49 protein-coding genes and 1 tRNA gene (1 of these 50 running past the window's edge) are annotated in these 56,519 nt (G+C 72.8%); 25 read left to right on the top strand and 25 right to left on the bottom strand.

Annotated features, from left to right (window positions below; genetic code table 11):
- Both WDV06_RS14250 and WDV06_RS14245 read left to right on the top strand, forming a co-directional pair.
- Positions 1–30, top strand: the final stretch of a protein-coding gene (locus WDV06_RS14250; RefSeq protein WP_395510082.1) for a methylated-DNA--[protein]-cysteine S-methyltransferase. It extends 534 nt beyond the left edge of the window; the window shows 30 of its 564 coding nt (coding positions 535–564); the start codon falls outside the window, past its left edge; its stop codon occupies positions 28–30.
- A gap of 288 nt (positions 31–318) precedes the next feature.
- On the top strand, positions 319–1,515 hold the full coding sequence (locus tag WDV06_RS14245) for an MFS transporter (RefSeq protein WP_395510101.1): 1,197 nt from the start codon (positions 319–321) through the stop codon (positions 1,513–1,515).
- Positions 1,516–1,545: 30 nt separating this feature from the next.
- Here WDV06_RS14245 and WDV06_RS14240 read toward each other — a convergent pair whose 3' ends face one another.
- On the bottom strand, positions 1,546–1,920 hold the full coding sequence (locus tag WDV06_RS14240; RefSeq protein ID WP_395510081.1) for a cupin domain-containing protein: 375 nt from the start codon (positions 1,918–1,920) through the stop codon (positions 1,546–1,548).
- Positions 1,921–2,080: 160 nt separating this feature from the next.
- On the opposite strand from WDV06_RS14240, the gene WDV06_RS14235 reads away from it, so the two are divergent.
- Both WDV06_RS14235 and WDV06_RS14230 read left to right on the top strand, forming a co-directional pair.
- On the top strand, positions 2,081–3,013 hold the full coding sequence (locus WDV06_RS14235; protein ID WP_395510080.1) for a pseudouridine-5'-phosphate glycosidase: 933 nt from the start codon (positions 2,081–2,083) through the stop codon (positions 3,011–3,013).
- Positions 3,010–3,894 (top strand): carbohydrate kinase family protein, encoded by an 885-nt coding sequence (locus tag WDV06_RS14230; protein ID WP_395510079.1) that lies wholly within the window; start codon positions 3,010–3,012, stop codon positions 3,892–3,894. Before WDV06_RS14235 ends, WDV06_RS14230 begins: the two co-directional genes overlap by 4 nt.
- 83 nt (positions 3,895–3,977) lie before the next feature.
- Here the strand turns inward: WDV06_RS14230 and WDV06_RS14225 are convergent, their stop codons facing one another.
- Entirely contained in the window at positions 3,978–4,619 is a 642-nt protein-coding gene (locus WDV06_RS14225; protein ID WP_395510078.1) for a nucleoside/nucleotide kinase family protein, read from the bottom strand.
- Positions 4,620–4,711: 92 nt separating this feature from the next.
- Here WDV06_RS14225 and WDV06_RS14220 point away from each other — a divergent pair, with 92 nt between their 5' ends.
- Positions 4,712–6,157, top strand: coding sequence for a WGR domain-containing protein (locus WDV06_RS14220; protein ID WP_395510077.1), 1,446 nt, complete (start codon positions 4,712–4,714; stop codon positions 6,155–6,157).
- A gap of 74 nt (positions 6,158–6,231) precedes the next feature.
- Here the strand turns inward: WDV06_RS14220 and WDV06_RS14215 are convergent, their stop codons facing one another.
- Positions 6,232–6,603 (bottom strand): cupin domain-containing protein, encoded by a 372-nt coding sequence (locus WDV06_RS14215; protein ID WP_395510076.1) that lies wholly within the window; start codon positions 6,601–6,603, stop codon positions 6,232–6,234.
- Between the two features lie 142 nt (positions 6,604–6,745).
- On the opposite strand from WDV06_RS14215, the gene WDV06_RS14210 reads away from it, so the two are divergent.
- Positions 6,746–7,405, top strand: a complete 660-nt coding sequence (locus tag WDV06_RS14210) for a DUF2293 domain-containing protein (protein WP_395510075.1) — start codon at positions 6,746–6,748, stop codon at positions 7,403–7,405.
- On the opposite strand, the gene WDV06_RS14205 is transcribed toward WDV06_RS14210, so the two are convergent.
- Positions 7,398–8,084: a chaplin gene (locus WDV06_RS14205; RefSeq protein ID WP_395510074.1), complete on the bottom strand. Its 687-nt coding sequence runs from the start codon at positions 8,082–8,084 to the stop codon at positions 7,398–7,400. The genes WDV06_RS14210 and WDV06_RS14205 overlap by 8 nt on opposite strands.
- Before the next feature lie 127 nt (positions 8,085–8,211).
- Between WDV06_RS14205 and WDV06_RS14200 the strand changes: the two genes are divergently transcribed.
- Positions 8,212–8,760, top strand: coding sequence for a hypothetical protein (locus WDV06_RS14200; protein ID WP_395510073.1), 549 nt, complete (start codon positions 8,212–8,214; stop codon positions 8,758–8,760).
- Here the strand turns inward: WDV06_RS14200 and WDV06_RS14195 are convergent.
- Together WDV06_RS14195 and WDV06_RS14190 are read right to left on the bottom strand one after the other, a co-directional pair.
- Positions 8,741–9,946, bottom strand: coding sequence for an SWIM zinc finger family protein (locus tag WDV06_RS14195; protein ID WP_395510072.1), 1,206 nt, complete (start codon positions 9,944–9,946; stop codon positions 8,741–8,743). The two genes, WDV06_RS14200 and WDV06_RS14195, sit on opposite strands and share 20 nt — an antisense overlap.
- The gene (locus WDV06_RS14190) at positions 9,943–12,765 is read right to left on the bottom strand and encodes a DEAD/DEAH box helicase (protein WP_395510100.1); all 2,823 of its coding nucleotides are present in this window, start codon (positions 12,763–12,765) and stop codon (positions 9,943–9,945) included. The genes WDV06_RS14195 and WDV06_RS14190 overlap by 4 nt, the downstream gene beginning before the upstream one ends.
- 174 nt (positions 12,766–12,939) lie before the next feature.
- On the opposite strand from WDV06_RS14190, the gene WDV06_RS14185 reads away from it, so the two are divergent.
- Entirely contained in the window at positions 12,940–13,200 is a 261-nt protein-coding gene (locus WDV06_RS14185; RefSeq protein ID WP_395510071.1) for a DUF6343 family protein, read from the top strand.
- 59 nt (positions 13,201–13,259) lie between these two features.
- On the opposite strand, the gene WDV06_RS14180 is transcribed toward WDV06_RS14185, so the two are convergent.
- From WDV06_RS14180 to rpsA, 4 genes are all read right to left on the bottom strand, one after another.
- Positions 13,260–13,664: a tetratricopeptide repeat protein gene (locus tag WDV06_RS14180; RefSeq protein WP_395510070.1), complete on the bottom strand. Its 405-nt coding sequence runs from the start codon at positions 13,662–13,664 to the stop codon at positions 13,260–13,262.
- An 82-nt stretch (positions 13,665–13,746) separates the two neighbouring features.
- Positions 13,747–14,349, bottom strand: a complete 603-nt coding sequence (coaE, locus tag WDV06_RS14175) for a dephospho-CoA kinase (RefSeq protein ID WP_395510069.1) — start codon at positions 14,347–14,349, stop codon at positions 13,747–13,749.
- Positions 14,350–14,406: 57 nt separating this feature from the next.
- Positions 14,407–15,345: a PAC2 family protein gene (locus tag WDV06_RS14170; RefSeq protein WP_395510068.1), complete on the bottom strand. Its 939-nt coding sequence runs from the start codon at positions 15,343–15,345 to the stop codon at positions 14,407–14,409.
- Between the two features lie 203 nt (positions 15,346–15,548).
- On the bottom strand, positions 15,549–17,063 hold the full coding sequence (rpsA, locus tag WDV06_RS14165; RefSeq protein ID WP_042812805.1) for a 30S ribosomal protein S1: 1,515 nt from the start codon (positions 17,061–17,063) through the stop codon (positions 15,549–15,551).
- A 371-nt stretch (positions 17,064–17,434) separates the two neighbouring features.
- On the opposite strand from rpsA, the gene WDV06_RS14160 reads away from it, so the two are divergent.
- Together WDV06_RS14160 and hrpB are read left to right on the top strand one after the other, a co-directional pair.
- A complete protein-coding gene (locus WDV06_RS14160) occupies positions 17,435–18,295 on the top strand; it encodes a class I SAM-dependent methyltransferase (protein ID WP_395510067.1) in 861 nt (286 codons plus the stop codon).
- Positions 18,296–18,299: 4 nt separating this feature from the next.
- A complete protein-coding gene (gene hrpB / locus WDV06_RS14155; RefSeq protein ID WP_395510066.1) occupies positions 18,300–20,825 on the top strand; it encodes an ATP-dependent helicase HrpB in 2,526 nt (841 codons plus the stop codon).
- Here hrpB and pgfA read toward each other — a convergent pair.
- From pgfA to WDV06_RS14140, 3 genes are all read right to left on the bottom strand, one after another.
- Complete coding sequence (gene pgfA / locus WDV06_RS14150; protein WP_395510065.1) at positions 20,812–21,789, bottom strand: cell envelope lipid trafficking protein PgfA; 978 nt, start codon at positions 21,787–21,789, stop codon at positions 20,812–20,814. The two genes, hrpB and pgfA, sit on opposite strands and share 14 nt — an antisense overlap.
- Positions 21,790–21,801: 12 nt before the next feature.
- Positions 21,802–21,945 carry an SPW_0924 family protein gene (locus WDV06_RS14145; RefSeq protein WP_395510064.1) on the bottom strand — a complete coding sequence of 48 codons (144 nt, stop codon included), beginning with the start codon at positions 21,943–21,945 and terminating at the stop codon, positions 21,802–21,804.
- Positions 21,946–22,035: 90 nt separating this feature from the next.
- Positions 22,036–23,250 (bottom strand): lytic transglycosylase domain-containing protein, encoded by a 1,215-nt coding sequence (locus WDV06_RS14140; RefSeq protein ID WP_395510063.1) that lies wholly within the window; start codon positions 23,248–23,250, stop codon positions 22,036–22,038.
- Positions 23,251–23,406: 156 nt separating this feature from the next.
- Between WDV06_RS14140 and WDV06_RS14135 the strand changes: the two genes are divergently transcribed.
- Positions 23,407–24,264, top strand: coding sequence for a DUF4184 family protein (locus WDV06_RS14135; RefSeq protein ID WP_395510062.1), 858 nt, complete (start codon positions 23,407–23,409; stop codon positions 24,262–24,264).
- 32 nt (positions 24,265–24,296) lie between these two features.
- Here the strand turns inward: WDV06_RS14135 and polA are convergent, their stop codons facing one another.
- Positions 24,297–27,017, bottom strand: a complete 2,721-nt coding sequence (gene polA / locus WDV06_RS14130) for a DNA polymerase I (RefSeq protein WP_395510061.1) — start codon at positions 27,015–27,017, stop codon at positions 24,297–24,299.
- Between the two features lie 103 nt (positions 27,018–27,120).
- Between polA and WDV06_RS14125 the strand changes: the two genes are divergently transcribed.
- From WDV06_RS14125 to WDV06_RS14095, 7 genes are all read left to right on the top strand, one after another.
- Complete coding sequence (locus WDV06_RS14125; protein WP_395510060.1) at positions 27,121–29,391, top strand: FdhF/YdeP family oxidoreductase; 2,271 nt, start codon at positions 27,121–27,123, stop codon at positions 29,389–29,391.
- A 54-nt stretch (positions 29,392–29,445) separates the two neighbouring features.
- On the top strand, positions 29,446–29,910 hold the full coding sequence (locus tag WDV06_RS14120) for a PaaI family thioesterase (protein ID WP_395510059.1): 465 nt from the start codon (positions 29,446–29,448) through the stop codon (positions 29,908–29,910).
- Between the two features lie 1,093 nt (positions 29,911–31,003).
- Positions 31,004–32,236, top strand: a complete 1,233-nt coding sequence (locus WDV06_RS14115) for a branched-chain amino acid ABC transporter substrate-binding protein (protein ID WP_395510058.1) — start codon at positions 31,004–31,006, stop codon at positions 32,234–32,236.
- A 101-nt stretch (positions 32,237–32,337) separates the two neighbouring features.
- A complete protein-coding gene (locus tag WDV06_RS14110; protein WP_395510057.1) occupies positions 32,338–33,267 on the top strand; it encodes a branched-chain amino acid ABC transporter permease in 930 nt (309 codons plus the stop codon).
- A 5-nt stretch (positions 33,268–33,272) separates the two neighbouring features.
- Positions 33,273–35,087, top strand: coding sequence for a branched-chain amino acid ABC transporter permease (locus WDV06_RS14105; protein ID WP_395510056.1), 1,815 nt, complete (start codon positions 33,273–33,275; stop codon positions 35,085–35,087).
- Between the two features lie 3 nt (positions 35,088–35,090).
- Positions 35,091–36,146 (top strand): ABC transporter ATP-binding protein, encoded by a 1,056-nt coding sequence (locus tag WDV06_RS14100; protein ID WP_395510055.1) that lies wholly within the window; start codon positions 35,091–35,093, stop codon positions 36,144–36,146.
- Complete coding sequence (locus WDV06_RS14095; protein ID WP_395510054.1) at positions 36,143–36,859, top strand: ABC transporter ATP-binding protein; 717 nt, start codon at positions 36,143–36,145, stop codon at positions 36,857–36,859. The genes WDV06_RS14100 and WDV06_RS14095 overlap by 4 nt, the downstream gene beginning before the upstream one ends.
- Positions 36,860–36,923: 64 nt before the next feature.
- Here the strand turns inward: WDV06_RS14095 and WDV06_RS14090 are convergent, their stop codons facing one another.
- On the bottom strand, positions 36,924–37,580 hold the full coding sequence (locus WDV06_RS14090; RefSeq protein WP_395510053.1) for an ANTAR domain-containing response regulator: 657 nt from the start codon (positions 37,578–37,580) through the stop codon (positions 36,924–36,926).
- 99 nt (positions 37,581–37,679) lie between these two features.
- Between WDV06_RS14090 and WDV06_RS14085 the strand changes: the two genes are divergently transcribed.
- Both WDV06_RS14085 and WDV06_RS14080 read left to right on the top strand, forming a co-directional pair.
- Positions 37,680–37,754: transfer RNA gene (locus WDV06_RS14085), tRNA-Leu, on the top strand.
- 109 nt (positions 37,755–37,863) lie between these two features.
- Positions 37,864–38,598, top strand: a complete 735-nt coding sequence (locus WDV06_RS14080) for a transcriptional regulator (protein ID WP_395510052.1) — start codon at positions 37,864–37,866, stop codon at positions 38,596–38,598.
- A 6-nt stretch (positions 38,599–38,604) separates the two neighbouring features.
- Here the strand turns inward: WDV06_RS14080 and WDV06_RS14075 are convergent, their stop codons facing one another.
- Positions 38,605–39,090 carry a GNAT family N-acetyltransferase gene (locus WDV06_RS14075; protein ID WP_395510051.1) on the bottom strand — a complete coding sequence of 162 codons (486 nt, stop codon included), beginning with the start codon at positions 39,088–39,090 and terminating at the stop codon, positions 38,605–38,607.
- Positions 39,087–39,527, bottom strand: a complete 441-nt coding sequence (locus tag WDV06_RS14070) for an Rrf2 family transcriptional regulator (RefSeq protein ID WP_395510099.1) — start codon at positions 39,525–39,527, stop codon at positions 39,087–39,089. Before WDV06_RS14070 ends, WDV06_RS14075 begins: the two co-directional genes overlap by 4 nt.
- Positions 39,528–39,673: 146 nt before the next feature.
- Here WDV06_RS14070 and WDV06_RS14065 point away from each other — a divergent pair, with 146 nt between their 5' ends.
- The 3 genes from WDV06_RS14065 (at position 39,674) to WDV06_RS14055 (ending at position 41,874) form a co-directional block, all read left to right on the top strand.
- The gene (locus WDV06_RS14065; protein ID WP_395510050.1) at positions 39,674–40,339 is read left to right on the top strand and encodes a MerR family transcriptional regulator; all 666 of its coding nucleotides are present in this window, start codon (positions 39,674–39,676) and stop codon (positions 40,337–40,339) included.
- Between the two features lie 34 nt (positions 40,340–40,373).
- Positions 40,374–40,625: an EF-hand domain-containing protein gene (locus WDV06_RS14060; protein ID WP_395510049.1), complete on the top strand. Its 252-nt coding sequence runs from the start codon at positions 40,374–40,376 to the stop codon at positions 40,623–40,625.
- 115 nt (positions 40,626–40,740) lie between these two features.
- Entirely contained in the window at positions 40,741–41,874 is a 1,134-nt protein-coding gene (locus WDV06_RS14055) for a serine hydrolase domain-containing protein (protein ID WP_395510098.1), read from the top strand.
- 70 nt (positions 41,875–41,944) lie between these two features.
- Here the strand turns inward: WDV06_RS14055 and pyk are convergent, their stop codons facing one another.
- Positions 41,945–43,372, bottom strand: a complete 1,428-nt coding sequence (pyk, locus tag WDV06_RS14050; RefSeq protein WP_395510048.1) for a pyruvate kinase — start codon at positions 43,370–43,372, stop codon at positions 41,945–41,947.
- Between the two features lie 156 nt (positions 43,373–43,528).
- The gene (locus WDV06_RS14045; protein WP_395510047.1) at positions 43,529–44,248 is read right to left on the bottom strand and encodes an SIMPL domain-containing protein; all 720 of its coding nucleotides are present in this window, start codon (positions 44,246–44,248) and stop codon (positions 43,529–43,531) included.
- A 154-nt stretch (positions 44,249–44,402) separates the two neighbouring features.
- Between WDV06_RS14045 and WDV06_RS14040 the strand changes: the two genes are divergently transcribed.
- A complete protein-coding gene (locus WDV06_RS14040) occupies positions 44,403–46,208 on the top strand; it encodes a bifunctional metallophosphatase/5'-nucleotidase (protein ID WP_395510046.1) in 1,806 nt (601 codons plus the stop codon).
- 61 nt (positions 46,209–46,269) lie between these two features.
- On the opposite strand, the gene WDV06_RS14035 is transcribed toward WDV06_RS14040, so the two are convergent.
- Together WDV06_RS14035 and WDV06_RS14030 are read right to left on the bottom strand one after the other, a co-directional pair.
- The gene (locus tag WDV06_RS14035) at positions 46,270–47,679 is read right to left on the bottom strand and encodes a lysine N(6)-hydroxylase/L-ornithine N(5)-oxygenase family protein (RefSeq protein WP_395510045.1); all 1,410 of its coding nucleotides are present in this window, start codon (positions 47,677–47,679) and stop codon (positions 46,270–46,272) included.
- Positions 47,676–49,055, bottom strand: a complete 1,380-nt coding sequence (locus tag WDV06_RS14030; protein WP_395510044.1) for a pyridoxal phosphate-dependent decarboxylase family protein — start codon at positions 49,053–49,055, stop codon at positions 47,676–47,678. Before WDV06_RS14030 ends, WDV06_RS14035 begins: the two co-directional genes overlap by 4 nt.
- Positions 49,056–49,332: 277 nt before the next feature.
- Here WDV06_RS14030 and WDV06_RS14025 point away from each other — a divergent pair, with 277 nt between their 5' ends.
- Positions 49,333–51,147, top strand: a complete 1,815-nt coding sequence (locus WDV06_RS14025) for a hypothetical protein (RefSeq protein WP_395510043.1) — start codon at positions 49,333–49,335, stop codon at positions 51,145–51,147.
- Between the two features lie 10 nt (positions 51,148–51,157).
- On the opposite strand, the gene pepN is transcribed toward WDV06_RS14025, so the two are convergent.
- The 4 genes from pepN to WDV06_RS14005 form a co-directional block, all read right to left on the bottom strand.
- A complete protein-coding gene (pepN, locus tag WDV06_RS14020; protein ID WP_395510042.1) occupies positions 51,158–53,677 on the bottom strand; it encodes an aminopeptidase N in 2,520 nt (839 codons plus the stop codon).
- Between the two features lie 86 nt (positions 53,678–53,763).
- Positions 53,764–54,108: a chorismate mutase gene (locus WDV06_RS14015; RefSeq protein ID WP_395510041.1), complete on the bottom strand. Its 345-nt coding sequence runs from the start codon at positions 54,106–54,108 to the stop codon at positions 53,764–53,766.
- A gap of 411 nt (positions 54,109–54,519) precedes the next feature.
- The gene (locus WDV06_RS14010) at positions 54,520–55,176 is read right to left on the bottom strand and encodes a response regulator transcription factor (RefSeq protein WP_395510040.1); all 657 of its coding nucleotides are present in this window, start codon (positions 55,174–55,176) and stop codon (positions 54,520–54,522) included.
- Between the two features lie 191 nt (positions 55,177–55,367).
- The gene (locus WDV06_RS14005) at positions 55,368–56,186 is read right to left on the bottom strand and encodes a serine protease (protein WP_395510039.1); all 819 of its coding nucleotides are present in this window, start codon (positions 56,184–56,186) and stop codon (positions 55,368–55,370) included.
- Positions 56,187–56,519 lie beyond the last annotated feature (333 nt).

Here is a 56,519-nt window from a genome sequence, read left to right as displayed (position 1 = left end):
GAGGGCGTCCTCCCGCAGCCCCTCTTCTAGGGCCTGCCCGGCGGGCCGCGCCGTCGGGGCGGCGCTGCTCCGGGTTTACCCGGTTCCCCCCGACGGTAAGGGGTGGGACACTGCCGCGGTGACTACTGCTGCCGTCTGCGGCCCCACCGCGCACCGTCCCGCCCCGGACACCCCGCCCGCACGCCCGCGACGGGGGTGTCCGGCGTGACCGCCTCCCCCGCGACCCCGCCCGCGGCCTCCCCCGCGGCCCGGGGAGCCGCCCCGTCCGTCACCGCCGCGGAGCTGCCGCGCATCCAGCGGCGGATCTCCGCGGTGCTGATGGCCGGCCAGATGCTGGGGGGCCTGGGCGTGCCGATCAGCATCGCCCTGGCCCCCGTCCTCGCCACCGAGATCAGCGGCACCGAGGCCCTCTCCGGGTTCGCCTCCACCGCCGCGGTGATCGGTACCGCCCTGGTCTCCCTGCCGCTCGCCGCCCTGACCACCGCCCGCGGGCGCCGGGCCGGGCTGCTGGCGGGGTACGCCATCGGCACGCTCGGGGCGGGCCTGGTCGTCCTGGCCGCCTCCGTGAAGAGCTTCCCGCTGCTCATGCTCGGCATGGCCGCCTTCGGCGCCGCCTCCTCCGCCAACCTCCAGGCCCGCTTCGCCGCCGCCGACCTCGCCGCCCCCGACCGGCGGGCCCGCGCGATCTCGCTGGTGGTCTGGGCCTCCACCATCGGCGCCGTGCTCGGCCCGAACCTCTCCGCCCCGGCGAGCGACAGCTTCGCCGGCACCTCCATACCCCAGACGGCGGGGCCCTTCGTCTGGGCCGGCGCCGTCTTCGTCCTCACCGGCACCCTGCTCGGCGTCCTCCTGCGCCCCGACCCGCTCCTGACCGCCCGCGCGCTGGCCGGGCCCGGGGAGGAGTCCCGCCAGGGCCGCTCGCTGCGCGCCGGCCTCGCCGCCGTCAAGGCCTCGCCGCGGGCCCGGCTCGCCCTGCTCACCGTGGCGGTGTCGCACACCACCATGGTCTCGATCATGGTGATGACCCCGGTGGACCTCGGCCACCACGGCGCGGGCCTCAAGCTGGTCGGACTCGTGATCAGCGGGCACATCGCCGGCATGTTCGCGTTCTCGCCCGTCATGGGCTGGCTCGCCGACCGGCTCGGACGGTTCTCCGTGATCGGCCTCGCGGCCGGGCTGCTCTCGCTCGCCGCCCTGCTCGCCGGTACGGCCGCCGGGAACCACGCGCAGAGCGCGGCCGGCCTCTTCCTGCTCGGCCTCGGCTGGTCCGCCGGCATGGTCTCCGGCTCGGCGCTGCTGACCGACTCGGTGCCGCAGGCCGCGCGGGCCGCCGTGCAGGGCCTGAGCGACCTGACGATGAACGCCGCGGCGGGCGTGGGCGGCGCGGCCGCCGGGCTGGTCATGTCCCGGGCCGGCTACGGCTGGCTCAACGCCGTCGGCGCCGCGCTGCTGCTGCCGATGGCGGCCCTGGCCCTGTTCACGGCGCGTCGGCACCCGACGGCCGCCGGGCGGTAGGGCGGGGCCCCGGCGGCGGGCGGCGGGGCGTCAGAGGTTGATGTGGTAGGCCTTGCGCAGCGTCTCGTGCACCGTCCACGTGGTCTTGTCGCCCTCACGCAGCACGCACGCGGAGCCGGGTCCCACCTCCAGCGTGGGACCGCCCTCGACCTCGACGGTGGCGCGGCCGCTGACGACCACGAACAGTTCGTCGGCCTCGGTGTCGGTGACCACCCCGGGGGTGATCTGCCAGATGCCCCGGATCTGGGAGCCGTCGGCGGACTCCCAGAGCACCTTTCCCGTCACCACGGGGCTGCCGGAGACGATCTGGGACGGGTCGAGGTCCTCGGCCTCCAGCTCGGCGTCGGGGACGTCCGTGACGGAAACGGCGAAGGAGGCGGGGGCGTTGTGGTCACTGGTGCTCATGGTGCGCCAGCCTAGGACGGCCGCACCGGCCACGGGGTGATCAGAGCGTCCAGCGCCGACGCGGAGGACCCGTCACTCCGTCGAGCCGGAGGGGGCGGCTTCGCGCCGGAGTCGGGAGGGGCGCGTTTGGGGGCGCGCGTCCCGTGCCATGGATGGGGACATGCCACAGCACACAGCACCCGAGGTCCCGGTCCTGTCGGAAGAGGTCCGCGAGGCGCTGGCCGCGCGCAGGCCCGTCGTCGCCCTGGAGTCGACGATCATCGCGCACGGCCTGCCCCGCCCGCGCAATCTGGCCGTGGGCCTGGAACTGGAGGAACTGGTACGGGAGCAGGGCGCGGTCCCCGCGACGGTGGCGGTGGTCGACGGGGTGGCGTACGCCGGCCTGGACAAGGCCCGTCTGGAGCGGATCGCGGCGGGCGAGGGCGTGCGCAAGCTCGGCCACCGCGACCTGGCCCCGGCCCTCGCGACGGGTGCCACGGGTGCGACGACGGTCTCGGCGACGGCCTTCCTGGCGGCGCGGGCCGGCCTGCGGGTGTTCGCCACGGGCGGGCTGGGCGGGGTGCACCGGGAGTTCGCGCAGACCCAGGACGAGTCGGCGGACCTGTCCCTGCTGGCCCGGACCCGGATCACGGTGGTGTGCGCGGGCGTGAAGTCCATCCTGGACGTCCCCGCGACGCTCCAGCGGCTGGAGACGCTCGGCGTCGGGGTCGTCGGCTTCGGGACGCGCACCTTCCCCGGCTTCTACCTGGCGGACTCCGGTGAGCCCGTCGACTGGACGGTGGAGCGGCCGGAGGCGGTGGCGGACATGATGGCGGCCCAGGACGCGCTGGCGGGGCCGGAATCGGCCCTGGTGGTGGCCAACCCGGTGCCGGTCTCCGAGCAGTTGGACCCGCGGCTGCACGACCGCGTCCTCGCGGAGGCCCTGGCCGAGTGCCGGGAGCGCGGGATCACCGGGCAGGCGGTGACACCGTTCCTGCTGGAGTTCCTCGTGCGGGCGACGGGCGGGTCCTCGCTGGAGGCCAACCTGGCCGCGGTACGGGGCAACGTGCGGCTCGGCGCCCGGATCGCCGGAGCGTGGGCGGCCCTGGCATGACGGGGGCGCTGGTGGTCGTCGGGGACGTGGTCACGGACGTGGTGGCGGTGCACCGCGAGCCCCTCGCCCCGGCCACCGACACCGCGGCCCGGATCCGCACCCTGCCCGGCGGCGCCGGCGCCAACGCGGCCTGCTGGGCGGCCCGTACGGGCACCGCCGAGGTACGGCTCCTCGCCCGGGTGGGCTGCGAGTCGGCGCGCTGGCACGAGCGGGCGCTGGTCGACGCCGGGGTACGGCCCCGGCTGGTGGTGGACCCGGCGGAGCCGACCGGGACGGTGGTGGCGCTGGTCGGGGCGGACGCGGAGCGGACGTTCCTGACCGACAGCGGGGCCTCGCTGCGGCTGTGCCCGGCCGACTGGTCGCCCGCGCTGCTGGACGGGGCGGCCCACCTCCACCTGTCGGGCTACCTGTTCTTCGCCGAACCCAGCCGTGAGCTGGCCCTGGTCGCCCTGCGGGCCGCGCGGGCCCGGGACGTGCCGGTCAGCGTGGACCCGGCGTCGGCGCGGTTCCTGGCCGGACTGGGCCCCGGGGCCTTCCTGGCGGCGGTGGCGGGGGCCGCGGTCCTGCTGCCGAACGAGGACGAGGCCCGCCTGCTGGCCGGCGTCCCGGACACGGCCCGGGCCGCGGAGTCCCTCAGCCGCCGGATCCCGCTGGTGGTGGTGACGCGGGGCACGGGCGGGGCCCTCGTCGCCGAGGCCGGCCGGATCACGGCCGAGGTCGAGGCGGAACCGGCGGACGCGGTGGACACCACGGGCGCGGGCGACGCCTTCACCGGCGCCTTCCTGGCGGCCCGCCTCCGCGGCGCCACCCCACCGGAGGCGGCGCGCGCGGGCTGCCGCGCGGCGGCCCGGGCGATAACCCACCTGGGCGGCCGCCCCTGACCACACCGCCGCCGCGCGCCCCTCCCGGGGGCAGCCCGAGGACACGGCGAAGCCGCGGGGGTGTCGCCCCGCGCGGCGGCGCGCTACGGGCGGCGGAGCCCGGTCCAGGCCGGGTGGCGGGGGTCGTCCGCGCGGACGAGCGCGTCGGCCGCCGACCCGGGGTCCGTCTCCCGCGCGTAGCGGGCGAACGCCGGCAGCGTCCAGTGCTCGGCGGCCGGCGTCCGCCGGGCCAGCGCCCCCTCCGAGAGGCTGATGTGGACGCTCAGGTCGAAGGGGAACCAGTGCCCCAGCAGCAGGGGGCCGTGCACGATCAGGACGCCGCCCGGGGGGAGTTCGGTGTACGGGCTGCGGGTGGCGCGGTCGGTCGCCGGGTCCCACAGGTCGGGCAGGACGCGGCCGGTGCCGCCCGGGTCCGTCGGCGCGAAGACCTCCCGCCAGAGCGCGCCCGTGTCGTACCAGCCGCCGAGGTACGCGTCCACGTCCTGGCGTCCGAACTCGAACCGCAGCGACGCCGGCCGCAGGAACCCCCCGGCCGCCACCACCAGCACGGAACGGCCGCGCAGGCGCAGGGCGTCGGCCAGCTCTCCCGCCAGGACCGCGGTGTCGGCGGCGGGCGCGCCGTCGACGCCCACGCGCTGCCACGCCCCGGGCTCCGGGGGCGTCGCGTCGAGGTGGCCGGCGAGCCGCTCGGCCATCCGCTGCCAGGTGATCGCTTCCAGCTTCACCAGCCCATTGTCAGTGGTCGCCCTTAGCGTTTTTCACGAGGGATCACCGGTGGACAGGAGCCGGCGGCCCGACTCTTGGGGAGGGGTTTGTCATGGCTCGGGAGACGACGTACCTGGAGCTGTCGCAGGAAGACGGCGCGGCGCACAAGTTCTACGAGGTGACCGTGGACGGCGTCGTCGTTTCCGTGCGGTACGGCCGCATCGGCGCGGCCGGCCAGTTGCAGAGCTCGTCGTTCCCGACGGTGGAGAAGGCCCGGGCGGCCGCCGCCAAGAAGGTCGGGGAGAAGGTCCGCAAGGGGTACGCCCCGGCGGTGCGGGGGGCGCGGGCCGCGCGGGCGGTGACCCGGCGGCAGGTGGCGTCGGCGCCGTCGACGGCCCGCGCGGTGGCCCCGGTGCTGTGGCGGTTCCGCACCGGCTCCGCGGCCTTCGGCATCCACGTGGACGAGGACCGCTGCTGGGTCGGCAACCAGGCGGGCGACGTCTACACGCTGAGCCACGGCGGTGAGGTGCTCGCCCGGTACTCCCTGCCGGACGGGGTGAAGTGCCTGGTCGCGGACGAGTTCTGGATCTACGCGGGCTGTGACGACGGCACGGTCTACGACCTTTCGTCCAAGGTCCCGTTCGGGGCGTACGCGATAGCCGCCGATGTGGACATCTACTGGCTCGACATCCACGAGGGCGTCCTCAACGTGTCGGACGCCAACGGCGGCCTGACGGTCATCGACCACGAGGACGAGCACCAGTGGTCCCGCAAGTCGGCCGGCGGCGGCGCCTGGATGGTCCGCGCGGACGAGCGGGCGGTGTACCACGGCCACAGCGGCGGTGTGACGGCCTACGCGGCGGACGGCACGGGCCAGTTGTGGCACACCAGGACCCCGGGCGGGGTGCTGTTCGGCTGGCAGGAGCAGCACGCGGTGTACGCGGGGACGGCGCGCAACACCGTGCAGCGCCTGTCGAAGGCGACGGGCGCGGTCGAGGCGTCGTACCCCTGCGACGCGGCGGTGTACTCGTGCGCGACGTCGCCGGACGGCCGGCACGTGTTCGCCGGTGACTCCTCGTCCTCGGTGTACTGCTTCGACGCCGACGGGCGGCGGCTGTGGAAGCTGGGCACCGGCGGCGGGTCGGCGCTGTCGATGCAGTACCTGGACGAGCGGCTGTACCTGGTGACGACGGACGGCTCGCTGGTGTGCGTGGACGCGAGCGGGGCGGCGATCGCGGCCGCCCAGCAGGGTTCCGTGCCGACGGCCGTGGACGTGAAGTCGGCGGCGGCGCTGCCCGTCTTCACCCCGGCGGCCTCCGCCGCGGCGGTGGCGACGGTCTCGGTGGCCTCGGTTCCGTCCGGGGGTGTGGTGGTCGAGTGCGTGCAGGTCGGCGGGCGGATGCGGGTCCAGGTGGTGTCGGACGGTTTCGAGCCCGGCTGGAACGTGCAGTTCCCGCGCGGGATCCGGGAGGCCGGGGCCCGGTACGTGGTGGACGGTCTGCACGCGGCGACCGGGGGCTTCTACCGGGTGCGCGGGGAGATACGCCGGCTGGTCTGACCGGCTCCGGGCGGGCCCGCCCGGAGGTGGTGCCGTGGTGGACGGGGGTCTCCACGGCAGCGCTCACGGGCGGGTCACGGGGTGTGTTCCGGGCAGCCGCAGGGGGTGGCGCCGAGCGGGGTCGGGGCGGGGACGGCCCAGGGGTCGTCGTCGGAGAGCCCGCAGGTGATGTGGAGGACGACGGGTTCGGTGCCGAGGTTACGGCCGAGGTGGACGTGGTCGTGGCCGTCGGGTTCGACGAAGGTGGCCCCGGCGGGGTGGACCTCGACGCTGTCGTCGCACAGGACCCGGGTGAGGGTACCGGCCCTGACGACCGCCACCAGCGGTACGAGGTGGTAGTGCCAGCCGGTACAGCCTCCGGGTGCTATGACCACCTCCCGGCCGGTGAGGTCCGCGGGGACCCTGGTTCTCGGGTGCCGTTCCTTCGTCGCCTGCCGTCCGCCCATGTGCTCTCCTCCCACGAGCCCGACTACGCCCCTTGGCGGCTCACGCTAGACGGAGGCCATGAGGTCTGGCCAGATTTTCCGAATAACCAATAACCCACCTCCGCAAGGTGATAGGGGGTCCGGTCGGCGGTATCACAACGGCATGAGTCTCGTCGTCTTCGAGTGCCAGAGGCCGATCCACTGCGCCGAGTGCCGGCGGGGTCCCCTGCGGCACGTCGTCCGCGAGTCCGGCGTGCCACGCTGTCTGGACTGCGCCGACCTCGGCCACCTCGTGTACCTGCCGCGCGGCGACGCGGCGCTCACCCGCAGGGCGCGGGAGGCCAGTTCTCTTTCGGCCGTCGTGGTGCGCCGGCACCGGGGGCGCCGCCGCTACGAACGGCAGGGGCTCCTGGTCGAGGACGCCGCGCTGGCCCGGGCCGAGCGCGCCTGCCTCGCCGACGCCGATGCCCGGGCCCGGCGCCGGGAGCGTGACCGGCTGCGCCGCGCGGCGGAGGACGTACGGTTCACGGCGGCCTTCGCCGCCGAGATCCTGCGGCTGTTCCCCGGCTGCCCGCCCGAGCGGGCGCAGGCCATCGCCGCCCACGCCTCGGTGCGCGGCAGCGGCCGGGTCGGCCGCACGGCGGCGGGCCGGGCCCTGGACGAGCAGGCGGTGTCGATGGCCGTCCGGGCGGCCGTGCGGCACACCGACACCGAGTACGACGCGCTGCTGATGGCGGGGGTGCACCGGTTCGAGGCCCGGGCCCGGCTGGCGGCGCGGATCGACGCGATCCTCGCCGGATGGCGCACCGGGACGGTCAGTTGACGCGGAACCGGCGGTAGAGGAGCACCCCGCCGAAGAGCAGGGCGCCGCTTCCGGGCAGCAGGTACCCGAGCCCGTCGGAGCCGGTGTGGGCGAGGGCCGCGGTGTCGCCGGGCGGCAGGGAGGGGGCGGGTGCCGCGGGCGGGGTGACCGGTCGCTCGGTGACGGGCGGCAGCGGCTGGGGCGGCTTGCCGCCGGTGGGGGTCTCGCCGTTCACGGAGGTGTTCCCGTGGGAGCCGTTGCCGACGCCGACGACGCTCACCGCGTTCCCGCTGACGTTGAGCGGGAGTTCGACGGGGAGCTCGATGCCGTTGCCGGACAGCACCCCCGGCGAATCCTTTCCGCCTCCCTCGGCCACGGCCCCTCCCCCATGACCGGAGCCCCCGGGTTTCACCGGATGGGAGGGCCTCGGATCGGGATGCCCGCCGTCCTGGGCCGCGTTGGTACAGCGGTTGCCCGCCGCCGGGTTGAGCACGCCGGCCACGTTCACGGTGTTCCCGCACACGTTCACCGGGACGTGCACCGGCAGCTGCACCAGGTTCCCCGAGAGCAGACCCGGCGACCGCTCCGCCGACCCGCCCGCGTCCGCGTCGGCGTGGGCCAGGCCCGCCACCCCCGCCACCGCGAGTCCGCCACCCGCGACCACCGCCGCGATCACACCGTTCCGACGACTATGACGCATCAGTCTTCCTGCCTTCCGGAGGGTTTCAGGGGCGTCGCGCCCGTACCGGAGACAACGCGGTGGACCCGTTCGGGTTATAGAGCCGGTAGGCATTTCACTCCATCGTGTACTGGGTAGTGCCTACTTCATGACTGAACGACCGCTGCTCCTGCTGGACGTGGACGGCCCGCTCAACCCCTTCCGGTCCCTCTCCGCGGGCCTGCGCGGCTACACCAGCCACCGCATGCGCCCCGACGTCTGGCTGTCCTACCGCGACCCCGAATCCCGCCGTGCCCGGCGCGGCGTCCGGGTGCGCCTGCACCCCTCGCACGGCGCCCGCCTGCTCGCCCTGCCCTTCGAGATCGCCTGGGCCACCGCCTGGACGCACCAGGCCAACACCCTGATCGCCCCGCACATCGGCCTGCCCGACGACCTCCCCGTCGTGGACTGGCCGGAGCTCTTCGCCCGCGATCCGGACGGCCTCTCCTGGAAGACCCGCCACCTCAGCGACTGGGCGGCCGGCCGGCCGTTCGCGTGGGTCGACGACATGATCACCCCGCAGGACCGGGCCTGGGTCCGCGACCACCATCCGGCCCCGGCCCTGCTGCTGCGCGTCCTTCCCCGCCACGGCCTGCGCGACCGCGACTTCGCCGAACTGTCCTCCTGGGCTGCCGGGCTCAGCCCCGCAGTGCGCTGAGCGGGTCCGGGGACGGCCTGCCCGTGGGCCACCAGTCGTCCGTCCCGGGACGGCACTCGTAGGCGTACCAGAGGCCGTCGCGGCCCAGCCGGAGCTGGCGCGTGCGGTCCGTGAGGCGGTTGCGACCGGGGCGGAAGGAGCCCAGCCCGGCGGCGAGCAGCACGGGACGGGCCCGGTCGAAGGGGCCGGCCGGCGGGTCCCACGGCTCGTCGAGGACGGTGAGCGCGGGCAGGCCGCCCTGCCGCCACGCGGCGGCCGCCCGGGCCAGGTCGGTGGTGGTCCGCCCGGTGGCCCGGGCCAGATCGCGGTAGAGGGTGCGGGCGGCCCCGGTGAGACCGGCGGTGGGATGCGCGGAGGCCAGCCGGACCGCGTCCTGCCACAGCCCCAGGCCGCCGATCGGGTCCTCGCCGGTGGTGAGCAGGGCCAGGGCGCGGGCCGCGGCGTCGCCCGCGAGCTGCTCCAGCGCCAGCGGGTCCGGCGCCGCCGGGTCGGAGGGGTACGCGGGCGGCGGCCCCGCCGCCGCGGGTGCGGCGAGCGGCGCGGGCAGCGGAGGCCGCTCCCTGCGGGCCAGGGCCGCCCGGGCAGGGACGCCGGGGAAGTCCGGGACTGCGTCGGGCCGTTCCCGCGCGGCGTGGGCGGCGTTGCGCCGGGCCAGGTCGTCGAGGAGCTCCCGCTCGCCCCGGCCGCGCAGGAGCAGCAGGACGAACGGGTCGGTGTCGAGGAGGCGGGCGGCCCGGTAGCAGAGGGCCGCCGCGTGCTTGCAGGGCGGCCGTGCCGGGTCCGGGCAGGAGCAGCGCGCCCCGAGCTCGCCCGCACGCGGCAGGATCCGCTCGGCCAGGGACCGGGGGACCTCCCGCTCCAGGAGCGCGGCCAACGCGGCGGGATCCGCCGCCACCGCCTCCAGCACTTCGGCCCACTCGGCGTCCTCGAAGGCGGTCAGCGCGAGTTCGGTGCGGTAGGGCCGGGCCCGGCTGCCCCGGACGTAGGCCACGATCCGGCCCGGGGTGACCGTGACCGCGTCGACATGGCCCTCGTCGGCGTAGGTACGGCCGCGGGCCAGGCGGGCCGGGTCCGGGGCGCGCTCTTCCAGTGCCCGCACCCAGGCCCGGCCCCACCAGGTCAGCGCCTGCGCCCCCGCGGGCACGGTCTCGAAGGTGCGGCGGCGGTCGTCCCGCGCGGTGATCACGCGGGCCTCCGCAGGGAGACGAGGTCGGCCAGCTGGCGGTCGGTGAGTTCGGTGAGGGCGGTCTCACCGGTGCCGAGGACGGCGTCGGCGAGGGCGCGTTTGCCTGCGAGGAGTTCGGCGATGCGGTCCTCGACGGTGCCTTCGGCGATGATGCGGTGGACCTGGACGGGCTGGGTCTGGCCGATGCGGTAGGCGCGGTCGGTGGCCTGTTCCTCGACGGCGGGGTTCCACCAGCGGTCGTAGTGGATGACGTGGCCGGCGCGGGTGAGGTTGAGGCCGGTTCCGGCGGCTTTGAGGGAGAGCAGGAAGACGGGGACCTCGCCGGACTGGAAGCGGTCGACGAGTTCCTCGCGGCGGGGCACGGGGGTGCCGCCGTGCAGGAGCTGGGTGGGGACGTTCCGGGCGGCGAGGTGGCGTTCGAGGATGCGCGCCATGGTCACGTACTGGGTGAAGACCAGGACCGAGCCGCCCTCGGCCAGGATGGTGTCCAGCAGTTCGTCGAGCAGGGCGAGCTTCCCCGAGCGGTGGGGAATGCGCGGATCGGCCTCCCGCAGGTACTGGGCGGGGTGGTTGCAGATCTGCTTGAGCGAGGCCAGCAGCTTCATGATCATGCCGCGCCGCTCGATGCCCTCGCTCCCCTCGATCACCGCCATCGCCTCCTCCACCGCCGCCTGGTAGAGGGAGACCTGCTCCCGGGTCAGGGACACCGGGTGGTCGGTCCCGGTCTTCGGCGGCAGTTCGGGCGCGATCCCCGGGTCGGACTTGCGGCGGCGCAGCAGGAAGGGGCGTACGAGCGCCGACAGGCGGGCGACGGCCGCCCCGTTGCCCCCGTCCTCCGCCTGCTGGTGCTCCACCGGGCGGGCGTGGCGGGCCCTGAAGGTGGTGAGCGGGCCGAGCAGTCCGGGCGTGGTCCAGTCGAGGAGGGCCCACAGCTCGGAGAGGTTGTTCTCCACCGGGGTACCGGTCAGCGCCACCCGGGCCGGGGCCGGGATCGTGCGCAGCGCCTTCGCCGTCGCCGAATGCGGGTTCTTGACGTGCTGCGCCTCGTCCGCGACGACCAGGCCCCAGCTCTGGGCGGCCAGCCGCGCGGCCGAGGCCCGCATCGTCCCGTAGGTGGTGAGGACGAAGCCGCCCTCCAGGGAGTGCAGGCTGCGGTCGCCGCCGTGGAAACGGCGCACGGGGGTTCCGGGTGCGAACCTCTCGATCTCCCGCTGCCAGTTCCCCAGCAGCGACGCCGGACACACCACCAGCGTCGGCTCCGGACGGGCCCGGTGCAGGTGCAGCGCGATCAGCGTGACCGTCTTGCCCAACCCCATGTCGTCGGCCAGACAGCCCCCCAGCCCCAGCGAGGTCATCAGGTCCAGCCACGCCAGGCCCCGCAGCTGGTAGTCCCGCAACGTCGCCTTCAGCCCCGCCGGAGCCGGTACCGGCCCCAGCTCCCCCGTCAGCCGGTCCCGCAGCGCCGCCAGTGCCCCCACGGGAACGGCCTCCACCGGCTCCCCGTCGACCTCGGCCGTCCCCGTCAGCACGGTGGCCAGCGCGTCGACCGGGTCCAGCAGGCCCAACTCCCGCTTGCGGGCCTTGCGCACGAGCTCCGGATCGACCCGCACCCACTGGTCGCGCAGCCGCACCACCGGCCGGTGGGCCTGGGCGAGGGCGTCCATCTCGGAGGGAGTGAGCCGTTCGCCGCCCAGGGCGAGCTCCCAGGAGAACGCGAACAGCGAGGCGGCGTCGAAGAACGCGGTGCCGTCGATGGCGGAACCGGGCGCGGCCTGCCGGACGACGGCGGTCGCGGTGAGGGTACGGGCGAGCTCGCGCGGCCAGCGCACCACGACCCCGGCCCGCTCCAGCCGGGTCGCGGCGGCGCCCAGGAGGTCTTCGAGCTCCGGATCGGACAGGGCGAGGGCGTCGGGGACGGGCTGGTCGAGCAGGCGCAGCAGCGGCGGCCAGACCCGGCCGGCCCGGCGCAGGGCGAGTACGGCGTCGATCCGGGCGCGCGGCCCGAACCCGGCCGCGGCGGCTCCGGCCCACAGCTGCGCGGCGTCCGTCACGAGGGTCGGGTCGGCGAGGCTGTGCACCTGGACCACGACCGCCCCGGCGCGGCGGACGTCCTCCGGCTCGGCCTCGTCGAACAGCCGGAAGGCGGACAGGTCGAGCCGCAGGGAGATCCCCACCCCGGCGTCGGCTCCGACGGCCACCTGAGCGGCCCACTCCTGCATCCCGGGCACCCGCTGCGGCTCCACCGCGGCGAACGGCGGCCCGGCGGCGAACGGCGCGGCCGGGGTGCGGGGCAGGGTGTCGGCGACGGCGTCGAGGAAGGCACGCACCAGGGCCCCGGGCTCGGGCAGCGCCAGGGGGCGGCGCCCGGCGAGCGGGGTGGCATGGCCCTCGTACGGGAGGGCGGCGGCGACGGCCCGCAGGTGGCCGACGTCATCGGCGTCGAGCGGGCCGGCCCGCCACGCGTCGACGCCGTCGGGGGTGAGCCCGGGCAGCAGGCGGCCCCGCGCGGCGAGGGAGAGCGCCTGCACGGCGGCGGTGCCCCACGCGCGGGTGGCGGGATGGGCGGCGGGGCTGCGGGCGGCCCGGACCAGCAGGGGCAGGGCCTCGGCCACGGACAGGGTCACGGCGGGCACGGTGCGGGTACGGACCCCGGAGCCGTGCGGCCGCACCACCTGGAGCGGTTGAAGGGTCCCGGCGCCCTCGGGCAGCGGCTCCCCCTCGGGGCACCAGAACGCCACCCGCCCCTCCCGGGGGACGGCCGCGGGGAGGAAGACGGCGGCCCGCCGCCCCAACGACTGCGGCGGCTGCGGCTGCGGCATGGTCACGGGATCCCCCTCCCTGGTGCTCGGACCCGCCCGGTCGTGGCGGTTCTCCTGCTGCCGAGTCTAGGCGCGACCACTGACAACGGCCTTTGACCTGCGCGTTCGCCAGACCCGGCGAAGGTGCGACGATGGACGAGGAGGAGGAGGCTCCGTCAGGGCGAGGCGATGACGATGCGTACCGGAAACGAACCGCTGACCGCCCGCAGCCCGCTGCGGCTGCGGTTCTGGCTCAGCCTGTGGGGCCTGGTCTGGGCCGCCGCCGGGGCGGCCGCGTTCAGCCTGGCCGGGCGGCCCGGGTGGGCCGCGGCCTGCGCGGCGCTGGCGCTGCTGGCCGCCGTGGACCTGGCCGTCGTGGTGCACCACATCCACCAGGGCCCGCACTACCAGCCCGGCCGGAACATCCCCCCGTACGAACCGCCGCGCAGCCGCTGACGGCCGGGCCGCCCGCCCGGAAGGCGGGCGGGACGTCAGCCGTCGAAGCGCCCGGGACCTCAGCCCTCGAAGCGGGCCGCCGCCAGGTACTCGGGCTGCGGGTCGAGGGCGGCGGCGAGCCGGAAGTGCCGCCGGGCCCGCTCGGGCCGGCCGGCGCGTTCGTGGGTGCGGGCCAGGGCGAAGTGGGCGAAGGCGTTGTCCGGCTCCCGCTCCAGGACGAGCTCGAACTCCAGCTGCGCGGGCCGCAGCTGGGCCGCGGCGAAGAACGCCCGGGCCCGCAGCAGCCGGGCGGCGGTGTTCTCGGGGTGGGCGGCTATGACGGAGTCGAGCAACCGGACGGCGCCGCGCGGGTCCCGGGCCGCGAGGAGCTGCTCGGCGGCCCGGTAGTCGATGACGTGCGTCTCGGGGCTCGGGGGGCCGGCGGGCTCCCGCGGGGGCGGCGGCGTGGGCGTGGTGTCGGGCACAGTGTGTCTCCTTCCCTCTGCGCACGCCCTCAACGCGCTTCCGCGCCGCGGTTGTTCCCTGTCACGGCCCGGCAGCGCTCCGCTACCGGGCCGCCGCCCGTGCGGTGAGTTCCCGCCACACGCCGCGCACCTGGGGCTCCAGCGCCTCCAGCGGGCCGTCGTTGTCGATGACCAGGGTGGCCACCGCCAGCCGCTGTTCCCGGGTGGCCTGCGCGGCCATGCGGGAGCGGGCCTCCTCCTCGGTCATCCCGCGCAGCGCGGTGAGCCGGGCGAGCTGGGTTCCGGGCGCGGCGTCCACGACGACGACCAGGTCGTACAGGGGCGCGAGCCCGTTCTCCGTGAGCAGCGGCACGTCGTGCACCACGATCGCGTCGGGCCCCGCGGCCCCCTCCAGCTCGGCGGACCGGGCCCCGACCAGCGGGTGCACGATCGCGTTCAGGGTGGCGAGCTTCTCGGGGTCGGCGAAGACGATCGCCCCCAGCTTCGGCCGGTCCAGCGTCCCGTCGGCGGTCAGCACGGACTCCCCGAAGGCCTCCACCACGGCCGCGAGCCCCGGTGTACCGGGCTCCACGACCTCCCGCGCGATCCGGTCGGCGTCCACGACGACCGCCCCGTACCCCGCGAGCAGCCGCGAGACCTCGCTCTTGCCGGCACCGATTCCGCCTGTCAGGCCCACCTTCAGCATGTCCAGCACCCTAGCGCCCCGCCTCCGGACGGCCCCGGCCGCATCCCCCCGGCTCCGCTACGCCTCGCCCTCGCGCTCGGCGAGGAACCGCTCGAACTCGCGGCCGATCTCGTCGGCCGTCGGGATCTCGGCCGGCTCGGCGATCATGTTTCCCCGGGTCTCGGCGCCGGCGGCGGCGTCGTACTGGTGCTCCAGCCCCTGGACCAGGCTGACGAGCTCCTCGTCGCCCTCGCGGATCTGCCGGTCGATCTCGGTCTGGGTGCGGTGCGCCTCGGTGCGCAGGGCGTGCGCGACGGCGGGGAGGACCAGGCCGGTCGCGGCCGTGATCGCCTCCAGCGCGGTGAGCGCCGCGTCCGGGTAGGGGGAGCGGGCGACGTAGTGCGGGACGTGCGCCGCGACGCCGAGCACGTCGTGCCCGGCCTGGCCGAGGCGGAACTCGACCAGTGATTCCGCGCTGCCGGGGACCTGCGCCTCGTCGAAGGGGCTGCGGTGCCCGGGCATGAGGTCGGTGCGGTTGCCGTGCGGGGTGATGCCGACGGGCCGGGTGTGCGGGACGCCCATGGGGATGCCGTGGAAGTTGACCGAGAGCCGGACGCCGAGCCGCTCGACGATCTGGCGGACGGCGACGGCGAAGCGCTCCCATTCCACGTCGGGCTCGGGGCCGGACAGGAGCAGGAAGGGCGCGCCGGTGGCGTCCTGGACGAGGCGGACTTCCAGGCGGGGCTCCTCGAACTCCGTCCAGTGGTCGCGCTGGAAGGTCAGCAGGGGGCGGCGGGCCCGGTAGTCGACCAGCCGGTCCGCGTCGAAGCGGGCCACCACCTGGTGGGGCAGGGTGTCGAGCAGCCGCTCGACGATCTGCTCCCCGGTCTCGCCGGCGTCGATGTACCCCTCGAAGTGGTAGAGCATGACCAGTCCGGCCGAGTCCTGGGCGAGCGCCAGGTCGGCCACCGCCAGACCCTTGGCGTCCCATTCGTACAGACCCTGTGGATCAAGCACCCTCACCACTCCTCCCTCTCGCCGTGTTCTCTTCACAGAACGTCCAAGGGCGCCCGGCCATTCCCCAGTTGGCACTGTTCACCGGAACGCAACACCGCACGGGGCCGGTGCGGGGAACGCGACGAGGCCCGCCCCCCGAAGGGGACGGGCCTCGCCGTTCAGCTCACCTCACGCCGGAGCGTGGAGCACTCGCTGGGCTGCGATCAGCTCTGGCCGCCGGCCAGCTTCTCGCGGAGCGCGGCCAGGGCCTCGTCGGACGCCAGGGCGCCGGAGGTCTCGTCCGCACCCTCGGAGGAGTAGGAGCCACCGGAGATGCCCGCACCGGCGTTGCCACCGGCGGCCGGGGCGGTCTCGCCCGCGGCGGCAGCGGCCTCGTCGGCCTCGCGGCTCTTGATGACCTGCGCCTGGTGCTGCTCGAAGCGGACCTGCGCCTCGGCGTACTGGCGCTCCCACGTCTCGCGCTGGGTCTCGTAGCCCTCGAGCCAGTCGTTGGTCTCGGGGTCGAAGCCCTCGGGGTAGATGTAGTTGCCCTGGTCGTCGTAGGACGCGGCCATGCCGTACAGGGTCGGGTCGAACTCGACCGACGCCGGGTCGGCACCGAAGGACTCGTTGGCCTGCTTGAGGGACAGCGAGATCCGGCGACGCTCCAGGTCGATGTCGATGACCTTGACGAAGATCTCGTCGTTGACCTGGACGACCTGCTCCGGGATCTCCACGTGGCGCTCGGCCAGCTCGGAGATGTGGACCAGACCCTCGATGCCCTCGTCCACGCGGACGAACGCACCGAACGGAACCAGCTTGGTGACCTTACCCGGGACGACCTGGCCGATCTGGTGGGTCCGGGCGAACTGCTGCCACGGGTCCTCCTGCGTCGCCTTCAGCGACAGGGAGACGCGCTCGCGGTCCATGTCCACGTCGAGGACCTCGACGGTGACTTCCTGACCGACCTCGACGACCTCGGACGGGTGGTCGATGTGCTTCCAGGACAGCTCGGAGACGTGCACGAGGCCGTCGACGCCGCCCAGGTCCACGAACGCACCGAAGTTGACGATCGAGGAGACGACGCCGGAGCGGACCTGACCCTTCTGCAGGGTGGTGAGGAACGTCTGGCGGACCTCGGACTGGGTCTGCTCCAGCCAGGCACGGCGGGACAGGACCACGTTGTTGCGGTTCTTGTCCAGCTCGATGATCTTCGCCTCGAGCTCCTTGCCCACGTAGGGCTGGAGGTCGCGGACGCGACGCATCTCGACCAGGGAGGCCGGGAGGAAGCCGCGGAGGCCGATGTCGAGGATGAGACCACCCTTGACGACCTCGATGACGGTACCGGTGACGATGCCGTCCTCTTCCTTGATCTTCTCGATCGTGCCCCAGGCACGCTCGTACTGAGCGCGCTTCTTGGACAGGATCAGGCGGCCTTCCTTGTCCTCCTTCTGGAGAACCAGGGCCTCGATCTCGTCACCGACCTTGACGACCTCGTTCGGGTCGACGTCGTGCTTGATCGAGAGCTCGCGGCTCGGGATCACGCCTTCCGTCTTGTAACCGATGTCGAGCAGGACCTCGTCCCGGTCGACCTTCACGATGACGCCGTCGACGATGTCGCCGTCGTTGAAGTACTTGATCGTCTCGTCGATCGCGGCCAGGAAGGCTTCCGCGTTACCGATGTCGTTGACCGCTACCTGCGGAGTGGTGGTGGCGGTGGTCTCGGTGCTGCTCGTCATGTGGGAAAGGGCTCCGGTTACGGACAGAAAGTCGTAGGTACTGCTACGCCGGGAGCCCTTATCGGCATCTGCCGATGAAGCCGGACAGCCAAGGAAGCCCATCCCCACAAGGGGTAGGGGCCTCGAAAACCGAGGGGACATTCAACAGATGCAAGCGCAGCCTGCTATGTCTGAGGAGCACAGGCTCGCAGCGCAACTTGTAGCATACGGGGGCAGCCGGACAGGGTCAATGCGCGAAGGCGCACACTGCGGGCGGACCACCGCATAACCGGCACAATTCATGGGCGGGAACGCCCTGATGAGCGATCCGCACCAATTTTCAGCCGTCCGGGTGCCACACCAGCCATCCGCACACTACGACGACGGGCCCCATGAACCAAGAGGACTACGCCCCCGAAGACGCGCCCGAGGCCGAAGACGGCCAGGAGGGCGCGTACGAGGACGACGCCGAGGCCACCCGGCGCGAGGCCGGGGAGGCGGAGAGCAGCCGCGCCAGCCGCGGCTGGTGGGACCGCAACGCCGACGAGTACCAGAGCGAGCACGGCGCCTTCCTGGGCGACGACCGCTTCGTCTGGGGCCCCGAGGGCCTGGACGAGGAGGAGGCCGCGCTCCTGGGCCCGGCCGCCTCCCTCAAGGGCAAGGACGTCCTGGAGATCGGCGCCGGCGCCGCCCAGTGCTCCCGCTGGCTGGCCGCGCGGGGCGCCCGCCCGGTGGCCCTGGACCTCTCGCACCGCCAGCTCCAGCACGCCCTGCGCCTCGGCGGGGAGGTACCGCTCGTCGAGGCGGACGCCGGCCGGCTGCCCTTCCGCGACGCCTCCTTCGACCTGGCCTGCTCCGCGTACGGGGCGGTGCCCTTCGTCGCCGACCCCGTCAACGTCATGCGCGAGGTACACCGCGTGCTGCGCCCGGGCGGGCGCTGGGTCTTCTCCGTCACCCACCCGATCCGCTGGGCCTTCCCCGACGAGCCCGGCCCCGAGGGGCTCTCGGTGTCCGCCTCCTACTTCGACCGGACCCCGTACGTCGAGCAGGACGAGCAGGGCCGCGCGGTCTACGTCGAGCACCACCGCACCCTCGGCGACCGGGTCCGGGACGTGGTGGCGGGCGGTTTCCGGCTGCTGGACCTGGTGGAGCCGGAGTGGCCGGAGTGGAACACCCAGGAGTGGGGCGGCTGGTCCCCGCTGCGCGGAGGCCTGATCCCGGGCACGGCGGTCTTCGTCTGCGAGAGGGACTGACGCCTTGATCCGCCGGTCCGCCCTCGACGCCCTTCCCGTACGCGAGGCCGTGCCCGCCCTGCTGGCGGCGCTGGACGGCCACGGCACGGCCGTGCTGTGCGCCCCGCCGGGCACCGGCAAGACCACGCTGGTCCCGCTGGTGCTCGCCGGGCTGGCGGGCGGGGGCCCGCGGCGCCGGGTGGTGGTCGCCGAGCCCCGGCGGATCGCCGCCCGGGCCGCGGCCCGGCGGATGGCCTGGCTGCTGGGCGAGGCGGTCGGGGAGTCGGTGGGCTTCACGGTGCGCGGGGAGCGGCTCGCGGGCCCTTCCACCGTGGTGGAGGTGGTGACCACCGGGGTGCTGCTCCAGCGGCTCCAGCGCGATCAGGAGCTGGCCGGGGTGGACGTGGTGGTCCTGGACGAGTGCCACGAGCGGCACCTGGACGCCGACACCGTCGCCGCCTTCCTGCTGGACGTGCGCGAGGCCCTGCGGCCGGAGCTGCGCCTGGTCGCGGCCTCGGCGACGACCGACGCGGCGGGCTGGGCCCGGCTGCTGGGGGACGCGCCCGTGGTGGAGGCCTCGGGGGTCTCCCACCCGGTGGAGACGGTCTGGGCGCCGCCGGCCCGGCCGGTGCGGCCGCCGCACGGGATGCGGGTGGATCCGGCGCAGCTGGCGCATGTGGCCGCGGTGGTGCGGCGGGCGCTGGCGGAACGTTCCGGCGATGTGCTGTGCTTCCTGCCCGGTGTGGGCGAGATCGCCCGGGTGGCCGGGCTGCTGGCCGGGGTGGACGCGGAGGTGCTCCAGGTCCACGGCCGGGCGCCGGCGGCGGTGCAGGACGCGGCGCTGACGGCCGCACCGCACCGGCGGGTGATCCTTTCGACGGCGGTCGCGGAGTCGAGCCTGACGGTGCCGGGCGTGCGGGTGGTCGTGGACTCGGGGCTGGCCCGCGAGCCGCGCGTGGACCACGCGCGGGGGCTGGGGGCGCTGGCGACCGTACGGGCCTCGCGCGCGGCGGGCCGCCAGCGTGCGGGGCGGGCCGGGCGTGAGGCGCCGGGCGTGGTGTACCGGTGCTGGGCGGAGGCGGAGGACGGCCGGCTGCCGGCCTTCCCCTCCCCCGAGATCCGGATCGCCGACCTGGCGCAGTTCGCGCTCCAGGCGGCCTGCTGGGGTGACCCGGACGCCTCGGGGCTGGCACTGCTGGACCCGCCGCCGGCGGGGGCGATGGCCGCCGCCCGGGAGGTGCTGTCGGCCGTCGGCGCGGTGGACGGGGCCGGACGGCCGACGCCGCGGGGGCTGCGGATGGCCCGGCTGGGGCTGCACCCGAGGCTGGCGCGGGCGCTGCTGGACGGCGCGGGGGCGCTGGGCGCGCGGCGGGCGGCGGAGGTGGTGGCGCTGCTGAGCGAGGAGGCGCCGCGGCAGTACGGGGACGACCTGGCCGCCGCCTGGCGGCGGGCGCGGCGGGGGGACGACGCGTACGCGTCCCGCTGGCGAGCGGAGACGGCCCGCCTGGAGCGGGCGCTGGGTTCCGCCGGTGGCGGCGGCGCCGCGCGGGGGTCTGGGGGCGGCGCCATGGGCGACGACCACGCCGCCGGACTGGTGGCCGCCCTGGCGTTCCCCGAGCGGGTGGCGAAGGCCAAGGGCGGGGGAAGCCACCTCATGGCCTCCGGGACCGGGGCCGAGCTTTCCGAGGGGTCCTCGCTGCGGCACGCGGAGTGGCTGGCGGTGGCCGTCGCCGACCGGGCCCCGCACTCGGCGTCCGCACGCGTCCGGCTGGCCGCCGTGCTGGACGGGGACACCGCCCGGGCCGCGGCCGCCCACCTGCGCACCGAGGGCGAGGAGGTGCGCTGGGAGGACGGCGACGTGGTCGCCCGGGCCGTCGAGCGGCTCGGGGCGGTCGAGCTGGTGGTGCGGCCGCTGCGGGACCCCGACCCGGCGCTCGTGCGGGCCGCCCTGCTGGACGGGCTCCGCGGCGAGGGGCTCGGCCTGCTGCGCTGGACCCCGGACGCGCTCGTGCTCCGGGCCCGCCTCGGCTTCGTGCACCGCACGCTCGGCGGCGCCTGGCCGGACGTGGCGGACGACGCGGCGCTCGTGGCCCGGGCCGGGGAGTGGCTGGAGCCCGAGCTGTCGCGGGCGCGCCGCCGCGCCGACCTGGGCCGGATCGACGCCGGCCAGGCCCTGAACCGGCTGCTGCCCTGGGCCACCGGCGAGGCGGTCCGGCTGGACGAGCTGGCCCCGGAGCGGATCGAGGTGCCGAGCGGGTCCCGCGTCCGGGTGGACTACTCCGCCGAGCAGCCGGTGCTGGCGGTGAAGCTCCAGGAAATGTTCGGGCTGGCCGAGACGCCCCGGGTGGCGGGGGTCCCCGTACTGGTGCACCTGCTGTCGCCGGCCGGGCGGCCCGCCGCCGTCACCGCCGACCTGGCCTCCTTCTGGCAGGGCGGCTACCGGGCGGTGCGGGCCGAGCTGCGCGGCCGCTACCCGAAGCATCCGTGGCCGGAGGACCCGGCGGCGGCCGAGCCGACCCGGCACACGAACGCCCGGCTCAGGGGCGGCTGACCGGGCCGCCCGGGGGCCGGCGGCCGCGGGCTTCCAGCCAGAGGGCGGCCGCGAGGAGCGCGAGGCCGCCGAGGGCGAGGCCGGCCGGGGCGTAGGTGTGGAGCGCGAGGACCTTCGTACGGTTGGCGGCGACGAGGTCACGGGTGTACTTCGCGTAGTCCTCGCGCATCGTGACGTGCCCGGCGAAGGCGGTGAGCCGGCCCTCGGGGGCGCCGGCGGCGATCCCGCCGCGCATCTCCTGGCGGATGTCCTGCTCGGCGTTGACGGGCGCGCCGGTCACCGGGTCGACCCAGAAGCGGGCCTCGACCGTGTACCAGAGGGTGGTTCCGGTGGTCTGCTCGATGGTCGCCGGGTCGATGCCCTCGATCGGCATCTTCTTCGGCATGGGGACCTTGGTCCAGGGGACGGTCTGCTCGAAGTAGTAGACGTCCATGCCCCGGTAGGTGCGCGGTCCGACGTAGTGGACGGGCGAGGAGGTGCGGGTCTGGGCGTCGAAGTAGAGGTAGTCGCGCGGCTCGGTGAAGAAGGGCCATTTGAACTCGATGCCCTCGCGCCGGACGGGGTCTCCGTCGACCATCTCGCCGGTGGCGTGCACCGGGTCCTGGGTGTGCGCGTCGAAGATGTAGCGCTCCGGGATCCGGGAGACCATCGCGCCGTCCGGGCCCATGACGGAGGTGAGGGTGTCCCAGACGACGACGTCCCTGCCCGCGTCGGCCTCGATCTCCCGGGACGCTTCGACGTTGCCCTTGAGGGTCTGGACGATGGTGACCTTGTCGACCTTCCTGGGCTGCATCCCGCCGGTGTAGTCGAGGAGCGTGGCGTCCTTGGCCTCCAGGACCACCGCCTGGTACTGGTTCGGCGGGATCTTGGCCAGGCGGGGGTAGGCGTACCAGCGCAGCAGCGGTGCGAGGGCTGCGCAGAACACGGCGAAGCCAAGCAGGACGAGGCTCGCTCTGCGTCGCACGGCCGGACCTCCTTACTCCTGTCCGGGCGCGGGGGGCGCGGTGGTGAGCAGGGGCTTGGGCGAGGTCCTGCCCTCGGGCGCCCCGAACGCCGTGACGGCGAGGACGAGGGCCAGCGCGGCGGCCAGCCCGACGGCGGCGGCGGCGAGTGCGCGCACGGCGGGGCCTCCCTGGATCTGATGGGTCGTCAGGGAGGCGTACCGTAGCAACGCGGGGGTCAGATGAGAACCGTCGGGCGGACCCGTCCGCTAGGGAGTGGCGGCGGTGGGCTTCGGGGAGGCGGACGGCGCGGGCGGCAGGGGCGTGGCCGTGGGCGCGGCGGTCTTCGTCGGGGTCGGGGAGGCCGAGGGGCTCGGGGTGGCGCTCGGCTTCGGGGTGGGAGTGGGAGTGGGGGTGGTGCTCGGCGTGGGCGTGGGCGTCGGGGTCCGAGTGGGAGCGGGCGTGGGCGTGGGACTCGGCGTCGGCGTCGGGGTCGGGGTGGGCGTCGGGGTCGGGGTCGGCGTCGGCTTCGGGGAAGGGGTGGGACTCGGGACGGGCGTCGGGGTCGGCTTCGGAGTGGGCACGGGCGTCGGGGTCGGCTTCGGGGTGCCCGGGGCGGGGAGCGGGTTCGGGCCGGTGCCGTCCGGGACCTCGTGCGCACCCTGGAGGTAGTAGGCGTACCAGGAGCGCACCGTCCGCAGGTACTCCGCCGACTGGTTGTACGAGAGCACGGCCCGGTCCAGGCTGGCGCCGGTCCTCAGGTCCCGGTGACCCGCGCACAGGTAGCGCCCGGCCGCCAGGGCCGCGTCGTGGACGTTGTTGGGGTCGCGCCGGCCGTCGCCGTTGCCGTCCTGGCCCCAGGCCGCCCAGGTGGACGGGATGAACTGCATCGGGCCGACGGCCCGGTCGTGGCGGGCGTCGCCGTCGTAGGCCCCGCCGTCGGTGTCGGAGATGTTCGCGAAGCCGTTGCCGTCGAGCACGGGCCCCAGGATCGGCCGCAGGGTGGTCCCGTTCGCGTCGACCCGGCCGCCGGCGGCCTGCCCGGACTCGACCTTGCCGATCGCCGCGAGGAGCTGCCAGCGCAGCCCGCACCCGGGGTCGTCCGCGCCCACCCGCTGCTCGGCCCGCCGGTACGCGGCGAGCACGCTCGCCGGTATGCCCTGCGCACCCTCCCCCGCCGGCTGCGCCGCGGCCGGCGCGGGCGTGGGCTCCGGCCGGGCGGCGGCCGCCTCACCGTCCGGCAGGAGCGCGGCCGGCGGTGCGGGGCTGTCCAGCGGCGGGAGTTCGGTGAAGTACGACGAGTCCCCGCCCGCGCCCGACGCGCCGGCGGGCGGCTGCGCGGCGCCCTCCCCGGCCGCCGCGATCCGCTCCGGGCCGGCGACCGCGGGGCCCTGGGAGGCCGTCATCGCGGCGGCCACCAGCGCCGATACCAGTGCCGCGGCCGCGCTCCGGCGCAGACCGCGTCCGAATATTCGTGCCGACATGTGCGGGACCCCTCCACTGGACGTCCGGACGTCCGCGTGACCCTACGTCAACTCCCTGCACACGGCACGCACTCCGGGCCCGACATTCACCACATCCCCACGAGCCTGCGCAGGTCACGCATACTGTCCGGACATCGGCTACTTCCGGGAGGCTCCGTGCCGTTCACTCTCAGCCACGCGGCCGCCGTACTTCCGGCCATCCGCCGCTCGGGCCGCGCGCGCGGGCCGCTGGTCGCCTCTGCGCTGGTGCTGGGATCGTTCGCGCCGGACTCGTTCTTCTTCGCGGACGCCGTCGTCGGGGGCCTCATGGGCTACGGCGACTTCGCCCACTCGCTCCCGGGCGTGCTCACGGCGGACGCCGCCCTCACCGCCGCCCTCACCGCGTGCTGGCTGCTGCTGCGCGAGCCGCTGCTCGCGCTGCTGCCGTCCGCCTGGCGGGGCCGCGTCCACGCCCTGGCCCGCGGCGAGCACTGGCGCGGCCTCCCGCTCCCCGCGCTCGCCCTGCGCTTCTACCTCTCGGCGGTCGCCGGCTCGCTGACCCACGTGGTCTGGGACAGCTTCACCCACGGGGGCCGCTGGGGCACGGACGCGCTGCCGTGGCTCACCCGGCCCGTCGCCCTCGGCCTGCCCGCGTACACCTACCTCCAGTACGGCACCTCCGCCGTCGCCGCCTGCGCGCTGCTCTGGTTCACGGTGAGCGCCCTGCGCCGGCTGCCGGCCCGGCCCGTCCCGCCGTCGGTGCCGGCGCTCGGCCGGGCGGAGCGGTGGGGGGCGCTGCTCCTGATCGCCGCCTGCACGGCCACCGGGATCACCCTGAGGGTGCTGCGCTTCCTCACCTACCACGACCGGATCCGCAGCCCCCTCGACATCATCCCGACCGTCTGCTTCGGAGCGGGCGGCGGACTCGTGGTGGGCCTCCTGCTGTACGGGGCCCTGGTGCGGCTGCGCCACCGCCGCGACCGCGACGACGTCCGCCCGGACCGGGAGACGCGCACGCCCGTCCCCGCCGCATAGGCGGGGACGGGCGCGCGGGCGGGCCGTCGGGGTCAGTGCGCGGCGGACTCCCAGTCGCCGCCCACACCCACGGACACGTCCAGCGGGGCCCTCAGCTCGACGGCCGCGCCCATCTCGCGCCGCACCAGCTCCTCGACCCGCTCCCGCTCCCCGGGGGCGATCTCCAGGACGATTTCGTCATGGACCTGGAGCAGCATCCGCGAGGCCAGACCGGCCTCGGCCAGGGCCCGGTCCACCCGCAGCATCGCGACCTTGACGATGTCGGCGGCCGTGCCCTGGATCGGGGCGTTCAGCGCCATCCGCTCGGCCGCCTCGCGGCGCTGGCGGTTGTCGCTGTTGAGGTCGGGCAGATAGCGGCGGCGCCCGAAGACGGTGGCCGTGTAGCCGGTGGCCCGGGCCTCCTCGACCACCCGCTGGAGGTAGTCGCGGACCCCGCCGAACCGCTCGAAGAAGGTCTCCATCAGGCCGCGCGCCTCGGCGGGCTCGATGTTCAGCTGCTGGGCGAGCCCGAACGCGGAGAGCCCGTACGCCAGGCCGTAGGACATGGCCTTGATCTTGCGGCGCATCTCGGCGTCGACCTCGGAGCGCTCCACCCCGAACACCTGGGAGGCGACGGTGGTGTGCAGGTCCTCGCCCGACAGGAACGCCTCGATGAGGCCCTCGTCCTCCGAGAGGTGGGCCATGACCCGCAGCTCGATCTGGCTGTAGTCGGCCGTCATCAGCGACTCGTAGCCCTCGCCGACGACGAAGCCGCGGCGGATGGCGCGGCCCTCGTCCGTGCGCACCGGCACGTTCTGCAGGTTGGGGTCGGTGGAGGACAGGCGGCCCGTGGCGGCGGTGGTCTGGCTGAAGCTGGTGTGCACCCGGCCGTCGGCGGCGATCGACTTGACCAGGCCCTCCACCGTGACGCGCAGCTTGGCCTGCTCCCGGTGGCGCAGCATGATCACGGGCAGTTCGTGGTCGGTCTGCGTGGCCAGCCAGGCCAGCGCGTCCGCGTCCGTCGTGTACCCGGTCTTCGTCTTCTTCGTCTTCGGCAGGTCCAGCTCGCCGAAGAACACCTCCTGGAGCTGCTTGGGCGAGCCGAGGTTGAACTCGTGCCCGACGGCCGCGTGCGCCTCCTTGACCGCCTGCTGCACGGCGCCCGCGAACTGCTGCTCCATGCCCTCCAGGTGGTCGCGGTCCGCGGCGATGCCCGCCCGCTCCAGGCGCGCCAGCAGCTCGGAGGTGGGCAGCTCCATCCCGTGCAGCAGCTCCACCGCCCCGACCTCGGGCAGCTTCGCGGTGAACGCCTCGCCCAGGTCCAGGACCGCGCGGGCCTGCGCCATCAGCGCGTCCGCCTCGGCCGTGTCGTCCGCGCCGAAGGCCAGCTGCCCGTCCGCGGCCGGCGGCTGGAGCTCACGGCCCAGGTACTCCACCGACAGCACGTCCAGGGCGAAGGAGCGCCGGCCCGGCTTGACCAGGTAGGCGGCCAGCGCGGTGTCCATGACGACACCCGCCAGCGTCCAGCCGTGCTCCGGGAAGACCCGCATCAGGCCCTTGGCGTTGTGCACCGTCTTCGGCGCGGACGCGTCGGCCGCCCACGCGGCGAAGGCCCGCTCGTCCGCCTCGTCCAGCTCGGACGGGTCGAACCAGGCGGCCGCGCCGCCGGCCGCGGCCAGCGCCACCTCGGCGATGCTGCCCTGGCCCAGCGCCCAGCTGTCCACGGTGGAGATGCCCAGGGGGCCGCCCGCGTGCGCCGCGAGCCACGGCGCGAGCTCACCCGCGCCCAGCACCGACCCGTCCAGTTCCACGCCCGCCGCCGGAGCCGGCGCCTCCTGCCGGTCCGCACCCGGGTCCACGGCCAGCAGCCGCTCGCGCAGCGAGGCGTTGCGGATCTCCAGGACGTCCAGCACGCCCGTCACCGCGCTCCGGTCGTAGGGGGCGCGGCCCAGGTCGGCGGGGGTCATGGGCAGCTCCACGTCCTTGACCATCTCGGTCAGGACCCGGTTGAGCTTCACGGCCTCCAGGTGGTCGCGGAAGTTCTGCCCGGCCTTGCCCTTGACCTCCTCGGCCCGCTCCACCAGCTCCGCGAACGAACCGAACTGGTTGATCCACTTCGCCGCCGTCTTCTCGCCGACGCCCGGGATGCCCGGCAGGTTGTCGGACGGGTCTCCGCGCAGCGCCGCGAAATCCGGGTACTGCTGCGGGGTGAGCCCGTACTTCTCCACGACCTTCTCCGGCGTGAACCGGGTCAGCTCGGAGACGCCCTTCGTGGGGTACAGGACGGTCGTGTGCTCGGAGACCAGCTGGAAGGAGTCCCGGTCGCCGGTGACGATCAGCACCTCGAACCCGAGGGCCTCCGCCTGCGTCGCCAGCGTGGCGATCACGTCGTCGGCCTCGAAGCCGTCGACCGCGAACCGCGGCACCTTCATCGCGTCCAGGAGCTCGCCGATCAGCTCGACCTGCCCCTTGAACTCGTCGGGGGTCTTGGAGCGGTTCGCCTTGTACTCGGGGAACTCCGTCGAACGCCACGTCTTGCGCGACACGTCGAACGCCACCGCGAAGTGCGTGGGCGCCTCGTCGCGCAGGGTGTTCGCCAGCATCGACGCGAAGCCGTAGATGGCATTGGTCGGCTGGCCCGTCGCCGTCGTGAAGTTCTCCGCGGGCAGCGCGAAGAACGCCCGGTACGCCAGGGAGTGCCCGTCCATGAGCATCAGGCGCGGGCGGCCCGCTGCGGTCGTCTGGTCGGTCTTCTTCGATGCTGTCTCTGCCACGCACCCGATCCTAGGCGCCCCCACCGACAAATCCGCCGTCGGCGATGTCGGCGGAGCGTGACAGGATCGGGGCGTACGAGAAAACTGCTCGAAGGGGAGCGACATGGCCACCAAGCCGCCCGCAGGTGATCCGGTACAGGACGCGCCACACGTCGGACCCCCTGCGCACGCCGCGGCCGGCCTGCCCGCCATCGGCCACACCCTCAAGATCGCGAACGAGCAGATGGGCCTGCTGCGCACCGCGCAGACCCTCCTCAAGGTCAACCAGAAGAACGGCTTCGACTGCCCCGGCTGCGCCTGGCCCGAAGGCGACAAGCGGCACACCGCCGAGTTCTGCGAGAACGGCGCCAAGGCCGTCGCCGAAGAGGCCACCCTGCGCCGCGTCACCCCCGCCTTCTTCGCCGAGCACCCCCTCGCCGAACTCGCCGGGCGCTCCGGCTACTGGCTCGGCCAGCAGGGCCGCATCACCCAGCCCATGTACCTGCCCGAGGGCGGCGACCGCTACGAACCCGTCAGCTGGGAGCGGGCCTTCGCGATCATCGCCGAGGAGCTGAAGGCCCTCTCCTCCCCCGACGAGGCCGTCTTCTACACCTCCGGCCGCACCAGCAACGAGGCCGCGTTCCTCTTCCAGCTCTTCGCCCGCGAGTACGGCACCAACAACCTGCCGGACTGCTCCAACATGTGCCACGAGTCCTCCGGCTCCGCGCTCAGCGAGACCATCGGCATCGGCAAGGGCAGCGTCTCCCTCGAAGACCTCCACCAGGCCGACCTGATCATCGTCGCCGGACAGAACCCGGGCACCAACCACCCGCGCATGCTCTCCGCCCTGGAGAAGGCCAAGGCCGCCGGCGCGAAGATCATCTCGGTGAACCCGCTGCCCGAGGCCGGCATGGAACGGTTCAAGAACCCCCAGACCCCCCTCGGCATGCTCAAGGGCACCCCCCTCAACGACCTGTTCCTCCAGATCCGCATCGGCGGCGACCAGGCCCTCTTCCGCCTCCTCAACAGGCTCGTCATCGAGACGGAGGGCGCCCTCGACGAGGCCTTCATCCGCGAGCACACCCACGGCTACGACGCCCTCGCCGCCGCCGCGAAGGAAGCCGACTGGGACGAGACCCTCAAGGCCACCGGCCTCACCCGTCCCGAGATCGAACGCGCCCTCGCGATGATCCTCGCCTCGAAGCGCACCATCGTCTGCTGGGCCATGGGCCTCACCCAGCACAAGCACGCCGTCGCCACCATCCGCGAGGTCGTCAACCTCCTCCTGCTCCGCGGCGACATCGGCCGCCCCGGCGCCGGCGTCTGCCCCGTCCGCGGCCACTCCAACGTCCAGGGCGACCGCACCATGGGCATCTTCGAACGCCCCGCACCCGCCTTCCTCGACGCCCTCGACCGCGAGTTCTCCATCACCTCGCCGCGCGCCCACGGCTACGACGTCGTGCGCGCCATCGAAGCCCTGCGCGACGGCAGGGCCAAGGTCTTCTTCGCCATGGGCGGCAACTTCGTCGGCGCCACCCCCGACACCGACGTCACCGAAGCCGCCATGCGGCGCGCCTCCCTCACCGTCCACGTCTCCACCAAGCTCAACCGCTCCCACGCGGTCACCGGCCGGCGCGCCCTGATCCTTCCCACCCTCGGCCGCACCGACAAGGACGTCCAGGCGAGCGGCAAGCAGTTCGTGACGGTCGAGGACTCCATGGGCATGGTCCACGCCTCCCGCGGCAACCTCGCCCCCGCCTCACCCCACCTGCTCTCCGAGCCCGCCATCGTCGCCCGCATGGCCCGCGCGGTTCTCGGCACCGCCTCGAAGACCCCCTGGGAGGACTTCGAGCGCGACTACGCCACCATCCGCGACCGCATCGCCCGCGTGATCCCCGGCTTCGAGGACTTCAACGCCCGCGTCGCCCGCCCCGGCGGCTTCCGGCTCCCCCACGCCCCCCGCGACGAGCGCCGCTTCCCCACCAAGACCGGCAAGGCCAACTTCACCGCCGCCCCCGTCGAATACCCCGAGGTCCCCGCCGGCCGGCTGCTGCTGCAGACCCTGCGCAGCCACGACCAGTACAACACCACCATCTACGGCCTCGACGACCGCTACCGCGGCATCACCGGCGGCCGCCGCGTCGTCATGGTCCACCCCGACGACGCCGCCGAGCTCGGCCTCGCCGACGGCTCCTACACCGACCTGGTCAGCGAGTGGAAGGACGGCGTCGAGCGCCGCGCCCCCGGCTTCCGCGTGGTCCACTACCCCACCGCCCGCGGCTGCGCCGCCGCCTACTACCCCGAGACCAACGTCCTGGTCCCCCTGGACTCCACCGCCGACACCAGCAACACCCCCGCCAGCAAGTCCGTCGTCGTGCGCTTCGAGCCGGCCTGATAGAACGACTCCAGGACCAGATGGTTAACGATCGTTGACGAACGGAGCAGGCCCATGGCCGCCGAGCAGCAGCACGCCGTGAAGTTCCCCCAGGAAGTCCTCGACGAGTACGCGGCCCTGGGCATAGACCTGCCCGCCCTGTTCTCCGCCGGCGCCCTGGGCGAGCGGATGGAGATCAGGATCCTGGAGGCCTCCGCCGACCGCGTCGTCGCCACGATGCCCGTCAAGGGCAACACCCAGCCCTACGGGCTCCTGCACGGCGGCGCCTCCGCCGTCCTCGCCGAGACCCTCGGCTCGGTCGGCGCCATGCTCCACGGCGGCAGCAAGAAGATCGCCGTCGGCGTCGACCTCAACTGCACCCACCACCGGGGTGCGCGCGACGGGATCGTCACCGGCACCGCCACCCCCGTCCACCGCGGCCGCTCCACCGCCACGTACGAGATCGTCATCACCGACGACCAGGACCGCCGCGTGTGCACCGCCCGCCTCACCTGCCTGCTGCGCGAGACGGAGTCCTGAGCTCCGGCCCCCTCCGGCTCCGGAGACGACACGCAGCCGTAACAACGGGGCCGAGACGGCCCGTTGTGCGGCCCACGGCGCCGGTCTAGCGTTCCCCGCATGGGAACCGGACCGGCGCCGCGGCGCATCACGCCCACCCCCGACGGCCCGCGGTGAGCGGCGGGGGGATAGGCCCCCTGGAGCCCGGGGAGGGCACCTGGGACCGGGAGGACGCGCGCACGGGACCACCCGTACCCGCCCGGGCCCGCTGGAGCGACCGCCCGCGCGGCTTCTACGCCCGCCACCGCCGGGCCGTCCTCACCCTCGCATCGGCCGCCGTCCTGGTCGCCGCGGCCGTCCGCATCCACACCACCCGGCCCGAGCCGCCGGCGGTCCTCCCGCCGTCCGCCCCCTCCCAGACCCTCTCCCTGACGTACGGGGAGCCGGTGGATCCGCCTCCCGACGGAGCCGCGTTCGCGTTCACTGTCCGTGTGCGGACCTCGGCCGGGCCGGCGGTCACGGTGGAGCGCGTCGGGCAGCCCTCACCGGCGCTGAGCGTCACGATCCGGCCAGCGCTCCCGGCCGGGGTGGCGGCCGGGCAAGTCCGCGAGCTCGTCGTGCTGATTCACGTAAAAGACTGCGTGCATGTAGCACGGAATTCCGGACTCCCTTTCCTGGAAGTAACCCTGAGTAATGGATTCCAGAAAGAGGATCACAGTTACATCCCCGGTGACCGATATGCCAGGGATCTCTCGGCCGCACTGACCAGGGCATGTCCCGAAGATCGAGACACGCCCTCCGAAACGCCGTCATGAGCAAAAACCCCCAGAGTCCTGGCGTGTCAGGACCCAAACCGCCCCACGCTCCTGCCCCATCTCAGCATCCGGACAAGACGAACCGGCCTGAATTCCCCCGTTCCACCCGCACACATCCGCTATGTATTACGCCGTGGCATAACAAGAGAGTCACATCATTGGCCTCAGCCCTCCATATCTCCCGATGAGCCGCCTAGAGTCACGGCCAGTTACCGCGACCGCCGGATTTACTCAGTTCGGTTCCCCGCGTTCGACTCGACGCGTCCCACGGGGGACGCGGCGCCAGGAAAGGACTGAACGTGCGCTCTCGTCAGCTCATCGCCGTGACCGCCGCCCTCGCCGCGGGCGCTCTCACCCTCACCGCCTGCGGATCGCGCAACGACACCGGCGGCTCCGCCGGCGGCGAAGGCGGCACCACGGTCGTCATCGGCGTCGACGCCCCGCTGACCGGCGACCTCTCGGCCCTCGGCCTCGGCATCAAGAACTCCGCCGACCTCGCCGCCAAGCAGGCCAACGAGAAGAAGTACGTCAAGGGCATCACCTTCAAGGTCGAGGCCCTCGACGACCAGGCGCAGGCCTCCTCCGGCCAGCAGAACGCCACCAAGCTCACCGCCAACAAGGACGTCCTCGGCGTCGTCGGCCCCCTCAACTCCTCCGTCTCCGAAGCCATGCAGAAGGTCTTCGACGACGCCAAGCTCACCCAGATCTCGCCCGCCAACACCAGCCCGTCGCTGACCCAGGGCCCCAAGTGGGCCGAAGGCCAGAAGACCCGCACCTACAAGAGCTACTTCCGCACCGCGACCACGGACGCCATCCAGGGCCCCTACGCGGCGCAGTACCTCTTCAACAAGGCCGGCAAGAAGAAGGTCTTCATCATCGACGACAAGAAGACCTACGGCGCCGGCCTCGCCGGAACCTTCAAGGGCGAGTTCACCAAGCTCGGCGGCCAGGTCGCCGGCGAGGGCCACATCGACCCGGAGAGCAAGGACTTCTCCGCGATCGTCACCCAGGTCAAGAGCTCCGGCGCCGACGTCGTCTACTACGGCGGCGAGTACCCCGCGGCCGGCCCCCTCAGCAAGCAGATCAAGGCCTCCGGCACCAACATCCCGCTCGTCGGCGGCGACGGCATGAAGGACAAGAAGTACGTCGAGCTCGCCGGCTCCACCGCCCAGGGCGACCTCTGCACCTCCGTCGGCGCCCCCGTCGAGAGCCTGCCCTCCGCCAAGGAGTTCATCGACAACTACAAGAAGGCCGGCTACAAGGACGACTACTCCGCCTACGGCGGCTACTCGTACGACTCCGCCTGGGCCGTCATCGAGGCCGTCAAGAAGGTCGTCGACGCCAACAACGGCAAGCTGCCCTCCGACGCCCGCGCCAAGGTCCTCGAAGCCGTCCAGGGCGTCAGCTTCGACGGCGTGACCGGCAAGGTCTCCTTCGACGAGTTCGGCGACGCCACCAACAAGCAGCTGACCGTCTACAAGGTCGACGGCGACGACTTCAAGACCGTCGAGTCCGGCACCCTCGCCGGCTGACCCTCCGCACGTCTCCTGCCCTACCCCTCACTTGCCGCGCGGGGCGCGAACCAAGCGCCCCGCGCGGTGTCACATCCGTCGAAAGACTCGGAGGACCTGCGGTGCACGAACTGCCGCAACAGCTGGTCAACGGCCTGCTACTGGGATCCATGTACGGGCTCGTCGCCATCGGCTACACGATGGTCTATGGCATCGTCCAGCTCATCAACTTCGCCCACGGCGAGATCTTCATGACCGGCGGGTTCGGAGCCCTCACGGTCTGGCTGATGCTCCCCGGCGGAACCACCATGTGGATCGCCCTGCCCCTCATGCTCATAGGCGCGGTCATCGTCGCCACCCTGATCGCCGTCGGGGCCGAGCGCTTCGCCTACCGGCCCCTGCGCAGCGCCCCGCGCCTCGCGCCACTGATCACCGCCATCGGCCTCTCCATCGTCCTCCAGCAGGTCGTCTGGGCCTGGTTCCCCGACGCGAAGTCCTCCGTCAAGTTCCCCGAACTCCCCGGCGGCCCCTTCAACATCGGCAGCATCACCATCCAGACCGGTGACGTCTTCCTGCTGATCGCCGCCCCCATCTCCATGGCCTTCCTCGGCTTCTTCGTCAAGAAGACCCGCACCGGCCGCGGCATGCAGGCCACCGCCCAGGACCCCGACACCGCCAAGCTCATGGGCATCAACACCGACCGCATCATCACGGTCGCCTTCGCCCTCGGCGCCACCTTCGCCGCCGTCGGCGCCGTCGCCTACGGCCTCAAGTACGGCGAAGTCAACTACCGCATGGGCTTCATCCTCGGCCTCAAGGCCTTCACCGCGGCAGTCCTCGGCGGCATCGGCAACATCTACGGCGCCATGATCGGCGGCATCGTCCTCGGCCTCGCCGAAACCCTCACCACCGCCTACATCGCCGACGTGCCGGGCATGCAGCAGCTCGGCGGCCAGTCCTGGGGCAACACCTGGGCGTTCGTACTCCTCATCCTCGTGCTCCTCTTCCGGCCCCAGGGCCTCATGGGCGAGCGCGTGGCGGACAGGGCGTGAGAACCATGACGACCACCACCCACACCACCCCCCAGACGGCAGCCACCGGCCGCGCCGGCATCTCCCTCCCCGAGAAGACCGGCCGCATCCTCGCCACCGCCGGCGGCGCCCTCACCGTCATCTCCTGCTTCCTCGCCTGGACCTGGACCTCCGCCTTCCCCGGCGACCTCACCGTCTACGGCTACCCCGGCGGCCTCCAGTGGCTCGTCCTCGTCGGCGGCGCCCTGACCGCACTCTTCGGCCTCTCCTCCTACGGCATCAAGGGCCTGCGCTGGATCGCCCCCGCCGGAACCGACGCCGCGATCAAGCTCTGCGCCCTCGGCACCCTCCTCACGGTCGCCTACACCGCCTGGGCCATCAGCAACACCCTCGGCGGCCTGGTCAACCTCGAACCCGGCGGCTTCGTCGTCATCGTCACCTCGCTCGTCGCCTACCTCGGCGCCCGCTCCCTCCCCTTCGAGCGCCCCGTCACCGAGCCGGCCGACCCCGACGACAGCTGGTGGGACCAGACCAAGCACAACATCGGCAACAGCTGGGCCGTCACCAAGGCCGCCCACGCCGGCGGCACCCCCTCCCCGGCCCGCGCCCTCCCGGCCTACGCCGAGATCCTCGTCATCACCGCCGTGCTCGCCGTCGCCCTCGGCGTCTTCACCTACGGCGTCACCACCCCCTACCAGGAACTCTTCATCGGCTTCCTGATCACCGCAGGCTTCGGCTTCGCCGCCCTCAACAAGGCCGGCCTGGTGGCCCGCTTCACCGCACTCACCACCAAGCACCGCAACGTCGCCCTCGTCGGCGCCTTCGTCGCCGCCGCGGCCTTCCCGCTCACCCAGACCGACGACCAGTACGCGACCCTCGGCGTCAACATCCTGATCTTCGCCACCGTCGCCCTCGGCCTCAACATCGTCGTCGGCCTCACCGGCCTCCTCGACCTCGGATACGTCGCCTTCCTCGGCGTCGGCGCCTACACCGCCGCCCTGGTCTCCGGCTCCCCCAACTCCCCCTTCGGAGTCCACCTCCCCTTCTGGGCCGCCATCCTCCTCGGCGCCCTCGCCTCCATGGTCTTCGGCGTCCTCATCGGCGCCCCGACCCTGCGCCTGCGCGGCGACTACCTCGCCATCGTCACCCTGGGCTTCGGAGAGATCTTCCGCATCTCGATGAACAACCTCGACGGCGTCTCCGGCCCCGACCTCACCAACGGCCCCAACGGTGTCGCCGGCGTCCCCAACGTCAACCTCTTCGGCTTCGACTTCGGCGCCACCCACACCATCGCCGGATTCGCGGTCGGCCGCTTCGCCAACTACTTCCTGCTGATGCTCCTGGTCACCCTCATCGTGATCATGGTCTTCCGCCGCAGCGCCGAATCCCGCATCGGCCGCGCCTGGGTCGCCATCCGCGAGGACGAGACCGCCGCCGAAGCCATGGGCATCAACGGCTTCCGCGTCAAGCTCATCGCCTTCGCCCTCGGCGCCACCCTCGCCGGCCTCGCCGGCGCCGTACAGGCCCACGTGAACTACACCGTCACCCCGGACCAGTACGTCTTCGCCAACGCCGTCCCCCCGAACTCCGCCTTCCTCCTCGCGGCAGTCGTCCTCGGCGGCATGGGCACCATCTCCGGCCCCCTCGTCGGCGGCGCCCTCCTCTTCATGATCCCCAACAAGCTCCAGTTCCTGGGCGAATACCAGCTCCTCGTCTTCGGCATCGCACTCGTCATCCTGATGCGCCTGCGCCCCGAAGGCCTCATCCCCAACCGGCGCAACCAGCTTGAGCTCCACAAGGACCTCGAAGCGCCCGCAGTCCTCAGCAAGGCAGGGGCCTGACCCATGACGACGACCACGACCGAAACGGTCCTCGACGCCCGCGGCGTCACGATGCGCTTCGGCGGCCTCACCGCCGTCAAGAACGTCGACCTCACCGTCAACAGCGGCGAAATCGTCGGCCTCATCGGCCCCAACGGCGCCGGCAAGACCACCTTCTTCAACTGCCTCACCGGCCTCTACATCCCCACCGAGGGCGAAGTCCGGTACAAGGGCACCGTCCTGCCCCCCAAGTCCTTCAAGGTCACCGCGGCCGGCATCGCCCGCACCTTCCAGAACATCCGTCTCTTCAACAACATGACGGTCCTGGAAAACGTCCTCGTCGGACGCCACACCCGCACCAAGGAAGGCCTCTGGTCGGCCCTCCTGCGCCTCCCCAGCTTCGGCAAGGAAGAGGCCGCCAGCCGCGAGAAGGCCATGGAACTCCTGGAGTTCATCGGCCTCGACCACAAGGCCGAACACCTCGCCCGCAACCTCCCCTACGGCGAACAGCGCAAGCTGGAGATCGCCCGCGCCCTCGCCAGCGACCCGGGCCTCATCCTCCTGGACGAGCCCACCGCCGGCATGAACCCGCAGGAGACCCGGGCCACCGAGGAACTCATCTTCGCCATCCGGGACAAGGGCATCGCCGTCCTCGTCATCGAGCACGACATGCGCTTCATCTTCAACCTCTGCGACCGCGTCGCCTGCCTCGTCCAGGGCGAAAAGCTCATCGAAGGCTCCGCGGGCGAAGTCCAGAGCGACGAACGCGTCGTCGCCGCCTACCTCGGCGAGCCCTTCGAAGGCGCCCCCGAGGACGAGGACGCCGCCGCGGTCACCGCGGCCGAGGCGGCCACCGTGGCCCCCGAGGCGGACGCGGCAGAGGCGACCACCGAGGCCGACACGGCCGAGGCCACCCCGGCCGAGGCCACCGCCGAGGCCTCCGAGGAGACCACCGACGCCCCCGACGCCGAAGCGGCCACCGGAGCGGAAGAGGCCACCCCGGCAGAGGACACGGCAGAGGACACGGCCGAGGCCCCCAGCACCACCAGCACCACCCGCACGGACGGAGAGGCCAAGTGACCGCACTCCTGGAGGTCGAAGACCTCCGCGTCGCCTACGGCAAGATCGAAGCCGTCAAAGGCATCTCCTTCTCCGTCGAAGAAGGCCAGATCGTCACCCTCATCGGCACCAACGGCGCCGGCAAGACGACCACCCTGCGCACCCTCTCCGGACTGATCAAGCCCAAGGGCGGCCAGATCAAGTTCCAGGGCAAGTCCCTCAAGAAGGTCCCCGCACACGACATCGTCTCGCTCGGCCTCGCCCACTCCCCCGAGGGCCGGCACATCTTCCCCCGCATGAGCATCGAGGACAACCTCCTCCTCGGCGCCTTCCTCCGCAACGACAAGGAAGGCATCCAGAAGGACGTCCAGCGCGCCTACGACCTCTTCCCCATCCTGGGAGAGCGCCGCAAGCAGGCCGCAGGCACCCTCTCCGGCGGCGAGCAGCAGATGCTCGCCATGGGCCGCGCGCTCATGTCCCAGCCCAAGCTGCTCATGCTCGACGAGCCCTCCATGGGCCTCTCCCCGCTCATGATGCAGAAGATCATGGCCACCATCGCCGAACTCAAGGCGGCGGGCACCACCATCCTGCTCGTCGAGCAGAACGCCCAGGCCGCCCTGTCGCTCGCCGACCAGGGCCACGTCATGGAGATCGGCAAGGTCGTCCTGTCCGGCCCGGGCCGCGAGCTGCTCGTCAACGAGGACGTCCGCAAGGCGTACCTCGGCGAGGACTGACCGCCCCCGCAAGCCGTGAGGCCCGTCTCCCCTCGGGGGGAGACGGGCCTCACGCACGCACGGACTACTTCTGGGCGCCCTGCTGCTTCTTCTCCTCGGCGTCCTCGATGACCGCCTCGGCGACCTGCTGCATGGACATCCGGCGGTCCATGGAGGTCTTCTGGATCCACCGGAACGCGGCCGGCTCCGTCAGCCCGTACTGGGTCTGCAGGATGCTCTTCGCGCGGTCGACCAGCTTGCGGGTCTCCAGGCGCGCCGAGAGGTCCGCGACCTCCTTCTCCAGCGCCTTCAGCTCGGCGAACCGGGACACCGCCATCTCGATCGCGGGGACCACGTCGCTCTTGCTGAACGGCTTCACCAGGTACGCCATGGCCCCGGCGTCCCGGGCCCGCTCGACGAGCTCGCGCTGCGAGAACGCGGTGAGCATCAGGACCGGGGCGATGGACTCCCCGGCGATCTTCTCGGCGGCGGAGATCCCGTCCAGGACGGGCATCTTCACGTCGAGGATGACGAGGTCCGGGCGGTGCTCGCGCGCCAGCTCGACGGCCGTCTGCCCGTCGCCGGCCTCGCCGACCACGGAGTAGCCCTCCTCTTCGAGCATCTCTTTGAGGTCGAGACGGATGAGCGCCTCGTCCTCGGCGATGACGACCCGGGTCGTCAGCGGCGGAACGTGCGACTGGTCGGCGTCGGGCGTGGGCGTCGACTCGTGCTCGGCGGTCACGGAGGCTCCTCTTTGCGGGGCATATCAAGCTCCCCCGAGCCTACCCACCTGCGGTAAGGTGGACCCGCAGCGGGTCGGGCTAAACCTTCGATTCCGCGGGCCCCGGTAGCCCAATTGGCAGCAGGCAGTGGATTCAAAACCCACACAGTGTCGGTTCGAGTCCGACCCGGGGCACTTTTCCTTCCTTTCCAAGGTCACGCAGTACATCGCGGCCTTCACTCGTTTCAGGGACGGCTGCGCATTTGCGGCACGTGGGCGAATTGCGCACGTCACTGTCGGTCGCATGTACGACATCGCCACACGCAAGCGCACCCTCGCTATGCTCGACGACGGCCGCAGCCTGAACTCCGTCAGCAAGGAAACCGGGATATCCCGGGCGGCCATCCGCTCGTGGCTCACCCGCATCGAGCCACTTCCCCGCCTCAACCAGTCGGCGCCCTGCTCACGCCCCGCCGACGGGGCTGCCTACGCCTATCTGCTCGGCCTCTATCTCGGTGACGGCTGCATCAGCGAACACCCGCGCGGCGGGCACCACCTCCGCATCGTCTGCGACAACGGCTGGCCCGGCCTGATCGAGCAGTGCCGCGCCGCCGTCCTGTCGGTGCGCCCGACGGACAAGGTCTACGTGGTGCAGCGCCAGGGCTGCGTTGCCGTCACCAGCTACGGGCGGCACTGGACGTGCCTCTTCCCGCAGCACGCGCCCGGCAGGAAGCACGACCGACGTATCGCCCTCGAACCCTGGCAGCAGGAGATCGTGGACGCCCACCCGTGGGAGTTCATCCGGGGGCTCATCCATTCCGACGGGTGCCGGATCACCAACTGGACCGTGCGGAACGGGAAGCGGTACGAGTACCCCCGGTACTTCTTCACCAACAAGTCCATCGACATCACGGGCCTGTTCACCAGCGCCCTGGACCGCATGGGCGTCCAGTGGAAGCAAGCGAACACGCACAACATCTCCATCGCCCGCAAGGAATCCGTCGCCCTCATGGACGTCCACGTCGGGCCGAAGTACTGAGCGCCCTCAGCGGTCCAGGGCGTGAACGGTGCAGGGGCGGTCCAGGACCGTGTCCTCGCGCAGGGGGGTGAAGCCGAGGCGGCGGGCCACGGCGGTCGAGGCGGTGTTGCCGTGGTGGATCATGGCGGTGACGCGGTCGAGGCCGAGGGGCCCGAAGCCCCAGTCCAGTACCGCGCGGGCGGCCTCCGTCGCGTAGCCGTGGCCCCAGTGGGGGCGGGCGAAGGTCCAGCCGATCTCGGTCTCGTCGAACTGTTCCCACCAGTGCAGGCCGCAGCGGCCGATCGTTTCGCCGGTGGCGCGGAGTTCGACGGCGCAGAGTCCGTGGCCGCGTTCGGTCCACTGTCGCCGTATGGCGTGGAGGCGGGCCGCGGCCTGGTCCGGGGTGTAGCGCCCGACGAACCGGGCGACTTCTTCGTCGGCGTGGAGGTGCACCCACCAGTCGGTGTCGTTCTCGGTGAGGGGGCGGAGGTGGAGGCGTTCTGTGGTGATCACGGGTTTGGTCTTCCTTGCGGTGGCGTGGTGGTGGTCGTCTCCCTGAGCACGTCGGCGATGGTGACGGTGGCGAGTTCGCGTTTCATCGCCTCCTCGGCCCGGTCGTAGGTGTCGCGCAGCACGGGCGGGATGCCGGCGCCGATGGGGCATCTCCGGTTGGGGGTGGCGGCGTGGAGGGCGAGGAGGGGGTCGGGTTCGACGGCGAGGTAGACGTCTCTGAGGGTGATGTCCTCCGGTGCGCGGTTGAGGTGCCAGCCTGCGCCGACGCCGCGGCGTGATGCGACCAGGCCGGCGTCGCGCAGGGTGCCGAGGGTGCGGCGGATGACGACGGGGTTGGTGTTGACGCTGTCGGCGATCTGGTCGGAGGTGACGATGCCGTCGGGACGTCGGGGGCAGACGTAGGCCATCCAGGTGAGGGTGTGGGTGGCCACGGTCATGCGGCTGCTGGGTGCGCCCACGAGTGTCTCCGGCTCTTCGCTCGACTGTCGTAACTGATCTTGTTACATCGCCGCTGTCCGTGTCCAGTCCGGCCGCCGAAATCTAGCCTTGAGTCTCCAGTGGGTGGAGACCTCAGGGTGGGGGCATGGACGGCGCGGCGGAGTTGTTTTCGATCGGGGAGCTGGCCCGGAGGTCGGGGTTGGCGGTGCGGACCATCAGGTTCTACTCCGATGAGGGGATCGTCGTGCCGGCCGGTCGTAGTGGCGCCGGGTACCGGCTGTACGACGTCGGGGCGCTGGCGCGCCTGGAGTTGGTGCGGACGCTGCGGGAGCTGGGTGTGGATCTGCCCGGTGTGCGGCGGGTGCTGGATCGGGAGTTGTCGGTGGCCGAGGTGGCTGCCGTGCACGCCGATGCGGTGGAGGTGCAGCTGCGGGTGTTGTCGTTGCGTCGGGCGGTGTTGCGGTTGGTGGCCGAGCGCGGGTCGAGTCCTGAGGAGGTCGGGTTGATGCACAGGGTGACGCGGTTGTCGGCGGAGGAGCGTCGGCGTCTGGTGGAGAGGTTGGTGCAGGGGGCGGAGGAGTCGGTGGCGGCGATGGTGCGGGTGGCGGCGCCGGATCTGCCGGAGGATCCGTCGGTCGAGCAGGTGGCGGCGTGGGTGGAGTTGGTGGAGTTGATGGGGGACGAGGAGTTCGGGGAGGTGTTCCGGCGGGCTCCGGGGGTGGAGGGTCCGGTGGATCCGCGGGTGGAGCGGTATTGGCGGCTGGTGTGGGCGGTGAACGGGTGGGAGGTGGTGCCGGGGTGGGTGCCCTAGGTTGGGGTGGTCATCGAGGTGAAGGGGTGCCGCTGTGAGCGAGAAGGCTCGGAAGCTGTTCGAGGCGTTGGATCTGAATCATGACGGTGAGCTGACGCGGCTGGAGGTGATCTCGGCGCTGCGGTCGAAGGGGCCGACGTTGGCGGCGCGGGGTGATCTGCCGTTCTGGGGTCTGGGGGATGCGGACGCGTCGTCGGCGTTGTTCGACGCGGCGGACAAGAACGGTGACCAGGTGCTGTCGTTGGAGGAGTTCGAGGCGGAGGTGGACCGGCGGTTCGGCTGGTAGGGGGGTTTGCCCCACCGTGGGTCCGGTGGGTGGCGGTATGCCGTCGGGGGTCGGCCCCCGGGATCGTTGGGTGCAGCACGTACTGGTGCTGTCGGGCGATTTCCGGGGAGGGTCCATGGTCGGGCGGGCGGGGCAGGGGCGGCGGCGTGTGGCGGCCGCGGTGGCGGTGGGGGTGCTGGCGCTGGGGGTGGCGGCGCAGCCGGCGGCGTTCGCGGCGGGTCGGCCGGATGCCGTTCAGCGGGGTCTGGACGGGCTGGTGCGGGAGGGTGGGGTGCCGGGTGCGCTGGCGACCGTGACGGACGGGCGGGGGCGTACGCGGACCTATACCGCCGGGGTGGGTGATCGTGTGACGGGTGCGGCGGTGCCTCGGGACGGGCAGGTGCGGATCGGGAGCAATACGAAGGTGTTCACGGCTGTGGTGCTGCTGCAGTTGGTGGGTGAGGGTCGGCTGGGGCTGGACGACCTGGTGGAGGGGCATCTGCCGGGGGTGGTGCGGGGGGATGGTTTCGACGGGCGGTCGCTCACGGTGCGGCAACTGCTCCAGCACACGAGTGGGATCCCCGACTACGAGGCGGAGGTCGGGGAGGCGATCGAGCGGGGGCGGTACGTGGCGCCGCGGGAGGTGCTGGAGATCGCGTTCCGGCATCCGGCCACGTCGACGGACGGGAAGACCTTCCACTACAGCAATACGAACTACGTGCTGGCGGGGCTGATCGTGGAGAAGGTTGCGCGGCGGTCGCTGGCGGAGGAGATCGACCGGCGGGTGGTGAAGCCGCTGGGGCTGCGGCACACGTATTTTCCGGCGCCGCGTGATCGGACGATCCGTGAGGCGCATCCGCACGGCTATCACCAGGACGCGGTGGGCGCGCCGTTGCGGGATGTGACGGAGATCGATCCGTCGGCGGCGTGGGCGGCGGGTCAGATGGTGTCGACGAACTCGGATGTGAACCGGTTCTTCTCGGCGTTGCTGGAGGGTCGTCTGCTGCGGCCGGAGCAGCTGCGGGCGATGCAGACGACGGTGCCGGTGGCCGAGGGGTCGGATGTGGGGTACGGGCTGGGTTTGATGCGGCGGCCGTTGTCGTGCGGTGGGGTGTATTGGGGGCACGGTGGTGACATCACGGGGTTCGAGACGCGGGGTGGGGTGGGTCCGGATGGGCGTGCGGTGAGTGTGGCGGTGACGGTGGATCCCGCTGACTACGGGGTCACGCGGCGGTTGGAGGGGTTGGTGGACCGGGCCCTGTGTCGTTGAGGGCGGGTGGGTACGGGAACGCCGCCGGGGCCCTTGGGGGTCGCGGCGGCGTTGTGGTGTGGGGGTGGTGTCAGTGGACGGGGTCGCCGATGTGGTGGATGCGGACGAGGTTGGTCTTGCCGCTGACGCCGGGGGGTGAGCCGGCGGTGATGACGACGGTGTCGCCGGGGCGGCAGCGTCCGATGCGCAGGAGCTGCTCTTCGACCTGGGCGACCATGGCGTCGGTGGAGTCGACGTGGGGGCCGAGGAAGGTTTCGACGCCCCAGGTGAGGTTGAGCTGGGAGCGGGTGGCGGGGTCGGGGGTGAAGGCGAGGAGGGGGATGGGTGAGCGGTAGCGGGAGAGGCGGCGGACGGTGTCTCCGCTCTGGGTGAAGGCGACGAGGTATTTGGCGTCGAGGAAGTCGCCCATTTCGGCGGCGGCGCGGGCGACGGCTCCGCCTTGGGTGCGGGGTTTGTTGCGGTCGGTGAGGGGCGGGAGGCCCTTGGCCAGGATGTCCTCTTCGGCGGCTTCGACGATGCGGGCCATGGTGCGGACGGTTTCGACGGGGTGTTTGCCGACGCTGGTTTCGCCGGAGAGCATGACGGCGTCGGTGCCGTCGATGACGGCGTTGGCGACGTCGGAGGCTTCGGCGCGGGTGGGCCGGGAGTTGTCGATCATCGAGTCGAGCATCTGGGTGGCGACGATGACGGGTTTGGCGTTGCGCTTGGCGAGTTTGATGGCGCGCTTTTGGACGATGGGGACCTGTTCGAGGGGCATTTCGACGCCGAGGTCGCCGCGGGCGACCATGATGCCGTCGAAGGCGGCGACGATGTCGTCGATGTTCTCGACGGCCTGGGGTTTTTCGATCTTCGCGATGACGGGGAGGCGGCGGTCTTCCTCGTCCATGATGCGGTGGACGTCTTCGATGTCGCGGCCGGTGCGGACGAAGGAGAGGGCGATGACGTCGGCGCCGGTGCGCAGGGCCCAGCGGAGGTCTTCGATGTCCTTGTCGGAGAGGGCGGGGACGGAGACGGCGACGCCGGGGAGGTTGAGTCCCTTGTGGTCGGAGACCATGCCGCCTTCGATGACGCGGGTGTGGACGCGGGGGCCGTCGACGGCGGTGACTTCGAGGGTGACGCGGCCGTCGTCGACGAGGATGCGTTCGCCGGCGGTGACGTCGTCGGCGAGGCCCTGGTAGGTGGTGCCGCAGGTGTGGCGGTCGCCGTGGTGGTCTTCGACGGTGATGGTGAACTCGTCTCCGCGTTCAAGGAGTACGGGTCCTTCGTGGAAGCGGCCGAGGCGGATCTTCGGGCCTTGAAGGTCGGCGAGGATGCCGACGCTGCGGCCGGTTTCGTCGGCGGCCTTGCGTACGCGTTGGTAGCGCTCCTCGTGTTCGGCGTAGGTGCCGTGGCTGAGGTTGAGGCGGGCGATGTCCATTCCGGCTTCGACCAGGGCTTTGATCTGGTCGTAGGAGTCGGTGGCGGGGCCCAGGGTACATACGATTTTCGCTCGGCGCATGGGGCGAGGGTATGCCCTACCGGGGGGTAGGACATGAGATGGGCGTGTCCACTCAACAACCTTTGGGCAGAGGGTTGTTGACATTTGTTGAATGTGCGTGGGGGTGCTCCGATGAGCACCCCCACGGGGTCACCGCTTCGGTGTTTCGTGCGGGTTTCAGAGCTGCGGCGGGGTCATCGTGAAGCGGGCGTTGACCTGGGCGTAGACGGTCTGCCGCTGGGGTTCGAGGTCGAGGGGCGGGGCGGCCTCCTCCTCGGCTCCGGCGAAGGTCATGGAGCGGTAGGCGCCGGCGGGGGCGGCCACGGCGAGGGGGGCCGCGTTCTCGGCGCCGAGGTCGGCGAGTTCGACCAGGGCGGCGAGGTCGGCGCCGAGGGCCTGGGCGTATGCGCGGGCGCGCTGGACGGCTTCGAGGACGGCCTGGCGGCGGGCCTCGGCGTGGGCGGGTGAGGTGGGGCGCAGGGCCCACCAGGGGCCGTCGACGCGGGTGCGGTCGAGGTCGGCGAGGCGGGTGGTGAGTTCGCCGAGGGCGGTGAAGTCGTTGAGTTCGGCGGTGAGGTGGACGGTTCCGTGGTAGGCGCGGACGCGTTCGCCGCGGCCGTGGCGGGCGGGTTCGGGAGTGATGGAGAAGGCGCCGGTCTCCAGTTTCTCGACGGGGTCGCCGTAGCTCTTGACGAGGTCGAGGACGGTGTTGTTGCGGCGGGTGAGGTCGTCGAGGGTGGTGCGGCGGTCGGTGCCGCGGGCGGTGACGGTGATGGAGATACGGGCGATCTCGGGGTCGACTTCGAGTCGGGCCTCGCCTCGGACGGCGACGCGGGGGGCTTCGGGGGTGCCGTAGGGCTGGTGGGCGGCCGGGGTGTGCGGGGCGTCCTGGGTCATGGTTTCACTGTCGCACCGTCGCCCGTTCGGGTCTGGTCATCGGATCGAAACCTGGGTGGGGTGTTGCGTCTTGTTACCCATCGGTCAGAATCTACGCGCGTTGTCCACGCGCTGTGACGCGGTACGGACATACGCCTGACCAGGGGAGAGTGACATGGGGTTCGACCGCAGGACGTTCATGGGGGCTTCGGCCGCGACGGGTGCCGCGGTGGCGCTGGCGGGGGCGGCGGCGGCTCCGGCTGCCGCCGCGCCGGCTGCCGCCGCGCCGTCGGCGAGGCAGCGGACGTACGCGTTCACCGTGATGGGGACGACCGACCTGCACGGGAACGTGTTCAACTGGGACTACTTCACGGACAAGGAGTTCGACGACAAGGCGCACAACGACATCGGCCTGGCGAAGATCTCCACGCTGGTGAACCAGGTGCGGGCGGAGAAGGGGCGGTGCAACACCCTGCTGATCGACGCCGGTGACACCATCCAGGGCACGCAGCTGGCGTACTACTACGCGAAGGTGGATCCGATCACGGCCTGCCGGGGTCCGGTGCACCCGATGGCGCAGGCGATGAACGCGATCGGCTACGACGCGGCGGCGATCGGCAACCACGAGTTCAACTACGGCATCCCGGTGCTGCGCAAGTTCGAGGAGCAGTGCCACTTCCCACTGCTGGGTGCGAACGCGCTGGACGCGAAGACGCTGAAGCCGGCGTTCGCCCCGTACAGCATGCACCGGCTGCGGACCCCGCACGGGCGGGACGTGAAGGTGGCGGTGCTGGGGCTGACGAACCCGGGCATCGCGATCTGGGACAAGGCGAACGTGCAGGGCAAGATGACGTTCCCGGGTCTGGAGGAGCAGGCGGCGAAGTACGTGCCGCGGCTGCGGTCGATGGGCGCGGACGTGGTGATCGTCTCCGCGCACTCGGGGTCGAGCGGTACGTCCTCCTACGGTGACCAGCTGCCGTACATCGAGAACGCTGCCGCCCTGGTGGCGGAGCAGGTGCCGGGCATCGACGCGATCCTGGTGGGGCACGCGCACACGGAGATCCCGGAGTACCGGGTGAAGAACAAGGCGACGGGCAAGGACGTGGTGCTGTCGGAGCCGCTGAAGTGGGGGCAGCGGCTGACGCTGTTCGACTTCGAGCTGGCGTGGGACCGCGGCCGCTGGTCGGTGGCGAAGGTGTCGGCGAAGGTGCTGAACTCGGACACGGCCGCCGAGGACCCGAAGATCACGACCCTGCTGTCGGACGAGCACCGCAAGGTGGTGGCGTACGTCAACCAGGTGATCGGCACCTCGAAGCAGGCGATGAGCTCGGCGGACGGCCCGGTGAAGGACGTCCCGATCATCGATCTGATCAGCCACGTGCAGGCGGAGACGGTCAAGGCTGCCCTGGCGGGTACGGAGTGGGCGGCGCTGCCGGTGCTGTCGCAGGCCTCCTGCTTCTCGCGGACGGCGTCGATACCGGCCGGGCAGGTGACGATCAAGGACGCGGCGGGGCTGTACCCGTTCGAGAACACCCTGGAGGCGCGTCTGCTGACGGGCGCGCAGCTGAAGGACTACCTGGAGTACTCGGCGAAGTACTACGTGCGGACGGCGCCCGGTGACGTGGTGGACCCGGCGAAGCTGACGAACGCGGAGTCGACGCCGGACTACAACTACGACGCGGTGTACGGGCTGTCGTACGACATCGACATCGCGCAGCCGACGGGTGCGCGGATCTCGAACCTGTCGTTCCAGGGCAAGCCGGTGGACCCGGCGGCGCGGTTCGTGCTGGCGGTGAACAACTACCGGGCGTCGGGCGGCGGCAACTTCCCGCACGTGCCGCAGGCGAAGCAGCTGTGGTCGAACTCGGAGGAGATCCGTACGACGATCATCCAGTGGGTGAAGGCGAAGGGGACGATCGACCCGGCGCAGTTCGCGTCGGTGGACTGGAAGCTGACGCGGGCCGGGGTGCCGGTGTTCTAGTACCGCGCGTTCCTGCCGGGGCCGGGGTCCGCCGTGTGGCGGGTCCCGGCCCCGGGTGCGTTCAGGGGTGGTCGACGAGGGGGAGGAGGTCGACGGTGGGGCGGGGGCGGGTGTGTTCGCGCTGTTCGAGGCCGAAGGTGGTGAAGGCGGTGCGGTCGGGCTGGGGGTAGGGGTCCTTGCCGGTGAGGGTGTTGAGGATGGCGGCGCTGCGCCAGGCGGCGAGGCCGAGGTCGGGGGCGCCGACGCCGTGGGTGTGGCGTTCGCCGTTCTGGACGAAGACGGTTCCGCTGACGGAGGGGTCGAGGACCATGCGGTAGCGGTGGTCGATGCGCGGGCGGCCGGAGGAGTCCTTGCGCATGTAGGGGTCGAGGCCGGCGAAGAGGCTGGTCAGGGGGCGTTCCCGGTAGCCGGTGGCGAGGACGACGGCGTCGGTGGTGAGGCGGGAGCGGCTGCCTTGCTGGGTGTGTTCGAGGTGGAGTTCGACCTTGGTGGTGGCGACGCGGCCGGCGGTGCGGACGGTGACTCCGGGGGTGAGGACGGTGTCGGGCCAGCCGCCGTGGAGGGTGCGGCGGTAGAGCTCCTCGTGGATGGCGGCGATGGTGGCGGCGTCGATGCCCTTGTGGAGCTGCCACTGGGCGGGGACGAGGCGGTCGCGGACGGGTTCGGGGAGGGAGTGGAAGTAGCGGGTGTAGTCGGGGGTGAAGTGTTCGAGGCCGAGCTTGGAGTACTCCATGGGGGCGAAGGAGGGGGTGCGGGCGAGCCAGGTGAGGCGTTCGCGGCCGGCGGGGCGGGCGCGCAGCAGGTCGAGGAAGACCTCGGCCCCCGACTGGCCGGAGCCGATGACGGTGACGTGTTCGGCGCCGAGGATGCGGGCGCGGTTGTCGAGGTAGTCGGCGGAGTGGATGACGGGGACGGTGGGGGCTTCGGCGAGGGGGCGCAGGGGTTCGGGGACGTAGGGGGCGGTGCCGATGCCGAGGGCGAGGTTGCGGGCGTAGGTGCGGCCGAGGGCTTCGGCTTCTCCGTCGGCGTCGAGCTGGGTGTAGTCGACTTCGAAGAGGTCGCGTTCGGGGTTCCATCGGACGGCGTCGACCTGGTGGCCGAAGTGGAGTCCGGGGAGGCGGCCGGCGACCCAGCGGCAGTAGGCGTCGTATTCGGCGCGCTGGATGTGGAACTGCTCGGCGAAGTAGAAGGGGAAGAGGCGTTCCTTGTGCTTGAGGTAGTTCAGGAACGTCCAGGGGCTGGCGGGGTCGGCGAGGGTGACGAGGTCGGCGAGGAAGGGGACCTGGAGGGTGGCGCCGTCGATGAGGAGGCCGGGGTGCCAGCGGAAGTCGCGGCGCTGGTCGTAGAAGGCGGTGGCGAGGGGGTCGGCGCCCTGGGCGGGGAGGCCGTGGCTGAGGGCGGCGAGGGAGAGGTTGAAGGGGCCGATGCCGATTCCGACGAGGTCGTGGGGGGCATCGTGCTGGGCGGTCATCGGTGGGTTCTGCCTTCCAGGTGGGCGATGAGGGTGTCCAGGTCCCCGGTCGTGGTGTGGGGGTTGAGGAGGGTGGCCTTGAGCCAGAGGCGGCCGTCGGCGGTGGCGCGGCCGAGGACGGCGGTGCCGTCGTGGAGGAGGGTGCGGCGCAGGGTGGCGAGCTGGTCGTCGTCCGCGGGGGTGGGGCGGAAGAGGACCGTGGTGATGGTGGGGTGGGCGTGGAGTTCGAAGCCGGGGTGGGCGTCGAGGAGGTCGGCGAGGTGCCGGGCGGTGGCGCAGGTGCGGTCGATGAGGTGGGCGAGGCCGTCGCGGCCGAGTGAGCGCAGGGTGGTGGCGATCTTGACGGCGTCGGGGCGGCGGGTGGTGCGCAGGGAGCGGCCGAGGAGGTCGGGCAGGCCGGCTTCGGTGTCGTCGGGGGCGTTGAGGTAGTCGGCCCGGTGGGCGAGGGGGGCCAGGAGGCGGGTGTCGGGGACGGCGAGGAGGCCTGCGGCGACGGGCTGCCAGCCGAGTTTGTGGAGGTCGAGGGTGAGGGAGCGGGCGCGGTCGAGGCCTGCGAGGAGGGGGCGGTGGCGGGGGCTGAAGGCGAGGGTTCCGCCGTAGGCGGCGTCGATGTGGAGTTCGGTGCCGTGGCGGTCGCAGACGTCGGCGAGGGCGGGGAGGGGGTCGATGAGTCCGGCGTCGGTGGTGCCGGCGGTGGCGGTGACGAGGGTGGGGCCGGGGGTGCGGGTGAGGGCGGCGTCGAGGGTGTGGGGGTCGAGGGTGCCGGTGGGGGTGGGGAGGGTGAGGGTGGGGGGCAGGCCGAGGAGCCAGGCGGCGCGGGGGATCGAGTGGTGGGCGTTGGCGCCGTGGACGACGGTGAGGCGGGGGCCGTGTCGTTCGCGGGCGAGGAGGAGGGCGAGCTGGTTGGCTTCGGTGCCGCCGGTGGTGAGGAGGGCGTCGGGGTGGGGGGTGGGGTAGAGCTCGGCGGCGAGGGTGGCGGTGAGGTGTTCCTCGATGGCGGAGGCGGCGGGGGCCTGGTCCCAGGAGTCGAGGCTGGGGTTGAGGGCGCTGACGGCGAGGTCGGCGGCCGCGGCGACGGCGAGCGGGGGGCAGTGCAGGTGGGCGGCGCAGAGCGGGTGGGCGGGGTCGGCGGCGCCGGCGGCGAGGGTGTGGACGAGGGTGGTGAGCGCTTCGTGGTCGCCGGTGCCGTGGGCGGGCAGGACCTCGCCGAGTGCGGCGCGGACGCGGGCGGCGGTGGTGTGGGGGCCGCCGGCGGGGAGGGGTCCGCCGCGTGCGGCGTCTCCGGTGCGCAGGGCGGTCAGGACGGTGTCGAGGAGGGGCCGCAGTGCGTCGGCGCCGCCCTGTCCGCCGGCGAGCGGGGGCGTGGGCGCGGTCATGGGGGCCTCCGGGGTGGGCGGGGTGGGGTGCCTGGGCGGCTGCTCGCTGGCCGGGGCCGGGCGGGACACCCGGCCGGTACAACGAGCAGACCCGAATGGGGTAACCGTCGGGAGGGGACGGGGGTCGGTTTTCGGCCGTCCGACCGGTACGGGAGCGGGGTGGCGGCGGGCGGGCGGGGATGGGGAAGTCTTGGTGTTCCGGGCTCTGGGACGCAGGTCGCGGCGGGGCTACAGTGCGGTCGGCACGGGGCGCGCATGCTCTGCGGGAGGGGACCCGATGGCTGGATCCGGAGTGCTGGCGAAGGTGGCGGGTGCGGTCGGCGGGAAGACGGCGGCGGCGGTCGCGGCGGGGGTCGTGGTGGTCGCGGGTGTGGCCGGTGCGGGGGTGTGGTGGACCTCGCAGGGTCCGGAGCCGGTGGTGGTGGTCCAGCGCAGCACGTCGGTGTCGGTGCCGGCGGGTGCGGAGCAGCTGACGGTGGCGGGGTGCCTGCCGCACGAGACGGCGCTGGGCGGCGGGTATGCGATCGCCGGGTCGGGGTTCGCGACGAACAGCCGTTTCATCGGGGGTGCGTGGCTGGCGTCGGCGTTCAACCCGGGTGACGGGGCGTCGACGCTGACCTCGTACGCGTTGTGCGTGAACGCGAAGGTGGAGATGCTCGGGGGGCTCGATTTCCACTGGCAGGCGCACGCCTTCCGGGACCGGGGGAACAAGATGACGGGGGGCCGTGACGGGGAGATCCACGACCTGACCACCGCCGGCCCGTACGAGAAGGTGGCTCGCGACGCGACCGCCGCGCCCTCGTGCCAGGGTGGTTTCACCGCTGTGGCGACGGAGTTCCGGTCCGAGCGGACCGTGCAGGGGCGGCCCGTGGCACCGGTGCCGTTGGACTGGATGGCGCCGGGGGCGGCGTTCCCGAAGGACTGGAGCCCGACTCCCGGCTGGTCGGTCTCGGTGAATCCGGGCACGGAGTTGAGCAGCGTGCCGTATCCGTTGTCGGACTCCGACAGTGCCGTGCGCCGGACGCGCATCGTGGATCCCCAGCCGCCGCAGGCGAACTTCGCGGTCGGGACGCGGCCGGTCTGCGTGAAGGTGAAGGACCTGTCGGTGGTCACGGCGCAGGCCCCGGTCGCGGCGGGCGGCAGTGCGGAGGTCACGGTGCGCTGCCCGAAGGGACGGCTGCTGCTGGGTGGCGGCTTCGTCTTCCCCGCGATCAACGAGACCGGTGCGCTGGAGCATCCGGAGCGGTACTTCGGTGACGGCTGGCTGTTCGCCTCGACGGACGGACCGGCTGCGGCGGGTACGCCTTCGGGCCGCGCGGTGCGGGAGTGGCACGTGACGGGCGTCAACCAGCAGCAGCCCGGCGGGCTGTACCACAATTCGGTGTGGATCGAGCACAGCGACCGTGAGACGAGCACGGGCAGGGGCTACTTCGACGCGCGGGCGCACGGTGGGGACGATCAGCTGTTGCGTCCGGTGGCGATCCCGGCCGAGCAGCCGATGACGGCGGCGGCGGTCTGCGCGACGATCGACGCGAAGGCCACCTCGCCGTCGAAGGGGCCGTCGCCGACGGCGGTGGGGCGGCCGGACCTCCCTTCGGTGCCGGGGGTGACGGATCCTTCCGTTCCGGCGTCGGGTCCCCCTTCCGCGTCTGCGTCCCCGTCGCCCTCGCAGTCCGCGGGGCACAGCGCCCCGCCCTCGGCCGGCTCCCCGAACTCCCCCTCCCCCGGCCGGCCCACGAGCGGCGGGAACCCGCAGCCGTCGGCGAGTACCCCGCAGCAGCCGCAGCCCCCGGCGGTGTCCATCCGGCAGCCGGGGAGCGGCGGGCAGCTGCGGCGCGGCTGCGAGGAAAGCTTCGCCGCCTCGGCGCGGACCCGGCCGGGTGACCGGCCCCTCACCGATCCGCAGTACACGGCCTGGCAGTTGAAGGGCCCGAACGGGCCGGTGGCGGTGGGGGCGGGCCCGTCGGGCGGCTTCGTGGTGCCGCTGCTGCCCGACGGGACGTATCCGCTGGTGTTCACCGCGACCGACCCGGACAGCGGCCTGACGGCCAGTGCCCAGGTGTCGGTGCGGATCACCGGCTGTATCCGTTAGGCCCCGTGGCTCAGGAGGTCCGGGCGGCCCGTACCCGCAGGCTGCGGGCGAGGTCGTCGAGCTGGTCGACGAGGACGCGGCGCATCATCGGGGTGATCCCGGGGTCCTCCAGGGCGGCGTGGCCGGCCCGGAGGTTGGCCTCGTCGACGTGGGGGGCGGGGAACGCCCAGCGGCCGGCGGCCTCGCCGATGGCGGGGCCGCGGCGGGCTCCGACGGCGATGGCCTCGGGGTAGTAGCGGGCGACGTGGTCGTGGAGGAGTTCGGTCTGTTCGGGCTGCCAGAAGCCCTGGGCGGTGGCGCTGAAGAGGTAGTTGGACAGGTCGTCGTCGTGGAAGAGGCGCTGCCAGGCGGCGTCCTTGGCCTCGGCGGTGGGCAGGGCGGCGCGGCAGCGGGCGGCGCCCTGCTGGCCGGTGGCGCTGGGGTCGGCGGCGAGGGCGGCGTCGATGGCGTCCTCGTCCACGGCGCCGAGGACGGCCAGGCGGGCGAGGATGCGCCAGCTGAGTTCGGGGTCGAGTTCGGGGCCGCCGGCGACGACGCCGTCGGCGAGCCAGGCGGCGATGGTGTCGGGCTGGGTGGCGCTGTCGATGAAGGCGCGTACGGCGGCCAGGCGCAGTCCGGGGTCGGAGCCGTCCTCGGTGCGGCGCAGGAGGTCGCGGGTGGCGGAGGTGATGAGCCCGAGGGCGGTGCCGCGGTCGGCGGGGTCGACGTACCGGTCGGCGATCTGGGTGCGGGCGAAGCCGAGGACGCCCTGGACGACGGCGAGGTCTGATTCCTCGGGGATGTGGGCGTCGAGGGTGCGGAGGTAGTCGAAGGGGTCGAGTTCGCCGTCGCGGACCATGTCGCGCAGGGAGCCCCAGACGACGGCACGGGTGAGCGGGTCGGGGATGCGGGAGAGGCCGCGCAGGGCGGTCTCCAGGGACGTCTCGTCGAGGCGGACCTTGGCGTAGCCGAGGTCGCCGTCGTTGAGGACGAGGAGGTCGGGGCGGGGGCCGCTCGCGGAGAGGATCTCGTCGCTGGGGACGTCGAGGTCGAGGAGCGCGGTGCGTTCCAGGAGGCCGTCGGTGGCGCGGGCGTAGGTGCCGGCGGTGATGCGGTGGGGGCGGCTGCCGTGGCGGTCGACGGTGAGGGTCCAGCCGCCGTGGCTCTCCTGGATGCGGGGGGTGAGGGTGTCGATGCCGGTGGTGCGCAGCCAGACGTCGGCCCAGGCGTGGACGTCGCGGTCGGTGTGGGCGGCGAGGGAGTCCACGAAGTCGGCGAGGGTGGCGTTGGCGAACTTGTGGCGGGCGAAGTGGGTGTTGATGCCGGCGAGGAAGTCCTTCTCGCCGAGCCAGGCGACGAGCTGGCGCAGCGCGGAGGCCCCCTTGGCGTAGGAGATGCCGTCGAAGTTGAGGAGGGCGGAGGCGGTGTCGGGGACGTCGTCGGGGCCGGGGGCGACGGGGTGGGTGGAGGGGCGCTGGTCGGCGGCGTAGCCCCAGGGCTTGCGTTCCATGCCGAACTCGGTCCAGGTGCCGGTGAAGCGGGTGGCTTCGGTGAGGGTCTGGTAGCCCATGTACTCGGCGAAGGACTCGTTGAGCCAGATGTCGTCGAACCAGGCGAGGGTGACGAGGTCGCCGAACCACATGTGGGCCATCTCGTGGGCGATGACCATGGCGCGGCGCTGGCGTTCGGTGTCGGTGACGGCGGAGCGGAAGACGAACTCGTCGCGGAAGGTGACCAGGCCGGGGTTCTCCATGGCGCCGGCGTTGAACTCGGGGACGAAGGCCTGGTCGTAGGAGTCGAAGGGGTAGGGCTCGGTGAACTTCTCGTGGTAGCGGTCGTAGCAGGCGGTGGTGACGGAGAGGATCTCGTCGGCGTCGGCGTCGAGGTGGGGGGCGAGGGACTTGCGGCAGTGGATGCCGAAGGGCAGTCCGGCGTGTTCGGTGGTGACGCTGTGCCAGGGTCCTGCGGCGACGGCGGCGAGGTAGGTGGAGATGACGGGGGTGGGGGCGGAGGTCCAGACGCCGGCGCCGTCGGCTTCCCGGTCGCCGGTGTGGGTGGTGGTGCCGTTGGCGAGGACGGTCCAGTGGGCGGGGGCGGTGACGGTGAACTCGAAGACGGCCTTGAGGTCGGGCTGGTCGAAGGCGGGGAAGACGCGCTGGACATCGTCCATGAACATCTGGGTGTAGACGTACGTCTCCCCGTCGGCGGGGTCGGTGAAGCGGTGGAGGCCCTCGCCGGTGCGGGAGTAGCGCATGCGGGCGTCGACGCGCAGCTCGTGGGGGCCTTCGGCCAGGCCGGTGAGCGGGAGGCGGTTGCCGTCGAGGGCGGCGGGGTCGAGGGGGTGGCCGTCGAGCGTGGCGGAGCGCAGTTCCTCCGGCTTCAGTTCCACGAAGGTGTCCGCGGGGGTGCGGGCGCTGAAGCGGATGACGGTGGTGGAGTCGAAGGTCTCGTCGCCGGTGGTGAGGTCGAGGGTGACGGCGTAGTGGTGGACGTCGAGGAGCTGGGCTCGGAGCTGCGCTTCGTTGCGCGTCAGTGCGGACATGGGGCCCATGCTGCCGGATGGGGGCCGGGGGTCCTAGGGCGTCTCGTCGGGTTGTGGCCGGGTGGGGGCGGGGCGGGCCCGCCCCCGGCGGGCCGTCACTCCTCGCCGGCGGCGATGGTCTCGTGGTGGCGGATGACCTCGGCGATGATGAAGTTGAGGAGTTTCTCGGCGAAGGCCGGGTCGAGCTTGGCGTTCTCGGCGAGCTGGCGCAGGCGGGCGATCTGGCGGGCCTCGCGGCTGGGGTCGGCGGGCGGCAGGTGGTGGCGGGCCTTGAGGTGGCCGACCTGCTGGGTGCATTTGAAGCGCTCGGCGAGCATGTGGACCACGGCCGCGTCGATGTTGTCGATGCTGTCGCGCAGGCGGGCCAGTTCGGCGCTGACGGTCTCGTCGATCGCCTCGGGGTCGGTGCCGCTGTCGCGGTCGGTGGTGTTCATGGTCATCGAGAATACGTGGCGGTCGCGGGCGGCACCGCTGGTATGTCGCTGGGTGAGACGGGACGTGCGGCGGGGGTTCACGGCGGCAGGTGGCGGTGACGAGCCGGCCGTCCCCGGGGGCGGGGGCCGGCGGTGCGGCGACCGGCGAGGGCCTGTCGTCAAACTGCCGTCGTCGCCCGGAGGGCGGCCCCGCGGCGTCATGGGGGTCCCCCCTGGTCGAGCGAAGTCGAGAGCTTGGGGGAGCGTGCTCTCGGTGCGCCGGGCGGAAGCCCGCGTAATGGACGTACTCGGCTTGCGCCCGGTGCGGCGAGTGGGGGCACCCCCTGCTCGAAGAGCTCGGGGGAGCGTGCCAGGCGTCGCGGGGCAGACGGGAGTTTGACGACAGGACCCAGGGGCCACGGTGGCTGCCGTGGGGGGTCAGGCGGTGGTGGTGGCGAGGCCGCTTTCCCAGGCCCAGGCGGCGATCTCGACGCGGTTGCGGGCGGTGAGCTTGGCCTGGACGCTGGCCAGGCGGGCTTTGACGGTGGACAGGGAGAGGTAGAGATCGGCGGCGATCTCGACGTTGGTCAGGCCGCGGGCGAGGCAGCGCACGACGTCCCGTTCGCGTTCGGTGAGGGGTTCCGAGGGGTGGCGTGCGGCCTGGGGGCCGGCCATGCGGGGGGCCATCTCGCACAGGAGGCGGACGGTGCTGACGGGTGAGACGAGGGCGTCGTCGGCCGCGGCGGCCCGTACGGCTTCGACGAGCATGGCGGGGCCGGCGTCCTTGAGGAGGAAGCCGGAGGCGCCGCCGTGGAGGGCCGCGTGGACGTATTCGTCGAGTTCGAAGGTGGTGACGAGGACGATGCGGGGGGTGTCCTGGCCGGAGAGGCGGCGGGTGACTTCGAGGCCGTCCACCCGGGGGATGCGGATGTCGAGGAGGAGGACGTCGGGGCGGTGCTCGGTGACGGCCGTCAGGGCCGCCCGGCCGTCGGCGGCGTCGGCGACGACCTCGATGTCGGGCTGGCTTTCGAGGATCATCCGGAATCCGGTCCTGACCATGTCCTGGTCGTCGCCGATGACCACTCGGATCGTCATGCGCTGCCTGCCCCACTGTCGCCTTGCCCGCTGCCGCCGGTGGGCCTCCCCCGGCGGGTCTGCGGGGGTGTCCCGTCCCATGGGACCCGGGGGTGCGGCGGGCCGCAACCGGACGGCGCGGGGCTCGCCCCTCCGGCCGGTTCGGGTCCGGCCGGAAGGGCGAGGTGCGTGGGTGTGGAGGGTGCCTGGGGTTACAGGCCGGCGGCGGCGTTGCGGATGTCGGCGGCGAAGGTGGAGACCTCGGTGTAGACGCCGGGGTATCCGGCGCGGGCACAGCCCTCGCCCCAGCTGACGATGCCGACCTGGATCCAGGCGTTGGTGTCGTCGCGGCGGAACATGGGGCCGCCGGAGTCGCCCTGGCAGGTGTCGGTGCCGCCCTGGTCGTAGCCGGCGCAGATCTCGTCGGAGGGGACGAGGGAGCTGCCGTAGGCGGCCTGGCAGGCGGCGTCGGAGACGAAGGGGACGGTGGCCTTGAGGAGGTAGCGCTGCTGGGCTCCGCCTTCGCGGGCGGCGCCCCAGCCGGCGACGGTGAAGGTGCCGTTGTCGTAGGCCTTGGTGTCGGCGATCTTCAGGGTGGGGAGGTTGACCGGTTTGGCGAGCTTGATGAGGGCCCAGTCCTTGCCCTGGCCGTTGTAGCCGGGGGCCTGGAGCACCTTGGTGGACTTGACCTTGATGGCACTGCTGCTCTGCAGGTCGACGACGCCGGCGGTGGCGGTGATGGAGGTGTTGTTGCCGGATCCGTTCACGCAGTGGGCGGCGGTGAGGACGATCTGCTGGGTGTAGAGGGCGCCGCCGCAGCCCATGGAGAGTCGGACCATGAAGGGGAACTCGCCCTGGGCGGCGCGGGTGCCGCCGACGACGGGGGTCGGGGAGGCGCTGGCTCCGGTGGGCTGGAGGCTGACGGCGGCGAGGGCGACGGCGCTGACGGCGAGGCCGCGCTTGAGGAGCTTGCTGAGGGTGGACACGGTCAACACACTGCCTTTCGTGGGGGGTTGGGCTGTGCGTGCCATCCGATGAATGACGGGTCCATGACACATCTGGACCCGCGCGGCAACAAGAACGCGTTTTCGGACAATCCCCGCCGTCCGACGGGTGCCGCGACGGGGATTCATCCGGCGGCCACGAAAAGTTTCCTACCGCCCAGTAGACATGCGGGGGATTCTGGCCAACTCTGAGCACGTACATGCCAAGCCGTGACCGAGGAGCGCCCCCACATGCGCAGCACCCGCCGCACCCGCACGTCCCGTACCACCGCCGCCGGCGTGGCCGTCGCGGCCGCCGTGATGACCCTGCTGCCGGCCGGCTCCGCGGCCGCGGCCCCGGCCGCGGCGCCCACCCCGGCC

Source organism: Streptomyces racemochromogenes, from assembly GCF_044129415.1.
GTDB classification, from domain to species: domain Bacteria; phylum Actinomycetota; class Actinomycetes; order Streptomycetales; family Streptomycetaceae; genus Streptomyces; species Streptomyces racemochromogenes_A.
Note: the sequence above shows the minus strand (reverse complement) of the source record. Positions and strands in the feature narration are given on the sequence as shown.

Coding starts and splice junctions, on each gene's coding strand:
- WDV06_RS14245 (WP_395510101.1), top strand. CDS start 319: ATGGCCGGCCAGATGCTGGGGGGCCTGGGCGTGCCGATCAGCATCGCC.
- WDV06_RS14240 (WP_395510081.1), bottom strand. CDS start 1,920: ATGAGCACCAGTGACCACAACGCCCCCGCCTCCTTCGCCGTTTCCGTC.
- WDV06_RS14235 (WP_395510080.1), top strand. CDS start 2,081: ATGCCACAGCACACAGCACCCGAGGTCCCGGTCCTGTCGGAAGAGGTC.
- WDV06_RS14230 (WP_395510079.1), top strand. CDS start 3,010: ATGACGGGGGCGCTGGTGGTCGTCGGGGACGTGGTCACGGACGTGGTG.
- WDV06_RS14220 (WP_395510077.1), top strand. CDS start 4,712: ATGGCTCGGGAGACGACGTACCTGGAGCTGTCGCAGGAAGACGGCGCG.
- WDV06_RS14215 (WP_395510076.1), bottom strand. CDS start 6,603: ATGGGCGGACGGCAGGCGACGAAGGAACGGCACCCGAGAACCAGGGTC.
- WDV06_RS14210 (WP_395510075.1), top strand. CDS start 6,746: ATGAGTCTCGTCGTCTTCGAGTGCCAGAGGCCGATCCACTGCGCCGAG.
- WDV06_RS14205 (WP_395510074.1), bottom strand. CDS start 8,084: ATGCGTCATAGTCGTCGGAACGGTGTGATCGCGGCGGTGGTCGCGGGT.
- WDV06_RS14200 (WP_395510073.1), top strand. CDS start 8,212: ATGACTGAACGACCGCTGCTCCTGCTGGACGTGGACGGCCCGCTCAAC.
- WDV06_RS14190 (WP_395510100.1), bottom strand. CDS start 12,765: ATGCCGCAGCCGCAGCCGCCGCAGTCGTTGGGGCGGCGGGCCGCCGTC.
- WDV06_RS14185 (WP_395510071.1), top strand. CDS start 12,940: ATGCGTACCGGAAACGAACCGCTGACCGCCCGCAGCCCGCTGCGGCTG.
- coaE (WP_395510069.1), bottom strand. CDS start 14,349: ATGCTGAAGGTGGGCCTGACAGGCGGAATCGGTGCCGGCAAGAGCGAG.
- rpsA (WP_042812805.1), bottom strand. CDS start 17,063: ATGACGAGCAGCACCGAGACCACCGCCACCACCACTCCGCAGGTAGCG.
- WDV06_RS14160 (WP_395510067.1), top strand. CDS start 17,435: ATGAACCAAGAGGACTACGCCCCCGAAGACGCGCCCGAGGCCGAAGAC.
- WDV06_RS14140 (WP_395510063.1), bottom strand. CDS start 23,250: ATGTCGGCACGAATATTCGGACGCGGTCTGCGCCGGAGCGCGGCCGCG.
- WDV06_RS14125 (WP_395510060.1), top strand. CDS start 27,121: ATGGCCACCAAGCCGCCCGCAGGTGATCCGGTACAGGACGCGCCACAC.
- WDV06_RS14120 (WP_395510059.1), top strand. CDS start 29,446: ATGGCCGCCGAGCAGCAGCACGCCGTGAAGTTCCCCCAGGAAGTCCTC.
- WDV06_RS14105 (WP_395510056.1), top strand. CDS start 33,273: ATGACGACCACCACCCACACCACCCCCCAGACGGCAGCCACCGGCCGC.
- WDV06_RS14100 (WP_395510055.1), top strand. CDS start 35,091: ATGACGACGACCACGACCGAAACGGTCCTCGACGCCCGCGGCGTCACG.
- WDV06_RS14080 (WP_395510052.1), top strand. CDS start 37,864: ATGTACGACATCGCCACACGCAAGCGCACCCTCGCTATGCTCGACGAC.
- WDV06_RS14070 (WP_395510099.1), bottom strand. CDS start 39,527: ATGACCGTGGCCACCCACACCCTCACCTGGATGGCCTACGTCTGCCCC.
- WDV06_RS14065 (WP_395510050.1), top strand. CDS start 39,674: ATGGACGGCGCGGCGGAGTTGTTTTCGATCGGGGAGCTGGCCCGGAGG.
- WDV06_RS14055 (WP_395510098.1), top strand. CDS start 40,741: ATGGTCGGGCGGGCGGGGCAGGGGCGGCGGCGTGTGGCGGCCGCGGTG.
- pyk (WP_395510048.1), bottom strand. CDS start 43,372: ATGCGCCGAGCGAAAATCGTATGTACCCTGGGCCCCGCCACCGACTCC.
- WDV06_RS14045 (WP_395510047.1), bottom strand. CDS start 44,248: ATGACCCAGGACGCCCCGCACACCCCGGCCGCCCACCAGCCCTACGGC.
- WDV06_RS14040 (WP_395510046.1), top strand. CDS start 44,403: ATGGGGTTCGACCGCAGGACGTTCATGGGGGCTTCGGCCGCGACGGGT.
- WDV06_RS14035 (WP_395510045.1), bottom strand. CDS start 47,679: ATGACCGCCCAGCACGATGCCCCCCACGACCTCGTCGGAATCGGCATC.
- WDV06_RS14030 (WP_395510044.1), bottom strand. CDS start 49,055: ATGACCGCGCCCACGCCCCCGCTCGCCGGCGGACAGGGCGGCGCCGAC.
- WDV06_RS14025 (WP_395510043.1), top strand. CDS start 49,333: ATGGCTGGATCCGGAGTGCTGGCGAAGGTGGCGGGTGCGGTCGGCGGG.
- pepN (WP_395510042.1), bottom strand. CDS start 53,677: ATGGGCCCCATGTCCGCACTGACGCGCAACGAAGCGCAGCTCCGAGCC.
- WDV06_RS14015 (WP_395510041.1), bottom strand. CDS start 54,108: ATGACCATGAACACCACCGACCGCGACAGCGGCACCGACCCCGAGGCG.
- WDV06_RS14010 (WP_395510040.1), bottom strand. CDS start 55,176: ATGACGATCCGAGTGGTCATCGGCGACGACCAGGACATGGTCAGGACC.
- WDV06_RS14005 (WP_395510039.1), bottom strand. CDS start 56,186: ATGGCACGCACAGCCCAACCCCCCACGAAAGGCAGTGTGTTGACCGTG.